Here is a 55,538-nt window from a genome sequence, read left to right as displayed (position 1 = left end):
CTTGTCCTTCGACGTCGTGGCCGCGCTCCGTGAGTTGATGGCGGCGTCGGTGCGTGCAAGAGCCGCCCCGGTGCCGCGCCTCCGGCCCGCCGGCACCGCGGGCAATCCGCTGATCCGCAAGCTGAGCGGCCTCACCACCCTGTCGGACGCGGACCGGGTCACGCTGGCGCGGATCAGCGCCGAGCCGCGCCGGGTCACCCCCGGCACCGACCTGGTGCGCGAGGGCGACCGCCCGGACGGCGTGTTCCTGGTGATGAACGGCGTGGCGGTCCGGCACAAGCTGCGGGTGAGCGGCGCCCGGCAGATCATGGCGTACCTGGTGCCGGGCGACCTGTGCGACCTCGACGTCGCCCTTCTGAGCGCGATGGACCATACCATCACGGCCCTGTCGGCCTGCGAGGTCGTGCGCCTGGCGCCCGAGACGGTGGCCGACCTCCTGGCGAACCATCCGCAGATCGCCCGGGGGCTGCGCAAGGCCCAGCTCGTGGACGAGGCCACCCTGCGCGAGTGGCTGGTCAACGTCGGCCGCCGTTCGGCCCTGGAGCGGCTGGCGCACCTGCTCTGCGAGCTGCTGCTGCGCCTGCGCGCGGTGGGTCTGGCGCCGGGCGACAGCTACGAACTTCCGGTCACCCAGATGGACCTCGCCGACACCGCCGGGCTCACGCCCGTGCACGTGAACCGCACCCTCGGGGAACTCCGGCGACAGGGGCTGATTGAACTGAGGACGAGACGGCTCAAGATCCTCGACCTGCCCCGCCTGCGGGCGCTGGCGGAGTTCCGGCCCAATTACCTGCATCTTGGAGACCAAGCTGCGGCATGAACCTACGCCTGCAACCCATCCAAGTCGCGACGGGCAGCTACGACACTGAGGGTCAGCTGGTCTTCGCTGATGGGTTCCTCGCGGCGGTGCTGGTGAAGCTCTCGGGCTTTCACCAGGACATGGCCGGGATGTGGTTCCTGGAGGCCGGCTTCGGCCGGGTCGACACCCCGAACCGGCCGACGTTCTCCGATCTCGACGAAGCGCAGGACTGGATCGAGCGGCAGCTGGAACGGGTGCGCTGACCCCGCCCGCCGCGACGCAGGATCAGGTCCGCGAGAAGGGGCCGTTCGACGGTTCGACCTGTTCCCGATCCCCGAGGACGCGCCGCGCGGAGGCGAGGATCTGGATCACGCTCCGGCTGTCGCATTCCTGCCGGGCCACCGCCTCCAGGTCCCGCAGGTAGGCGATCACCGGCTTCCGCGCGCGCGGCCCCTGCCGCAGGACGGGTTCGACCTTCGTGGTCACATGCACGGCCAGGCCGTCCCAGAAGTCCGGATCCTTCGAAGACCCTTCCGTCATCCAGCGTGCTCCGTACCGAAAGAGCGGCCCCGTTGACCATGGACCGAGGGGGCGAAAACCCATGATCGACGGGGCCGACCGGAGCGGATCCGGCGCGCCCGATCTGGCCCAGGAGCGCCGTCGCTGAAATCACCTGGGTTGCGTCACGCGTCCGGTGCGACAGTGCTGTCCATCCGGCGCGCCCGCCGGTAGTGGGTCAGTTTGAATTTCTTTCCAGATAGAGCCCTCAAGGAGCCTGTCATGCAACCGTATGTGACGTGTGGCCGCTTGTCGTCGGCTCTGGAACGCCATATTCACATTGCATGGAGATGGTGCGGGGTGATACCGCCCATCCAGCCCGGACGGCCTATCTAAGCGTTGCTAAGGTTGGCTACCTTTTTATAGCTGGTGGCTTGGGAGGAAGGCATGAGTTTTGACTTCGCTACCTTAGCTGCCGTCGTGGGGGGCGCGGCCTCTATCGTCGCTGTCAGCCGCTCGATCTTTGAGTTTTTACGTTTAAAACGCGATGCTCAATTTGTTCACTCGAAAGTCATTCGGGAGGACAAAGATCTTATTGAGCTTGTAATAAATGGAACGACAGTTACAATTGATATAAAGGATATTAATAAGGAAACCCCCGAGAAGATTGACAGGGCTATCAAAGAAATTAATGCTGCTCGTCATATTCCTAACGCTGCGTGAGGCGACGGATTTATCTTGTCAGCCTCAAACGGTAGAAGACCAGATACCACTTCGAGCGTAACTGGCGCAGGCGTTGGGACGCTTATATTGAGCTTGGCGTCTCTGATGCCTGACGATTATCATTTTTTAAAGAACTTGCTGACTTTCACGTCACCCGCCGCAGCGGTTGTGGTCAGCGTCATTAGCGTAATAGTTATTTCTGCCGTAAAAAGAAGAATTTTGAAATCTGAGATAAATAAATCTTTGGCGGAAGCTAGAAGGCTTCGCGACGACGCTAACAATTCGGCGTCTTCTACAGCAGCACATAAAAAGCAAGTTCAGCTGAATGTCGAAAAACTGGAAATGGCTCTTCTAGTTGTTCTGACAGAAGGCGTGGAAGAGGTGCGGGCTGGTTTAAGCGCTAACCTTCGGGCTTAATTCGCTTTTTATAGACGCCCCGCTTTCTGGGTTTTTCATCGGATGCTTCGACTAATTCGACGATATCGCTGATTTCCCACAGTCGATCAGTGACGCCCGCAGCCATCGCTGGGCTTACCCGCAGCTTCCCGTGCAGCCGCACGAAGTTGTAGTACATGAAGTGCAACGCCACGGCGTAAGCGTGGTTCTCCACCTTTTTTGAGAACGCATTGGTAAGCCGCGTGAACCGGCGCATGTGCATCCGCATCGTGAGGTTCTGACGCTCGACGAAAGACGTCGAGACGTGCGCCTCGTCGGGCTTGCCCTCAATGGAGGTCTTCTTGATCCCGGTGCATTCGGCCGGGCTGTAGCGGCCTTTGGTGCCATCCGGGACGGCGCCGTAGGACTTCACCAGCTGGGCGTAGTCCACATCGGCACCGAAAGCCCCCTCGACGGCCTCAAGGTAGGTGCGCAGGCCGTCTGACGTCAGCTGCACGCGGCCCTTCAGGCGGTTCGCCACGTCGAGCATAAAGCCGTTGGCGTACTCAGCATCGCGACCGCCGACGAGATAGGACAGCACGAGCTTGCTTTCGGCGTCGATCGCCGTCCACGTCCACACATCGCCAGCATCATCCGGCGCGGCCTTGGCCGTTGCCACATTCTTCTGCTTGCAGTGCGTGAAGGCCCAAATCTCGTCCACCTGCACGCGCTTGGCGGCGACGTTGCGGACGTGCTCGTCATGGTAGGCGGCGCACGCCTTACCGGCATCCACCAGCAGCTTCGCGACCGTATTCTTGCTCGCTCCCGTCAGCCGGGTCACAGCGCGGATCGACGTGCCTTCGCAGAGGAGGTGCAAGATGCGCGCGCGGTCCGAAGCGGAGAGCTTGTTCATATACCTTCTTATCGCGGTCGTCCCTAGACAGCAAGCATTATGAGTCAGTTTGCGATTATGCGCATGTTGGCATATCGTGCGCGAAGGCAAGGAGCGGACGCAGGAATGAACCACAAGACGCCGGGGCAGCTTATTGCTGCCCTTCTCACGAAAAGAGGCTGGACCCAACGCGTGCTCGCAATCGTCCTCAACATGGACGAAACGGGCGTAAACAAACTTGTCGGAGACAAAAGATCAGTCGATGCCGTTCTAGCTTTGGCTTTAGAAGAGGTATTTGAGGTCCCAGCAGAGGATTTCTTAGACCTTCAACGCAGCTTCGATCTTGCTAAGGCACGAATAACTTATCGACCTGATCCCGGACGTGCAACGCGTGCATTGCTTTATGGAGACCTACCTATTGCTGAAATGATAAAGCGGGGATGGATTGCTGCTGAGAGCGTGCGTGATATTCAGCAGGTAGAGTCGGAGTTGATGCGCTTCTTTGGGGCTAATCGGTTAGAGGATATCGAAATACTCCCTCACGCAGCTAAAAAGACAGCGGTTAGTTCCACCGCCACCCCTGCGCAGTTGGCTTGGCTATACCGCGTCAGACAGATAGCGGCCGACATGCTTGTAGCCCCATATTCCCAGCAGTCGCTCAAAACTTCGGTCAGCAAACTCCAAGCTCTGGTTCGCTCTGCCGAAGGCGTGGCAGATGTACCGCGCATATTAGCACAAAGTGGCGTGCGTTTCGTGCTGGTTGAGTCTCTGCCGAGCGCAAAAATAGACGGAGTCTGTTTCTGGTTAGGTGGAAAAACTCCAGTAATAGGCATGTCGTTGCGCTTCGATAGGATCGATAACTTCTGGTTCGTTCTTCGCCACGAGATTGAGCACGTTCTTCAGGGCCACGGAATGGTTTCTGCTATTATAGACTCTGAGCTAGAAAAAGATAAAGCTGGAACAGGTGAAGATTTAACTGATGAAGAGCGGGTCGCAAATACTGCGGCTCAGGAATTTTGCGTTCCCTCTGCAATGATGGACGCATTCATAGCGCGCAAAGCTCCGTTCTTCACGGAAAGAGATTTGATTGGATTTGCCAAAGTACTCAAAGTCCATCCTGGGCTTGTTGCAGGCCAACTCCAACGTAAAACTGGTCGTTATGACCGCTTCCGCAATCATCTTACTGCGGTTCGTGAGCTAATATCTCCCAATGCAATGAAAGATGGCTGGGGTGATGTTGCCCCTATCTAAAGAAAAGGTTTTTGAAATGAGCAAAAGACAAGAACGTCAGCGCCTAATCCGTCACTATAAAGAGACGACTGGATAAACCGAAGTCGACATGAAGAGGGTGGCTCTTTTTGCAAAAGAGCTAGGCTGGAATATGCCGACGCCGCCGTCCGCACTAGATTTGCTTGCGAAACAATTTGCGGATGATGCTCAAGCGGAGCGCAAACAAGACAAAGCGACTGACAGGCCGTATCGGGTTTATCACGCAATCCCAGCCAGCGGTCAGCTTAACCTCTTTGTATATGTTGACATTGATGAGGCCACCCGCAATCAAATGCTAAAGGCTTCAGTTATTCGCCGCGAGCAAATGATTAGCGATGGCTATAATGTCGAGCTTGATCTTGATCATTGGAATAATATCAACCCAGACGCGGAGCCTATCAGCTTGCCGATGGATTTAACACTAGATATCGCTATTCGAAAGGCTACTGACGGAGCTGACGACGAGGAAGCTGCTTGACTATGACTTCTTCCACCGTGCATCGGCTGCAACGCGCGCAATCTCCGCGCGTTGCTTAGGCGTAAGCGCACTAGCACGAGCGTTGCCACCCTTAACCGCGCTTTCCAAAGGTTGCTTGCTCTCAGTCTCCCCCGTGGCCATGTCCACGATGAACTTGGCGAGCTGGTTGGGATCGCGGGGGCGCTTGGTGGTGGTCATTAAGTCCAACCCTTCGACTTGGCTTCGTCGCGGTGAGGCTTCATGTTGGCCAAGGCACGGTTGCCTGCTTGAACGGCTTCGAAGCTGGTAGCGAACGCTGGTCCTGACGTCATCTGCAACACGCCATTCCGCTTAAGAACGAAGGCCCATGGGCGGGCGGCACCATCAATGCGCTTCGCCTCTACCGTCACGGATGCAAGATCGGACTCTTTCATCCGCCCATCATGCCATGCGCACCCGCTGTGACCAAGGCTGGGTCAAGCAGGCGATATTTCAAACTGACCCACTGCCCGCCCGCCGGCTCCGGTGGCGGGGTTGCCGGCACGGGCTTACTCCGCCGGCACCGGGCGCGGGCGGCGGTCGTCGCCGATCGCCACGAAGGTGAAGGTCGCCTCCGTGACCTTCATGGTGGTCTCGCTCGCCCGCTCCCGGCGCCAGACCTCGACCTGGATGCGCAGGGACGAGCGCCCGACCGTGATCAGCCACGCGTAGAGGCTGACCTCGTCGCCGACGAAGACCGGATGGTGGAAGGTGATCGCGTCGACCGCGATGGTGGCGCACCGCCCGCGCGAGCGCCGGGCCGCCACGTTGCCGGCCGCCAGATCCATCTGGGCCATCAGCCAGCCGCCGAAGATGTCGCCCGCCGGGTTGGTGTCGGCCGGCATCGCGATGGTGCGGATCACCGGCGCGCCGCGCTGGCTCGGCTGCGAAGCCGCGCCCGCCTGCGCACCGTCCTGGCTGCTTCCGTCCGCCATCGTCCCGCCGAGTCGCCGAGCTTGACCGGAAGCCTTCCAGTCAAGCTCGGCCGGCGTCAATCGGGCAGCGCGAAGACCAGCAGTGCGTCGCCGGTGCCGAACCCGGCCGCCTTGGTGAAGGACGCGCCGCCGGCCGCCACCGCGAGGTACTGCTTGCCGTCGAGCGCGTAGGTCATGGCCGGGCCGCTGATGCCCGCCCCGCACTGGAACCGCCAGAGCAGCGTGCCGTCGCGCGCATCGTGGGCTTCGAAGTGGCCATCCTCGGCGCCGGAGAAGACGAGGCCGCCCGCGGTGGCGAGCGTCCCCCCGGAGAGCCGGCTGTCGGACCGCAGGGTCCAGGCGATCTTGCCGCCGTCGGCGAGGTCCACGGCGGTCAGCGTGCTGAAGGACGGCTCGCCCTTCGCCTCGCTGGTCTCGGTGTAGCGGATCTCCGCCCGGTCGCCGGAGGCCGGCACGGTCTTGATCGTGTAGGTCGTGGCCCCATGGCGGACCTGCACGTAGGCGCGGCGGCCGTCATAGGCAGTGGGCGGCCACGACACGGCGCCGAGCGGCCCCGGCGCCACCACGGTGCCCTGCGGGGTCGGCGGCGCGAACAGGTTCTTCTGCTCGATCAGCGGGGCCGAGCGTTCGAGCAGCGTCCCCGTCGCGCGGTCGTGGACGTAGATCCACCCGGTCTTGCTGGCCGAGGCTACGGCCTTGGTGCCGTTCGGCCCGTCGAGCAGGAACGGTGGCGCGGCGACGTCGTAGCCCCATTCGTCGTGCGGCACCTGCTGCGAATACCAGCGCAGCTGTCCGGTGCGGACGTCGAGCGCCACGAGGCACATCGTGTAGAGGTTGTCCCCCGGGCGCGACAGGCCGAAATTCTGCGGCGCCGGGTTGCCGGTGCCGAGGAAGATCAGGCCGAGATCCGGGTCGTAGGCCGGGGTCATCCAGAGCGAGCCGCCGCCGACCCGCCAGGCGTCGCGGTTGGCCGGCGCCGCTTCCTTCTCGGCGGCGATGTCGCGCTGGAGCGGCACGCCGTCCACCGTCTGGGCGACGAAGCCGCCCTCCCAGCCCTCGGGCGGGGTGACGTACCAGCGCCAGCGCTCCGCGCCGGTCTTGGCATCGTAGGCCGCGAGCCAGCCGCGCCGTCCGTAGCCGCCCTCGATCCCGACCACGGCGCCGCCGTCGAGCCCGCCGGCCTCGTCCGCGATATGCAGGCCGTAGCCCGCCCCCGTGACCCCGACGATCACCAGCCCTTCGACCACCAGCGGCGGCATCTTGAACCCGAGCCGGCTCGAACCCTGCACCGGCTTGCCGCCGAGCTTGCCCGCGAGATCCGAGGCGGTCTCGCTCTCGCCCTCCTCCGGGCGCACCGCCTCCGTGTCCCACACCGCCCGGCCGGTCTTGGCGTCGAGCGCGATCAGCCGCCCGTCCATGGTCGCCTCGAACACGAGGCCGTCCGAGACCGCGACCCCGCGGTTGGAGGGGGGCCCGAAGATCTTTTCCGTGCGCGGCTTGTGCGTGTAGGTCCAGAGCGGCCGGCCGGTGCGGGCATCGAGCGCCGCGACGTTGTTCTGGGTCGTGGACGTGTAGAGCGCGCCGTCGACCATCACCGGCTGCGCCTGGAAATAGCCCGTCACCCCGGTCTGGAAGATCCAGGCCGGCCGCAGCCGCGCGACGCTGGCACGGTCGATCTGGGTGAGGTCGGAGAAGTTGCGGTTGCTGTGGTCGTGCCCGAAGGCCGGCCAGGGGGTCTCGGCGGCGCGGGCGGCGGCGGGCGCCACGATCAGCGCCGCGCAAGCAAGACGGAATCCCCTGTCGATCCGGATGGTGCGCGGCATGGCGTTTCGGCTCCCGAACGTCGTGTGCTCACCCGTTCCGACGGCAGGCGCGATTTGGCAAGGGATCGAGCCTGCCGGCTGTTGCTGTATCTTATGGGATACGAACCCTATCGCCGAGGTCTCCACCGCGGGAATATTCGACCGCTGGATCGATATCCTGCGCGACGATGCGGGCCGCGCCCAAATCCTGCGCCGGATCGTCCGCCTTGAGGACGGCACCCCGGGCCACGTTGCACGGGTTGGGGGTGGGGTCTCGCCCTCACGGCTTGAGAACGCCCCGTATGGCTGGTTCCGAGACCGCCACCCGGTCCTTCGACGTGGCGACGTCCCTGAGCGCGCCCGCTGACGCCGCCGCCTACCTGTCCGCTGCCCGCGCGGAGAACGATTCCGGGGCTTTCCGGCGGCCCCTGGATGACGTGGTGCGTGCACGGGGCATGGCGGCCGTCCCAGAACCGAGCGGGCTCGGCCGCGAGAGCCAGTAGAAGGCGCTGTCGCAAACCGGAAATCCAAGCCTCGATACGGTTGAGCGCGTCGTCTCGGCCCTGGGTCTGACGCTTGCCGTCGTCCCGGCGGCTCCCGCCGACGATCCCTGATCCCTCACCCCGTCTTCCGTGCCGCCGCGTCGAGCTGGCCCGGGGTCGCCTGGGCGCCCATGGCCCGGGCCATGTCGGCGGCGCTCTGGCCGGCGGCATCGCGAAAGTCCGGGTCGGCGCCGTGCTCCAGCAGCAGCGCCACCATCTCGGTGCGGTCGAACATCGCCGCGGTCATCAGGGCGGTGCGGCTGCCGGTGCCGGTGCCGTTCACCGCGGCGCCGTGCTGGAGCAGCAGTCGGGTGACGGCGAGGTCGTTCTTGAACGCGGCGCCGGCCAGAGGCGTCTGGCCGCGATCGTTGGCGAGTTCCGGGTCGCCGCCGGCCTCCAGGATCACCCGGGTGGCGTCCGCCTGGCCGTTATAGGCCGCGAGCATCAGCAGGCTGTCGCCCTTGTCGTTGCGCAGGTTCGCCGGGAGCCCCTGCCCGAACAGCTCCGCCAGCTCGTCGGCGTGGCCCATCCGGGCGAACTGGAAGACCCGGCCCGCGAAAGCCAGGGTCGCGTCGTCGAGGGGCGGGGGCGTGTTCGTCTCGGAGGTCATCGTCGTTCGCCTGCTTCAACGAGGGTCGATCTGGGACGGGACCGTGCCCCTGTCCAGCGCCGGCCGAAACGCGCTTCATGAAAGGGTCGTTGCCGGACTCTCGCGCATGTCACACCGGGCGGGGCTTCCTTGTCATGTCATCCGGGACGGGACTGACAGGGGGGATCATGGTCGACATTCGCGTGACGGAGCGTCGTGAGGATCCGGCGGCGGCCGCCGGATCCATGCGGATCGCCATCGTATTCCACTCGGGCTACGGCCACACGGCCCGCCAGGCCGAGGCTGTGGCACAGGGGGTGAGGCTCGTCGAAGGTGCCGACGCCCTGATTTTGCCCGTCGCAGACGTGGAGCGGTCCTGGGCCGTGCTGGAGGCCGCCCCAGCCATCATCTTCGGCACCCCGACGTATGTGGCCGGGCCGTCCGCGGCGTTCAAAACGTTCCAGGAATCGACCTCGAACCGGGTGATGGCCAAGGGTTATCCGTGGAAGGGCAAGATCGCCGCCGGGTTCACAAATTCCGGTGCGATGGCCGGCGATAAGCTCGCCACGCTGATCCAGCTGGCCCTGTTCGCGGCGCAGCACGGCATGCACTGGGTCAGCCTGGACCTCCCGCCCGCGAACTGTTCGACCACGGGCTCGGAGCAGGATCTGAATCGGCTCGGCTACTGGCTCGGCGCGGCGGCGCAGTCGAACACGGACGCGGGTCCCGACCGCGCCTCCGGAGGCCGATCTGGCGACCGCGCGCCATCTCGGCCGACGCGTCGCGCAGGTCACGCGCCAGTTCGTGCGCGGCCTGGAGGCGCCGGGTCTGTGATCGCGCCGTGCAACGGGGCCGCCGCCCCCGAACCGAGCTTCCAGGAATCCCGCCCGGGCCTGGTCCGGCTTGCTTACCGCATGCTGGGTTCGATGGCCGACGCGGAGGACGTGGTTCAGGATGCCTATGCACGCTGGCTGGCCGCCGATCGGGACACGGTACGGGAGCCGGCTGCGTTTTTGCGGATCGTGGTCACGCGGCTCTGCCTCAATCACTTGAAATCGGCCCGCCGCCGGCGGGAGCCCTATATCGGACCCTGGCTGCCGGAGCCGATCTTCGATCCCGATGCGGGCGACGATCTCGACGACATCACCCTGCCGCTGATGATGGCGCTGGAGCGCCTGTCGCCGCTGGAGCGGGCGGCGTTCCTGCTGCACGACGTGTTCGGGATGGCGTTCCCGGAGGTGGCCCGGGCGATCGGACGGGAAGAGGCGGCGTGCCGCAAGCTCACCAGCCGCGCCCGGACGCATCTCCGGGAAGCGCGGCCACGCTTCACTGTCGACCGGGAGGAGGGCCTCAAGATCGCCGCCGCGTTCTTCGCCGCTTCGCGCAGCGGCGATATGGGTGCGCTGCGCACCCTCCTGGCCGACGACGTGGTCGCCACAGCCGATGGCGGCGGCAAGGTCCCCGCGTCGCCGGAACCGCTGATCGGGCGGGACGCCGTGCTCGTCCGTCACGAGGCCATGGCCCGCGACTTCGGCCGGAATCCATCCCGGCTCGTGCGCTATGCCGTCATCGACGGGCTGCCGGGTTTCGTGACCGTCGAGACGCCCGGCCTCATTCAGACGACGGCCCTGCAGGTCCGCCAGGGCCTCGTCGCCGCCATCTACGTGGTGCGGAATCCGGACAAGACCCTGCGGGTTTCCCGGGACGCGTGAGTGGACCGCGCTGCAAGGGGCGTGAAGCCCTGGTCTGGCCCGGCATGCGAAGACGCCCAGCACCAGGCGGGAACGTTTTCCCCCGGATGCTCGTTGCAGCCGCCACCCGGGCCGTGACGGCCCGATCCGTCGCCGGAGCGAGCATGCCGCGCCCCTATGAGCCCTTCGCCGATGCGTTGCGCATCGCCCGCGACATCGTCCGCGACCGGGTCGGCGCGGTGACGCGGGCGGCCGTGCAGGCGGATCCCCACGCCTACGACGAGGCCTGCGACGCCCTCGCGCTCCGGATCGCCGAGGCGCTGGTCGACGAGGGCGAGGCGGTGGCGAGCCGCTATGCCGGCCGGGACGACCGGGCCGCCTGAAACCGGCGCGGTCAGCCGCGCTTGCGGCCGCCCCCGCCCTTGTATTTCGGCTTCTGGCCGCCGAGCCCCTGCGTGGAGCGCGGCTTGGGCCGCTCCTGCCAGGCCACCGCCCCCGCCGGCATCTCGCGGTCGGTGCCCGGGCCCATGTTGTCGAGTTCCGGCTTCGAGATCCGGGTCGCCCCGGCGCCGCGCGGCGCCTTGCGGCCGTACTTGCCGGCCTCGCGCTCGACGTCGCCCTGCCGGGCCATCGGGTCGTCCGAGACCAGCAGCTCCGTCGCCTGGAGACGCTTGAGCTCGTCGCGCAGGCGCGCGGCCTCCTCGAAGTCGAGATCGGCGGCGGCCGTCCGCATCCGCTTCTCCAGGTCGGCCAGCACCGCCTTGAGGTTGTGGCCCACCGTGATCGCGTCCTTGGCCAGGCCGGTATCGACCTGGACGTGGTCGCGCTCGTAGACGCTGTTGAGGATGTCGCTGATCCCGCGCTTCACGCTCTGGGGCGTGATGCCGTGCTCCTCGTTGTAGGCGAGCTGCTTGGTCCGCCGCCGCTCGGTCTCGGCCATCGCCCGCTCCATCGAGCCGGTGATGGAATCGGCGTACAGGATGCAGCGCGCGTCGGCGTTCCGGGCGGCCCGGCCGATGGTCTGGACCAGGGAGGTCTCCGAGCGCAGGAAGCCCTCCTTGTCGGCGTCCAGGATGGCGACCAGGGCGCATTCCGGGATGTCGAGGCCCTCGCGCAGCAGGTTGATGCCGATCAGGACGTCGAAGGCGCCGAGCCGCAAATCGCGAATAATCTCGATCCGCTCCAGGGTGTCGATGTCGGAGTGCATGTAGCGCACCCGCACGCCGTTCTCGTGGAGGTACTCGGTCAGGTCCTCGGACATGCGCTTGGTCAGCGTGGTCACGAGGGTCCGGTAGCCGGCCAGCGCGACCGCCTTGACCTCGCCCAGCAGGTCGTCGACCTGCGCGCGCGCCGGGCGGATCTCGATCACCGGATCGACCAGGCCGGTGGGGCGGATCACCTGCTCGGCGAAGACGCCGCCGGTGCGCTCCATCTCCCACTTGCCGGGGGTGGCCGAGACGTGGACCGTCTGGGGCCGCATCGCGTCCCATTCCTCGAAGCGCAGCGGCCGGTTGTCCAGGCAGGACGGCAGGCGGAAGCCGTACTCCGCCAGGGTCGCCTTGCGGCGGAAGTCGCCCCGGTACATGCCGCCGATCTGCGGCACGGTGACGTGGCTCTCGTCCGTGAACACCAGGGCGTTGTCGGGCAGGTACTCGAACAGGGTCGGCGGCGGCTCGCCGGGCCGGCGGCCGGTGAGGTAGCGGGAATAGTTCTCGATGCCGTTGCAGGCGCCGGTGGCCTCGATCATCTCGATGTCGAAGGTGCAGCGCTGGTCGATGCGCTGGGCCTCGATCAGCCGGCCCATCTTGGTCAATTCCTCGATCCGGCCGTTCAGCTCGTTCTTGATGCCCTTGATCGCCTGCTGCAGCGTCGGCCGCGGCGTGACGTAGTGGGAGTTGGCGTAGACCTTCACGAATTTCAGCTCGGCGATCTTCTTGCCGGTGAGCGGGTCGAACTCGACGATCGACTCGATCTCGTCGCCGAACATGCCGATCCGCCAGCCGCGATCTTCCAGGTGGGCCGGCCACAGCTCGATGGAATCGCCCCGCACCCGGAAGGTGCCGCGGGCGAAATCCGCCTGGATCCGCTTGTACTGGAGGGCCACGAGGTCGGCTACGAGCTGGCGCTGCTCGATCTTCTCGCCCAGCGTCACGGTGAACGACATCGCCGTGTAGGTCTCGACCGAGCCGATGCCGTAGATGCACGACACCGAGGCGACGATGATGACGTCGTCCCGTTCCAGCAGGGCGCGGGTGGCCGAATGGCGCATCCGGTCGATCTGCTCGTTGATCGACGATTCCTTCTCGATGAACGTGTCGGAGCGCGGGACATACGCTTCGGGTTGGTAGTAGTCGTAATAGGAGACGAAATACTCGACGGCGTTGTCCGGGAAGAACGACTTGAACTCGCCGTAGAGCTGCGCCGCCAGGGTCTTGTTCGGGGCGAGGATCAGCGCCGGGCGCTGGGTCTGCTCGATGATCTTGGCCATCGTGAAGGTCTTGCCCGACCCGGTGACGCCCAGCAGCACCTGGTCGCGCTCGTGCGCCTGCACGCCGTTCACCAATTCGGCGATGGCGGTGGGCTGGTCGCCCGCCGGCTCGAACTCGGATTTCAGCGTGAACCGGAGGCCGCCCTCGGATTTCTGCGGCCGGTCCGGCCGGTGCGGCACCCAGGTCTGGCCGTCCTTGAACAGCGGGTTGCCCTCGATGAGCAGCCGCTCCAGCGCCGTCACGGTCGCGGAGGCGCCGCCGTCGCCGCCCGGATCCGGCAGCTCTGCGCCCGCGGGCACGGGCCCGTCCTCGGGCGGGGTCAGCCCCAGGGCCTGGGCGAGGCGCGGATCGACCTCGGCCGCGTCGCCGAGCGCGTAGCCGGCCTGGGGCGCCTCGGCGAAGCCGTCGCGGGCGATCTCGACCTTGCGGGTGGCCGCCTTGCCGATCGGCTCCTTGGCGGGCCGTCCCTTGGGCTTGCCCGGACGCGGCTTCTCCGGCTCCGGCGCGATCGGCGGCGGCCGGTTGCGGTTCAGCGCCGGGTTCAGCAACTCCGCCAGATAGGTGTCGAGCGGCTTCAGCTCGGGCTTCGATGCCTTGGCCGACGAGGCCGAGACGGATACGGCGTGCGGCTTCTTCGGAGCGGGCGTGTTCTTCGGAGCAGGCATGGCACCAATATGGGCCCCGCACGCGCCGCGAGAAACCCTCGGGGCTGCGGAGTTTTCACGCTTTCCCGGATGAGGCTCGCCGATGACCGCACCGATCCATCCCGAGACCCGCATCGGGCACGTCCACCTCAAGGTGGCCGACCTGGACCGGGCGCTCGGGTTCTATTGCGGGATCCTCGGCCTGGGTTTGACCCAGCGCTTCGGCACGCGTGCCGCCTTCGTCGCGGCCGGGGGCTACCACCACCATATCGGGCTCAACACCTGGGAGAGCCTCGGCGGGCTGCCGCCCGCGCCGGGGACCACCGGCCTGTACCATCTCGCCCTGCTCTACCCGAGCCGGGCCGCCCTGGCGGATGCCCTGCGCCGGGTCGAGGCGGCCGGCATCCCCCTGGACGGCGCCAGCGACCACGGCGTCAGCGAGGCCCTGTACCTGCGCGACCCGGACGGGAACGGCGTCGAGCTCTACCGGGACCGGCCGGAGGCGGAGTGGCCCCGCGCTCCGGACGGCGCCCTGCGGATGGTCACGGCCCCGCTCGATCTCGACGCACTTCGCCGCGAAGATGGATAATTACAACTCTTAGGTAGAATTCACCGTGCTTTGGCCTGGACCGGACCGGTCGATGCTGAGAAAATTCGGTCCCATCACCCGGTGAATTGGCTTGCGGCGACCGGAGCCCGTCGGTACTTTGCGGCGCAAAGCATGATGCAGGGCGGGGGCTGAAGCTCATGCAGGACCTGGACAAGGCGCTGGCCGACATCGTGGCGATCCGGTCGCAGATCGCCCGCGATACGGCCTTCCGCGGCCTGGGCGCCGCCACCGTGGCAGGCACCGGCGGCCTGTCGCTCGCCTGCGCGGTGGGCCAGGCCCTGTGGCTCGGCGATCCGTCGGCCCGGCCGGCCCTGTTCTTCGGCCTGTGGATCGGCGCCGCCCTGGTGGCGTTCGCGCTGATCGGGGTCGAGGCGGTCCGGCGCAGCCGCCGGCTCCATTCCGGCTTGGCCGACGCGATGGTGTGGAACGCCATCGAGGTGTTCATGCCGGCCGCCGGCACCGGGGCGTGCCTCGCCCTGGTGATCGCCCGCTTCGCTCCGGAAGAGGTCTGGATGCTGCCCGGCCTGTGGCAGGTGTTGGTCGGGCTCGGCCTGTTCGCCTCGGCGCGGATCCTGCCCCGGGCGGTCCAGGGGGTCGGCGCCTGGTACCTGCTCACCGGCCTCGCCGCGCTGGCGTTCGCGGCCGAGACCCGCACCCTGTCGCCCTGGACCATGGGGCTCCCCTTCGTGGTCGGCCAGATCTGGCTGGCCGGCCTCATCCATCGCGGCGCCCGGGCCTTCGATGATGACCTCTGACCGCGACGACGGACGGTTCTCCTACGAGGGGCTGGACCGGATCATCCACGAGCGGGCGCGGCTCAGCGTGCTCACCTCCCTGGTGGCCCATCCCAAGGGCTTGCCGTTCCCCGACCTCAAGCGCCTATGCGGGCTGACCGACGGCAACCTGAGCCGCCACCTGGCCGTGCTCAGCGAGGCCGACCTGGTGAGCCTCGAAAAGGGGTTTTCGCTCAACCGGACGCAGACGGTGTGCCGGATGACGCCGACCGGGCGCCGGCGCTTCATCTTCTATCTCGGCGTGCTCGAGCAGGTGGTGCGCGACGCGGCGGCGGCGGCCGAGCGAAGTCCGGATGGCGGGGTGCGCGGCCTCGATCCGGCCACGAAACCGGCCTGAGAACGCCGGATCGCGCAGAGACTGTCAACGCAAACCGAATAAACCTCAGCGATACGCCCATGCCGGGAGACTTTACGATGCAAAGCGAAGCGGGGCCGGGGGGGCTGCACGCCGCGATCATCATGGACGGCAACGGGCGCTGGGCGACGCAGCGCGGCCTGCCGCGTCTGGCCGGCCACCATCGCGGCGTCGAGGCGATCCGGCGCACCGCCGAGGCCTGCCCGGATCTCGGCATCGGCACGCTCACGCTCTACGCCTTCTCGGCCGACAACTGGCAGCGCCCCGACGACGAGGTCGGCGGCCTGATGCGGCTGCTGCGCTCCTACCTGCGCAACGAGACCCAGCGGCTCGCCCGCACCGGCACCCGGCTCAGCGTCGTGGGCCGGCGCGACCGCCCTGCCCTGGGCATCCCGGAGGCGATCGCGGCCGCCGAGGCGGCCACGGCGGCCGGCACCCGCCTGCACCTGCGGATCTGCGTCGACTATTCCGCGCGGGACGCCATCATCGCGGCGGCGCAGGCGCTCCAGGGCGGCGACGCCTCCCGCGAGAGTTTCGGCGCGCTGGTGGCCGGGCAGATGCACGGCTCGCCGGTGGACGTGGACCTCGTGATCCGCACCGGCGGCGAGCAGCGCCTGTCGGATTTCCTGCTGTGGGAGGCGGCCTATGCCGAACTCCACTTCACCGATCGGATGTGGCCCGATTTCGGCCCCGACGACCTCGCCGCGGCGACGGCCGACTTCGCCCGCCGGGACCGCCGCTTCGGCGGCCTGAAGGCGCCGGCGGTCCCGGCGGCGGCCTGACCCCCGGCCCGCTTGACGGGCGCGCCGGCTCAGGCAGAGGCTTTCCGTCATGACTGAAACGCTCGCCAACCGCCGCGTCCTCCTCGTCATCGGCGGCGGCATCGCAGCCTACAAGGCCCTCGACCTGATCCGGCGCCTGCGCGAGCGGGGCGCCAGCGTCTGCCCGGTGCTGACCGCGGGGGCGCAGGAATTCGTGACGCCGCTCGCTGCCGCGGCGCTCGCGGGCGAGCGGGCCCATACCGACCTGTTCGACCGGGCCGAGGAGGCGGATATCGGCCACATCAAGCTGGCCCGCCAGGCGGACGCCGTCGTGGTGGCGCCGGCGACCGCCAACCTGATGGCCCGGATGGCCGGGGGCCACGCTGCCGACCTCGCGACCACGATCCTGCTGGCCACAACCCTGCCGATCCTGATCGCCCCGGCCATGAACGTGCAGATGTGGGCGCATCCCGCGACGAGCCGCAACCGCGCGACCCTGGAGGGCGACGGAATCCGCCTCGTCGGGCCGAATGCCGGCAAGATGGCCGAGGCGGAGACCGGCCCCGGCCGCATGGCCGAGCCCAACGAGATCGCCGACGCCCTCGAGCGGATGCTGGCCGCGGCGGGCGACGGGGCCCCGGGCCTCGGCTTCCTCGGGCCGCCGGAGCGCGCCCGCCCGCCCCTCGCCGGCCGTCGGGTGCTCGTGACCTCCGGGCCGACCCACGAGCCGATCGACCCGGTGCGCTACCTCGCCAACCGCTCCTCCGGGCGCCAGGGCCACGCGATCGCGGCTGCCGCCGCCGAGGCCGGCGCCACCGTGACCCTGGTCTCCGGGCCGGTCTCGATCTCGGATCCCGCCGGCGTCGGCGTGGTGCGGGTCGAGACCGCCCGGGAGATGCTGGCGGCGGTCGAGGCGGCCCTGCCCGCCGACATCGCGATCTTCGCGGCCGCGGTGGCCGACTGGCGCCCCGAGACCGAGGCCGGCGCGAAGAAGATCAAGAAGGACGGCGCCGGCCCGGTGCCGCTGCCGCTGGTCGAGAACCCCGACATCCTCGCCACCGTCGCGCATCTCGATGCCGGGCGGCCCCCCCTGGTGGTCGGCTTCGCCGCCGAGACCGACACGGTGCTCGACCACGCCCGGGCCAAGATCGCTCGGAAGGGGTGCGACCTGATCGTGGCCAACGACGTCTCCGCCGCGGGCGGCGTCATGGGCGGGACCGACAACACCGTCCACCTGATCCACCGCGACGGCGCGTTGGAGACCTGGCCGCGCCTCGGAAAGGACGAGGTCGCCCGCCGCCTGGTCGCGCATCTGGCCGGCCTGCTGGTGCGCTGAGGCGGCATCGGACCCGCAGAATCGACCGCGCGAAGCTGATTTCGCCGCGGGTGTGGCGGCGAAGCCTCGGCCGTTTCGTGGATCTTCGCGCTTCGCAAAGCTGGCTTCCGGCCAAGATGAAGCCAGCAAAGAGCGTTGCGAATGTGGACACGGCGTTCACATCGGGCGATCGATCATGTGGTTGCCAACGTATTAACCGGATCGATCTCCCGATTTAAAAAACAGTCGGTATTTGAAGTCGATTTTCTGTCCTCAAAATACGGCGGGTTTTATAAGTCTGTTCTTGAGATTGAATTATAGACCTCGATCAAACAAATACAAATTGTCTCTGTAAACTTGCAATTCGCGGTTTTACGATGGTGTAAGTCCACGGCGCCGAACAGAAGACTGTCGGCTCGGGGGCGTTATGGATCATGGAACGTAGACTTCTATCGGGATGGGCGGCTGCTCTGCTGGTCATCGGAGCCTGTCCTTGTGTTGGACTGGCGCAGGCACAGCCTTCGGCGCCCCGAAACACGGAAGAATCGACGATCCTGCCGGATCCGAATGCGCCGCAGCGCCTGCCGCTGGATCGGCCCTCGACGCCCGCGCCGGACACCCGCCCCGCCGTGGGCTCGGTGGATCCGCGCAATATCGGCCCGAAATTCGGCCTGCTCGGCAATCTCGGCGGTATCCGCGATCGGCTCTGGGAGCACGGCATCCTGCTCAACCTCGGCTACGTCTACGAGGGCGCCACGAACGCGGCCGGTGGGGATCGCACGCTGGCGCGCGGAGCGGCCCAGTTCACCGCCAAGGGCCTGTTCGATTTCGAGAAGATGTTCGGCCTGGAGGGCGGGTCCGGCGCGGTCACGCTCACCCACCGCCACGGCCGCGACCTGACCCTCGACGCGCATCTCGGCACGCAGACCAGCGTCGAGGAGATCTACGGCCGCAGCCGCATCTGGCGGTTGAGCCAGTTCTGGTACGATCAGAAGTTCGGCCCCTGGGTGGACCTGAAGATCGGCCGGATGCCGTCGAGCGACGACTTCGCCGGCTTCGCCTGCGAGTTCCAGCTCAACGCCCTGTGCGGCGCCCCGACCGGCAAGATCGCCGGCAACTACATCTACAACTACCCGGTCGGGCAATGGGCGACCCGCCTGCGCGTCGGCACGGCGGATACGGCCTACGTCCAGGTCGGCGCCTACCAGGTCAATCCGGACAACCTCGTCGACGGCTTCAGCTTCAACTTCAGCAAGGGCACCGGCGCCCTGATCCTGTCCGAGGCGGGCTGGTTCCCGAAGGTCGGCGGCGCGGGCTATGCCGGCAGCTACAAGGTCGGCGGCTGGCACGAGACCAGTGGCGGCAACGACGTCTACCTGAACGACCGGCGCCTGCCGTTTCCCATGTACCGGGGACAGCCGCTGCATGACGACGGCCGGAACGGCCTGTATTTCGTCGGTGTCCAGGAGGTCTACCGCCCGGATCCCGCCAACACCGTCCGCAACGTCTCGGCCTTCGTCCGGGCCGTGGCCAGTGACCGGGAGACCTCAATCTACTCGGCCCAGGTGACGGGCGGGTTCATCTACAAGGGCTGGTGCGCGGAGCGTCCGAACGACTGGATCGGCTTCGGCGCCGGCCAGACGACCCCGAATCCCCGGGCGGTCGAGGCCATCGAGCTGAGCAACCTGGTCACCCGGACCAACCGGCGGCTGCCGTGGCAGGAGCGCTTCGTCGAGGCGTTCTACAGCATCGCGGTGACCGACAACATCGTCGTCCGACCCAACATCCAGTACATCACCCGGCGGGCCACGCCGGAGCAGAAGCCCGACGTCGTGGTGTTCGGCCTGACCTCGTTGATCACCTTCTGAGTGCTTTGAACGCCCCCCCGTGAGGAGGGGCCCGGGGATGGGGGATGCGTCGGATCGCGCGGAGCCGCGCCTTCAGAACCGCCCCCACCCCACCTCCCCACACGAGGGAGTGAGCCCTCGGCACGCCCTGCGCGGACTTCGTCGCCCGCGCGGCTCTGGGGGGGCGTGCCGCGCGCCGTCATCGCGCCCGGCCCGGAGCCGTGGTCGAAACGCCCCACCCCGGCGCGATGACCAGTGACCCGCGCGATTGCGAGCGTAAATACACCGTTAAACAGCTTTCAATTGAAACGAAGGCGCCAAAATTTTCCGACGGATGCAGTTCCGATACGAATGAGTTCGAGTATCGATTGTCAGCCCGCGACGTCGGTTGGAGAGAGGTCAAACAGGCTCGTTGTCATAACATTCGACAAATGATGCGGTGTAAGACATGACCTCGCAACCGCCGGGCTTCGGGAGTTGTGCGATGATCCGCCTGCAAAATATTTCGATCCGAATGACGATGAGCGTGGTGCTCTTCGTCTTGGGTCTGATTATCTTCACCTATGCAACGTCCGCGCTGATCGGAGCCCGTGCTTCTGCTGTCCAGGCCGAGGCGGGTATCTCGCTCGTGCGGGCGAGCCGCGCGCTGCTCCAGACCCTGTACGCGACGCGGCTGGAGCGGGGCGCCACCCTGCAGTTCCTGGCCGCCGGCCAGCCGATGGATGCCGAGACCCTGTCCGGGCTCTACACGGAGCGGCAGCGGGCGGTCGCCGGCATCGCCGCCGCGACGACACTGGTGGGCGACCTGGATCTGCCCTCCGTCCGGGCGACGCTCGGTCAGCTTCAGGCGTCCCGCGAGCGTGTCGAGCGCCTCCGCCCCCGGGTGGATGACGCCCTGAAGGTGTCGAAGGCCCAGCGTGACGCCTCCATCACCGCGGAGGCGCAGACGGCCTTCCTCGCCATGCTCGACACCCTGACGGCGACGACGGATGCGGTCGATGCCGCGATCCCGCGCTCCGATACCGTCCTGGAGCGCGATCTCGCCCTCAAGCGCTCGGCCTGGGCGACCCGTATGGCGCTCGGCGCCATCGCGCTGCGGATCCAGACATCCCTGTCGGCCGGGACGCCCTGGTCGCCCGCCGAGACTGTCGCCGCCGCCGAGGAGCGGGGGCGGCTCGACGCCACGTGGAAGCTCGCCGCGGAGACGTCGGCGACCCTCTCGGGCACCGTCTGGGCGGCCTTCGACAAGGCCCGCACCAACAATTTCGAGGGCGCGCCCCTCGACCGGCGCATGGCGGTCTCGACAGCTTTGGCGCAAGCTCAGCCGCCGGGGATCACGCTCCAGCAGGCGCGCAAGCTCGACACCCCGGAACAGGCCACCCTCGTGGACCTCGCCTACGCCGCCCTCGACGAGATGATCGCGCGCGCCGAGACCCTGGCCCAGGATGCACGCAGCGTCCTGGTGCGCAACGTGGCGGCGCTGCTGGTCTCCGGGCTGCTCGTCGCCCTCGGCCTGGTCGCCCTGTTCCGCTTGGTGCTGCGTCCGATCCGGACGATGACCGGGACCATGCAGGCCCTGGCCGACGGCGACGCGTCGGTCGAGGTGCCGCTGCGCGACCGCAACACCGAGGTGGGCGCGATGGCGCGGACGGTGCAGGTGTTCAAGGACAACCTGATCCGCACCCGCGCGCTTGAGGCCGAGACCGTGCGGGAACGGTTGTCCGCCGAGGTGCAGCGTCGTGACGGCATGCGGGCTTTGGCCGAGTCGTTCGAGACCGCGGTCGGCGGCATCATCAAACAGGTGTCGGTCTCCGCCACGGACCTGCAAGCCACCGCACAAACCCTGACCGCAACGGTCGATCGGACGGCTGGCCAGGCCGTCACAGTCGCCTCCGCAGCCGAGGAGGCCGCCAGCAACGTCAACACGGTGGCGGCCGCCGCCGAGGAACTGGGAACCTCGGTCGAGGAGATCGGCCGGCAGGTCGATGGATCGGCCAAGCTCGCGCAGGGCGCGGTGGGCGAGACCGATCGGACCGGGGCGCTGGTACAAGAGTTGAGCAGCGCCGTGGCGCGGATCGGCGACGTGGTCGGGCTGATCTCGTCCATCGCCGCCCAGACGAACCTGCTGGCGCTCAATGCGACGATCGAGGCGGCGCGCGCGGGTGAGGCCGGGCGCGGCTTCGCGGTCGTCGCCGCCGAAGTGAAGGCGCTGGCCGAGCAGACCGCCAAGGCCACCGAGGAGATCTCCGGGCAGATCACACGCGTCCAGACCTCGACGGGCCAGGCGGTCTCGGCGATCGGCGCGATCACCGGACGGATCCAGGAAATCAGCGCCGTGTCGACCAGTATCGCCGCCGCGGTTGAGGAGCAGGGCGCCGCCACCCAGGAGATCGTCCGCAATGTCGGGCAGGCGGCGACCGGCACCGGTGCGGTGACCAGCAACATCGTTGGCGTGGCGGGGGCGGTGGAGCAGGCCGGGCGGGCGGCGAACCAGGTCCTGGGGTCGGCCTCGGTCCTGTCGCGCCAGTCCGAGCAGCTCACCGCGGAAGTGACCCGCTTCCTGATGAACGTGCGTACGGTCTACGCGATGGCGCCGCGTCAGATCCAGCTCGTGCGGGACAGCTTCGAGAAGGTCCGGCCGATCGCCGGTACGGCGGCCGACCTGTTCTACGGACGCCTGTTCGAGATCGCCCCGCAGGTCCGCTCCATGTTTCCGGACGACATGGCCCCGCAGAAGAAGAAGCTGATGACGATGCTCGGGCTCGCGGTCGCCAATCTGGATCAGCCGGCGACTCTGACGGCCAGGGTCCAGGAACTCGGCCAGCGTCACGTGGGCTACGGCACGAGGAACGACCATTTCGCGCCGGTCGGCGCCGCCCTGCTCTGGACCTTGGAGCAGGGGCTCGGCCCGGCCTTCACGCCGGAGGTTCGGGACGCTTGGACCGAAACCTACAACCTCATCGTGGACCTCATGAAAACCGCGTCCGCCGACATCGCCGCCTGACCCGACACCGGGCGGAGCCAAGCTGTCGGGTTTCGCTCCGACGACCCGCCGCAGGACGGCGCGCCCGTCGCACGTCCGAACCCCGATCCGTCGGATCGCGCGCCTCCCTGGCCTGGACCGGCTCGAGTCGATAGAAGGCCCCCCGACGGCCGGCGCGGACGGCGCCGGCTCCAGGGAGATACCATGCCTCGCCTGTCCCTCATTGCCGGAGCCGCGTTCATCGCCATGACAGCAGCCGCGAATGCCGAGATCGTCACCCTGCCCTCGGGCCTGAAGTACCAGGATGAAGTGGTGGGCACCGGGCCCGAGCCGAAGGCCGGCCAGCAGGTCACCGTGCAGTACACGGGCTGGCTCGACGAGGGTGGCAAGAAGGGCAAGAAGTTCGATTCCTCCCGCGACCGCAACCAGCCCTTCAGCTTCCCGCTGGGCGCCGGCCAGGTGATCAAGGGCTGGGATCTCGGCGTCGCCACCATGAAGACCGGGGGCAAGCGCACCCTGATCATCCCGCCGGAGCTGGGCTACGGCGCCCGGGGCGCCGGCGGCGTGATCCCGCCGAACGCCACGCTGATCTTCGACGTCGAACTCCTCGGCGCGAAGTAGTCTGACCGCTGCGCGAGCGCGAGACTCCGAGACAATGCTGTTCGCGCAGCTGCCCGACGAGCTGTTCAAGCCGCTGGCCTCGCCGAGCCGGGGCTTCAACGCGGCCCTGCTGCTGCACCTGCACCGGCGCGTCCTCGGGGCGGAGCCGGTGCGCAAGGCCGAGCTGCTCGCCGAGATCGGCGATTTCGCCGCCGGCTGGAGCGACCCCGAGATCCTGGGCGACGAGCCGATCTCCGCGGATCCGGCCGAACGCCGCAACGCCCTCTACCGGCGCCTCCTGGAGACCGGCTGGCTGCTCGAGCGCCGCGAGCGCTACGTCCCGGTGGCCGAGTTCGACCCGGAGGCACGCCTCCTGCTCGAGGAGCTGTCGCGCCTGGAGCGGGGCGAGACCCGCTCGTATGGCGGCGCGGTGCTGGAGGTGCTGGGCGGCCTGGAGAGCGCCGTCTCCGATCCGGCCAACCGCTCCGAGGCCCTGTCCAACGCCGCCCGGGCGTCCGCCGCGTTCCTGGCCCATGTCCGCGGACTCGCCGCCGGCATGCGCAAGGTCGAGGAGCGGATCCTGCGCGAGCCCGACCGGGCCAAGACCTTCCGGCTGTTCTTCGAGGATTTCGTCGAACGCCACCTGATCAGCGACTACCGGACGCTGCACACCCGGTTCAATCCGTTCCGGTTCCGCGCCAGCGTGGTCCGCGAGGCCGGGCGGGCGCTGCGCGACGCCCTCACGGTGCGGGCGCTGGCCGAGGGGCAGATCCGCGAGGGCCGCAGCCCCGACCTCGACACCGCGCAGCGCGCGGTCCGGGCCGATCTCGCCCAGATCCTCTCGGTGTTCGAGGGGCTCGACAACCATCTCGACGCGGTCGATGCCGTGGTGGCGCGCCTGGAACGGCGGATCGGCGCCGCGCTCCATGCCATGGACCGGCCGGACCCTTCGGGGATCGAGCGGGTCGCCGGGATGCTGCGCGCCGTCGGCGCCGCCGAGGTCGCGCCGGAGGTGCCGCCGGTGGTGTCGCTGCTCCGGCCGCCGATCGGCCAGGGTCACCTGCAGACGCCGCGCGCCCGCCGCAGCGCCATCGACGTCGAGCCGCTGCCGGATATCGACTACGACCCCGCGGTGGATGCCTTCGCGGCCGCCAAGGCCGAGTTCCGCCGCCGCACCACCGTCACGCCGGAGACCATGACGGCCTTCGTCGAGGCGCGGCTCGGCAAGGCCGTATCGCTGCGCGGCTCGCAGATCGCGATCGAGGGGGTCGACGACTTCGTGGTGTTCCAGCGCCTGCGCGAGATCGAGGTGCTGTTCGACGCGCGGCTGCGCGACCGCTACGCGGTGGTCCGGCTGCCCGAGCGGCTGGCCAACGGCTGGCTGGACTGTCCCGATTTCCTGCTGGAGCGGCGTGCCGGTGCTTGAGGGATTTCGCGCGATCATCGACGGCGACGAGCCGCCGCCGCCGGGTGCCCGCGCTCCGGACGCCGAGGAGCTGTGCCGCGCCCTCCAGGTGATGCTCAAGGGTCAGGTGATCTACGCCGACACGCCCGGCATCGGCCGCTCCTACGAGCTGGCCCGGCACTACGCGCCGTTCTTCACAGATTACTTCGCCTGCCTGGGCTACGCGCTCACGGTCTCGCACCGCGACCAGATGGTGTCGCTGAGCCCCGCCGCCGACGCGCCCCGGCACGACATCGCCTCCGAGCGCCTGCGCAAGGACGAGACCCTGGTGCTGCTGGCGCTGCGGCTGCTCTACGAGGAGGGCCTGCGCGACAACCGCGCCGGCACGGACGGGATCGTCGCGTGCACCACCGACGAGATCGTGGAGAAGATCCGGGCCGTCGCCCGCAACGAGCCCCCGGAAGAGGGCCGGCTCGCCGACATTCTGCGCCTCTACGCCCGGCGCGGGGGCCTGCGGATGGGCGAGCGCGACCGGGTCGAGCGGGTCACGCCGCTGTCGCTGCTGCCGGGCCTCGCGGTGCTGGCCTCCGACGCCTGGCTGGAGCGCCTGCGGGCGTGGTCGGAAGCCGGGGAGCTCTGAGGGCGGCCCTCGGCACCGCTGGCGGATGAACCGCGCCCGGTTCCCGGACGCCTGGACCGTCAGGGGGTGCCATGTCGCTGCGCGCGGACGCGTCGCGTTCCGCTGGATCGCCGGCCGCTCACGCTGCCTGCGCCCGGGAAAGGAGCTCGGCGCAAACGGTAACCCGGCGTCTCAAGCCGCGCGCACCGTCGCCAGAAAATGCTCGACCTCCTCGCCGAGCTGCGCCGCCTGCCGGGCCATCTCGGAGGCCGAATCGAGCACCTGCCCGGCCGCTTGCCCGGTCGCCGCTGCGGCGCCGGCCACGCCGGTGACGTTGGCGGTCACCGCCTCGGTTCCGGTGGCGGCCTGGGTGACGTTGCGGACGATCTCCTGGGTCGCGGCGCCCTGCTCCTCCACGGCGGCGGCGATCGCGGTTGCCATCCCGCTGATGTCGCGGATGCGGGCCGCGATGCCGTCGATCGCCCGCACCGCCTCGCCGGTCGAGCCCTGGATCCGGCCGATCTGCGCCGCGATCTCGGCGGTGGCCCGGGCGGTCTGGGCCGCGAGCGCCTTCACCTCGGTGGCGACGACCGCGAAGCCGCGCCCCGCCTCCCCGGCCCGCGCGGCCTCGATGGTGGCGTTCAGGGCCAGCAGGTTGGTCTGGTCGGCGATCGAGGAGATCAGCGTCACGACTTCCCCGACCCGCTGCGCCCCCGTGCTCAGGGCCTGGACCAGCTGCGCGGTCGCGGCCGCCTCGTGGACGGCGGCCTGGGCCAGATCGGCCGAGGCGCCGACCTGGCGCCCGATCTCGTCCACCGTCGAGCCCAGTTGCTCGGCCGCCACCGCCACCGTGGTCACGTTGGTGGAGGCCTGCTCGGCCGCCGCCGCCGCGCCGGTCGACCGGCCGGCGGTCTGCGACGCGGTCGCGTTCAGGCCCTGGGCGGTGGCCTGCAACCGAGTCGCCGCCGCGGTCACCGAGCCGAGGATGCCGCCGACGGCGCCCTCGAACCGGTCGGCCAGCGTCCGCGTCGCCTCCCGGCGCTGGGTCTCGGACTCGGCGCGGGCTCGTGCCGCCTCGCCCTCGAGGGTGCGGGTATGCAGCAGGTTCCGCCGGAACACCGCCACGGTGGCCGACATGGCGCCGATCTCGTCCCGGCGGGCCGCGTAGGGGATCTCCGCCTGCACGTCGCCGTCCGCCAGCCGGCGCATGGCCTGGGTCATGACGGTGATCGGGCGCGAGACGCCGACGAAGCTGTAGAGCGTCGCCCCCAGGGCGATCAGCAGCGTGACGCCCAGCATGATCACGGTCGAGCGGACCGCCTCGGCCTGGCTCCCGCGGGCGCTGCGCCCGGCCGCGTCGCCGGCCTGGATGTTCATCTCGGCCAGCGCGTGCGCGGCTCCGGCGGCGGCGACGTAATGGCCGTTCATCGCTCCGCGGAAATACGACATCGCCGGGTCGCGCTGCTCGAGCGTGAAGCCGCGCAGGCGCTCCCAGTCGTAGTGCTGCACCTTGAGCTTGGCGAGCAGGTCGTCGAACCGGGCCTTCTCGTCGGGCGAGGCGATCAGCGTCCGATAGGCCTCGACCTTGGCGTTCCGCTCCCGGGTCAGCCCCTCGACCTCCTTGACGGTGAGCTGCCGCTCGGTCTCGGCCATCGCGGTGACGAAGCGGACCTGCGTGAGCCGCGACCGGATCACCAGCGCCTCGATGGCCTGCGCCTCGTTCATCGACAGGACCGCGTGATCGAGCAGCGTCGCGAGCTGGCGGTCGAGTGCGATCATCCGATGGATCGCGAACCCGCCCTGAAGCGTGGCGGCCAGGAGGAGCAGGGCGAAGAGGCCGCTCAAGGTAAACTTTAGACTGGTGCGCATGGTTTTCATGGATCCCTCCGGCGGGACGATACAGGCGCAAAATTGTCTGACAAGTTGCGAATCCCGGTTGAGGTGACAGCTCGGCGCCGGGAACGCCGAAGCTTGCATGCGCGGCCGAACCCGGCCAACTGGTCCGCACATCCTTCCGACAGCGGCCCGGCCTCCCGACATCGTGTACGTCCTCACCGACATCGCCATCTCGAACTGGTACCTGATCCGGCGCGAGCAGATCCGCCTCCGGGGCGCCGCCGCCCTGGTCGGGCCGACGGGGGCCGGCAAGTCCACGATCTTCGACGCGGTCGGCACGGTGCTCGCCGGCAACAACGCCAGCCGGCTTGCGCTGAACGCCTCGGCCTCCGGACGCAGCGCCCGCACGGTGCGCGACTATTGCCTGGGCTGGATCAGCGATCCGGCGGAGGGCGGACGGCCGACGCGGGAATCCTGCGAGACCGTGCTGGCCCTGGTGTTCGAGAACCCCGCCTCGGGCCGCACCGTCACGGTCGGGCTGGCGCTGGCGGCCCGGGCGGTGGAGCCGCGTGAGACCGTGCTGTCCCGCTTCATCGCGGTCGGGCACCGGTTCGAGGTCGCCGACTATACCCGCACCGCACCGGGCGGCAGCTTCACGGCGCCGTGGAGCGAGATCGCCGCGGATCTGCGCGCCCGGGCGGCGAGCTTCACCGAGTACCGGACCTCCGGCGAGCGCTTCACCGCCGACATCCTGGCGACCCTGCGCGAGGGCGCGCCCTCCCCCGAGCCGCGGCACTTCCTGCGCAGCTTCTCCAACGCCGTGGCGTTCAAGCCGATCTTCGACACCAGCGCCTTCGTGCGCGCCTTCGTGCTCGACCCGGAGCCCCTGGACGTCGAGCGGGTGCGGCTCTCCATCGCCAACTGGCGCCGCCTGCTCGAGACGATCGGCGAACTGGAGAGCCGTCTCGCCCGGCTGCGGCGCCTGCGCGACCGCTACGAGGCCTGGGGCGAGGCGGTGCTGGCCGCTGCCACCCACGAGTTCGCGGCGGCCTGCGCCGAGCTGCGCCGCCGCAGCCTCGACCTCGTCGCGGTCCGCCTGCGCCTGCGCGAGGGTGCCGACACGTTGCGGATCGCCCGGGAGCGGGTCGCGGCGAGCCGCGGCCACGTCCGGGAGATCGACGGCGAGATCGCCGAGAAGAAGGCCCTGCTCGCCGGCAGCGCCGCGGAGGGCCGGCTCGCCGCCTCGACGCTGGGCCTGTCGATGCTGGAGCGGGACCGGAAGGACCTCTCCGCCCGGATCGCCGACCTCGTCGGCCTGGTCGGCCAGATGGGCAAGCTTCAGCCGGTCGCCCCGATCCTGCGACAGGCCTGCCCGCCGGCGGCCCGCCTCGCGGAATCCTGCGCCCGGGCCGGCCTGCGCCGGGAATCCTCGCCCGACGAGATCCTGCGCCCGGACGGGCCCCTGGCGGACCTGATCGACGGGCTGCGGCGCCTGCCGGAATTCGACGAGGCCCCTGGAGCGGGCGGCCGAGGATGCCGCCCTGAAGGCCCGCGCGCAGGAGAGCGCGGGCCGAGCGCACCGCGCCGCGCACCGGCGCCGGCCCGGCGGCGCGCCTGTCCTCCGATACGGTCGCGTTCCGGGGAGTTGGCCCGGCGCGACATCGACGCGCTGCCGATCTGCGAGCTGGCCGAGATCGTCGACCCGACCTGGGGGCCCGCGCTGGAGGGCCTGCTCGGGCGCGCCCGCGAGGCCCTGGTGGTGGCGCCCGACCGGCTGAGCGAGGCGCTGGGCGTCCTGCAATCGGGCCGCGACCGGTTCCACCGCTGCATCCTGGTCAAGACCACCGACACCGCGAAGCAGCGGGCGCGCCGCTACGATGACGGCCCGCTCACCGTGATCGAGACCAGCGACCCGCACGCGGAGGCGTTTTTGGGGGTGCGGCTCGGGGGCTACGACCTGGCAAAGGACGATGCCGAGCTCGCCCGCCTGTCCCGCGCCGTTGCGCCGAGCGGCCGGACCACGGCCGGCATGGCCTATTCGGTGACCCGCAGCGTCGATCTGCTGATGACCCGCGGCCATCGCGGGCCCACGGTGGACAGCCGCAGGGCGCACGAGGCCGCGGTTGCGGAGGCCCGGCGGCTGCGCGGCGAGGCGGCTGTCCTGCGCGAGGCCGCCCGCACCGCCGCGGCGGTCCGGGCCCGCATCGCGCGCGGCCTCGACGACGTCGATACCCTGCGGAGCGAGCTGGACGGGCTGGAGGGGCGGCGGCGCACGCTCCAGACCGAGCGCGAGGGCATCGAGAAGCGCGACAATGCCGGCCTCACCGCCGAGATCGCCGCGCTGACCACCGAGCGGATCGGCTACCTGCGGGAATTGTCCGACGATCTGGAACCGAAGCTCGACCGCCTGCTCGCCGACGAGGCGGCGCTGCGGGGCGCCTCGGGACCGTGCGCGAGGCCGCCCGCGCGGCGCTGGCGGCCCGGCGCTCAGCCCTGCGGCAGGCGATGGGCGGCGACGCGGCGCGGGTGCGCCTCGCCCGCCCCGAGACGTTCGGCATCGGCGTGATCGCGCAGGCGCGGGTGCGCTCGCGGGCCTCGACGCCAAGGCCGCGGGCACACGGGCCGCCACAGAGCGCGGGCTCGCCCGGAGGCCGCCGAGGCGGCCCGCTCGCACGGGCGCGTCGCCGAGCGCGAGCTGACCGAGGCCTGCTCGGCCTGGCGGGTCGAGAATCCGCTGAACGCCGGCGACGCCCCGGCGATCGACGGCTACGCCTGGGTCTCCAAGGAATACGAGGCCGTCGAGGGCCACGAGCTGCGCCGCTACCGCGCCCAGGCCGAGCGGGCCGAGGTCGAGATGCGCCGGCTCATGACCGAGGATCTTCTCACCCGCCTGGCCGACCGGTTCGAGCGGGTCCATGCCCGGCTCGCCGCCCTGAACGAGCGGCTCTCGGCGCGCAGCTTCACCGGCCAGACCTACGCGTTCGAGGCGGCGGTGGACCGGCGCTACGCCGCCGTCCACGCCCTGGCCACCGAGACCGCCCGCTCCCCCGAGGCCGCGCAGGCGCTGCTGGCCGGCGAAACCGAGGGGCCGATGGCGGCGGCGCTGGAAGAGATCACCGCGCTGATCGCCGGCCAGGAGGATGCGGCCCGGCTCGCCGATTACCGCAACTACTTCGTGTACGAGATCGGCATGAAGGACGCGGCCGGCAACCGCACGACGATGTCGGCGCGGGCGCTGCGCGGGTCCGGCGGCGAGGCGCAGGCGCCGTTCTACGTGGCGATCGCGGCTTCGCTGGCGAGCGCCTACTATCCGGGCGACCGGCCCGGCGACGAGAATCCGGGCCTGGGCCTCTGTCTCCTCGACGAGGCGTTCTCCAAGCTCGACGTGCGCAACAGCCAGGCGCTGGTCGATCTCTACCGCGCCTGGGGATTGCAACTGCTGATCGCCGCCCCCGAGGACAAGCGCACAACGCTGACCGAGGTGATGGACACCATCGTCACCGTCTACAAGAGCCCGGATCTGACGTCGGTGCGGATCGAGGCCGAGCACCCGTTGGAGGCGGCGCGCCGGGCGCTGCACGCGATCAACCCGGAGCAGGTCGGGGTCGAGGGCTTCCGCCACTCGGACGCCGCGGAGTGAGCCGGCGGGGTACCGATTGCGATCCCCGATATCCCCGCTGTTCCTGAGCCGCGCCCAGGTTCGCTCAGTGCAGGCCCCGTGCCAGGGCCACGCTGCCGCCGACGATCACGAGCGCCCGGAACCCGATCGCGCCGAGCATCCATGTGACGATCTCGGCCTTCGTCTCGGCGAGGTCGGCCTTGTTGGCGAGCTGCAGCGCCTCGATCTCGGACTTGGTCGAGAGCCGCAGCGCCTCGATATCCGTCCGGACCGCGGCGATGTCGGTCTTGGTCGCCAGATCGTTCTGGATCGCCTCGGCGATGGCGTCGGCCAGACCTTCGGCCTGCTCCGAGGACATTTTGGCCTTGCCGCGGAGCGTGCGGACGAACCGCAGGGTGTCGAAAGCAACGGCGGTCGCGGACGCGGCTCGCACTCTTGAGAAGAGGCTGGCCTGAAGTGCAGCTTCAGGCTCCGTTCGTCCAGCATACGAACGGAGCTGGCGCACGGGCGACGTGACCTTGGCAGGATCGATCGACCGCCTCGCCGTCATCCGGCGGGCACGGCACGACCGGTCGGCAATTCGTCACGGCCCCGCCGATCGATCGGCGGGGCTCTGCGCTGCGAGGACCCCAGCAGGTCGATCCTCTTCGCGCAAAGCCACTTTGGATCCGCTGGAACCGGTCAGTTCAGATAGGTGCGGATCCAGTTCGGGGAGAGGATCTCGCCCTCCTCGGTGATGATCCAGGGCTGCTTGGCCGGATCGGTCAGGGCGCCCGCGGCGGCGGCGATCGCCTCGCGCAGGGTGCCGTACCGCTCGGGCTGGGCCAGCGGGGCGCTCGCCGGGGCCGTGCGCCAGATCGTGAGATCGGCCGGGCGTTCGAGAGCTTCGGTTTCCATGATGACTTGTCCTTCCGAACCGTTTTGGACCGTTCAGATCCCCGCCGCCCGGTCGAACCGGTGTGCCGCGGGATCCGAGAGGCTGAGCGTCAATGCAAGCATCTCTGCGGCAGCTTTGCGATCAATTTGGGCATTTCAGGCACCAGTATCTAGTCCTACTACGTAGGATAAGGTGCGGTGCCTTGTTCCATGCCCAAACCGGCCATGCCTGATCCGCCGTGAACTTGCGAGAATTGTGGCCACCGATTGATGACCATTCCGTTAGCCAATGCGCGCCAGTCTCCGAGGTGCGCCAGAACACGTCAGGGCCCCAGCGGAGACCGTGCTTCCCCTGTGTTGACGCCCCGATCCTGAACGCGCACTTAAGGCTTTCCCCGCGCGTGCTGCGCCGCTGCCCCGCCGCCGCCCCTTCGCTGCCTCGTCCTGACCTGGAGACCGCCCCCGTGCCGGATCGTACCGTGCGCATCGTGCTCGCCGCGGTCCTAATCCTGCTGGCGCTCTACGTCGCCCAACCCTACGTGCAGGCGCTGCTCTACGCGGCCGAGACGCCGCGGGCGGTGACCGCACGCGGCGATCTGGCCCAGTCCGAATCCGCCACGATCGCGCTGTTCGAGCGGGCGAGCCCCTCGGTCGTTCACGTCTTCGCGCGGAGCGCCGCGACCGGGCGCGACCTGCTCGACGCGGACGACGAGGGTGGCGAGCAGGGCGGCACGCAGACCGGCACCGGCTTCGTCTGGGACGGGGCCGGCCACGTCGTCACCAACACGCATGTCGTGCAGAACGCGGCGCAATCCGGCGGCTCGGTTTCGGTGCGGATGAGCGACGGAGAGGTGGTCTCCGCGACCCTGGTGGGGCTGGCGCCGTCCTACGACCTCGCGGTCCTGCGGCTCGGGCGGGTGGCCAAGATGCCGCCGCCCCTGGCGATCGGGACCTCGGCGGACCTGAAGGTCGGCCAGTCGACCTTCGCGATCGGCAACCCGTTCGGCCTCGACCACACCCTGACCACCGGCGTGATCAGCGCCGTGCGCCGGCGGATGCCGACCAGCGCCGGGCGTGAGCTATCCGGCGTCATCCAGACCGACGCGGCGATCAACCCCGGCAATTCCGGCGGCCCCCTGCTCGATTCCGCCGGCCGGCTGATCGGGGTCAACACCGCCATCGTCTCGCCCTCCGGGGCCAGCGCCGGCATCGGCTTCGCGATCCCGGTGGACGTGGTCAACCGCGTGGTCCCTGAGCTGATCCGGGTGGGGCGGGTGCGCAACCCCGGCATCGGCATCATCGCCGCCCAGGAGGCCGCCGCCGCCCGGCTGGGGATCGACGGCGTGGTGGTGCTGCGGGTCCTGCCCGGGTCGCCCGCGTCCCAGGCCGGCCTGCGCGGCGTCGACCCGCAATCCGGCGATCTCGGCGACGTGATCGTGGCGGCCGAGGACCGGCCGATCCGCCGGCTGGCCGACCTCACCGCGGCGATCGAGGAGGCCGGCCTCGGCGCGGCCATCAACCTGAAGGTCGTGCGCGGCGGCCGGATCCGGGAGGTCCGCATCACCACCGCGGATGTCGCGGAGAACCGCCGGTGAGGCGGCTGCCCGGCCTCGTGCTGCTCGTCCTGGTCTCCGCCGGCATCGCGCAGGCTGCCGAGACGCGGGTGCGGTCCCGCCTCTGTCCGGAGGACCTGCCGGAGGGTGTCCGCCTGCCGCCGCCGCCCGGCTGCGACGTTCCGGCCCACGCCCCGACGACGGCCCCGCGCGGGTTCTACGATCTGGGTGACGGCACCACGGTGCGGATCGGTGGCCGCGTCGGCGCCGAATTCGGCGCGCGGCGATAACGGCGGCGGTTCGCGATGGTGCTGTTTGCGGTCCTACTGGCCTGCGCCACGCTCTGGTGGCTCTCGAAGAACGGGGACGGCCTCGGCCGCCGGCTCGGGCGTGCCTTCGGCAAGGGCGTCGGCGCGGTGACCGGCGCGGTCCAGCCGCAGAAGCTCGGCGGCGCCTTCGCGCTCGCGGCGGCCGGGTTCCTGCTCCTGCACGGGAACCTCATCCTGGCGGCCCTGCTCGGCCTCAGCGGCATCTGGATGATCGAGGGGCAGGCCGCCATGACCGAGCGCCTCGCCCGCCTCGTCACGTCCCGGTTCGGCCCCGGGCTCCGGCACCGCACGTCCCTGCTCGATGTCCGCCTGCGTCCGGACGGCTCCATCCGCGACGGCCGGGTGATCGCCGGGCCCGGTGCCGGGGCCCGGCTCGACGCCCTGCCGGCCGAAATCCTGATCGCGCTGCTGCAGGTCTGCCGCGCACGCGATCCCGAGGGCGCGGCGCTGCTAGAGCCGTATCTCGACCGCCGGGCGCCCGGCTGGCGTGTAGACGCTGAGCGCGATCGAGACCCGCGGCCGGGACGCCCGGCGTATCCAGGGTCGATGACGCAGGAGGAGGCGCACCAGATCCTGGGGCTTCAGCGCGGGGCGACCGCTGAGCAGGTCCGGACGGCCCACAGGTCTCTGATGAAGCTCACCCACCCCGACCAGGGCGGAAGTGCCGACAGGGCGGCGCGGGTCAACGCGGCCCGGGACAGGCTTTTGAACCGACATCGCTGAACTCCACGCGCGTTGTCAGATGCTGACTGGTTCGCAGCCGCGGGCAAACACAGCCGCGGCTCCGCCGTGCCGGCGCGCCGGAGGGGCGCGCCGTCGATCGTCTAGAGCGTCGTCCCGGAAATCAGGGCCGGGACGACGCTCGAGGCCTCTGTCTCCGCATCATCTTGGTCCGAAAGCCGGAATCCACCTTTCGGGATGATGCTCAGGGTCGTTCAGCTGCGGGTCGCGAAGCAGCTGAAGCCGCTGCGCTTCAGGGCCGAGCACGCATCCTGCGCGGAATCCTGCTCGGCGAAGCCGGAGAAGCGGGCGCGGTACAGCGTGGTCCCGCCATGCTCGACCTTGACCGTGTAGGGCGCCGCCTTGGACAGGCTGCCGCCGGCCTTGGCGCGGGCCTCGGAGAGCATCGTGCGGGCCTTGGACTCGTCGTCCATGGCGCCGAGCTGGATCACCCAGGCGGTGGGGACGACGCGGGTCCCGGCGACGGCCTTGGGCGGCTCGTCGCGTTCCGCGGAGGCCATCCGGGCCGCGGTCTTGGACGCGCCCGGGAACGGTGCCTGGGCGCCGCTCGCGCCGGCATAGGCCTGCGCGGCTTTCGGGAGGGCCTGCGACACGCCCTGCGGACCGGGCTTCCAGGTGCCGCCCGGCGTCGTGGTCGAGCGCGAGGGCATGATGTCCAGGGGCTCGCCGGTGGTGCCGGTGGTCTCGACATCCTCGTCGTCGGCCGAGGCGACCTGGGTGCGGGTGCGCGAGACGGCGTCCGCCACCACGGCCGGGCGGGCCCGCTCGGCCATCTCGGTGACCGGCGCCGACTGGCGGACGCCGGCATAGGCCCGGGGCAGGTTGGCGCGGACGAGGTCGGCCATGATCCGGTCGCGGCTGCCGCCCGACTTGCCGCCGAGCACGATCGCCACGATCTGGCGGCCCTCGGACTTGGCCGCGGTCATCAGGTTGAAGCCGGAGTCGCGGGTGTAGCCGGTCTTGATGCCGTCCACGCCCTGGACGTTGCCGAGCAGGTGGTTGTGGTTGCCGATCACCCGGCCGCGGAACGCGAAGGCGCGGGTCTGGAAGTAGCGGTAATAGTGCGGGAACCGATCCTGGATGGCGCGGGCCAGGACGGTGAGGTCCCGGGCGGTGGTGAGCTGGTCGGGGTCCGGCAGGCCGGAGGCGTTGGCGTAGCGGGTCCGGCTCATGCCGAGCGCGTGCGCCTTGGCGGTCATCATCTGGGCGAAGCGCTCCTCGGAGCCGGCGATGTTCTCGCCGATCGCGCAGGCCACGTCGTTGGCCGACTTGGTGACGATCGCCTTGATCGCGTCCTCGACCGTGATGGTCTGGCCCGGGCGCAGGCCGAGCTTCGAGGGCGCCTGGGCGGCAGCGTGGGCCGACATGGTCAGCTCGGAATCGAGGGCGAACTTGCCGCGCTCCATCTGCTCGAACAGCATGTAGAGCGTCATGACCTTGGTGATCGAGGCCGGATGGCGCAGCGCGTCCTCGTTGACCGCGTGCAGAGTCTTCCCGCTCTTCACGTCCACCACCATGGCGGCGTAGGGCGGGTTGTAGCCGCCCCCTGACGCATGGTGATGGTGCCGCCCGCGGCGGGCTTCGGCCGGGGCGGCCAGGGCGGTCAGGACCGCGGCGGCGGCCAAGGCGGCCGGCAGCGCGGGGATCGTCCGGGGGCGGCCTACAACGCTACGCATCACGCCTGATTGCCTCGCGAGACCGGCATGCGCCGGTCGTATCTCTGGTGCTGGCCTGCGTTGATCGCGTGGCCCCGCTGCATCGGTTGAGAATTAGGCGGGTGCAGTTACAGGCCCGTTAATGCGAACCACTCGCGTTCCGAATCGCGCCGGTCCGGCCATGTCTTGACGATGGCGTATGCGACCCACACTCTTGGGTGAGATCCGGTTTCGTCATCGGTGTCGGCGCGCGGCGAGCCGGCCCGGCGGCGCCGAGGAGGCCGGCCATGCAACGATCCCCCGCCCTCCCCGCGTCTCACGACATTCCCCGGTCGGGAATCGGGTTTCGCGCGGTTCGATCCGGGCGCTGCGCGCCGACCCTGGCCCCGCCTGCCGGGCGCGTTCCGCGTGCCGACCTCGACAGGTCGGCATGAGCGGGTCGCAGGCGTCGCGCCGGGCGCAAGCTTTGCGGGGCGGACAAGTGCGCGCAGGCGTCTGGCGAAGTCGCTTCACGGTCTGTAGATTAATGTCCGCCGACCCGGACGCCGCTCCCGGCAGGGTCATGACGGGATCGGTATTGGGGGCCGGCGACGCCCGCTCCAATCGAGGGATCGGTTCGACGCACATGACACAGGTCCCCCTTCAGGGCACCGCGATATCGACGACGCTTCACGGGCCGGCGCGTTTGGCGATCACGGCCTCCGGTTCGCGCGCCCCGGGCGGCGACGACCGGTCCAACACCGCGATCATCACCCGCACCAAGCCGAAGACTAAGAAGCCAAGCCTGTACCGGGTACTCCTTCTGAACGACGATTATACGCCGATGGAATTCGTCGTGCTGGTCGTCGAACGCTTCTTCAACAAGAGTCACGAGGACGCCTACCACATCATGATGCACGTGCATCAGAACGGGGTCGGCGAGTGTGGGGTCTTCACCTACGAGGTGGCGGAGACCAAGGTGACGCAGGTCATGGACTTCGCGCGCAAACACCAACATCCTCTCCAGTGCGTTATGGAAAAGAAATAGGCGCCGTTCGCGGTAGGCACCCACACAGAGGCCAGCTTTGCCAAGCTTCTCACGCAGCCTAGAACAAGCCCTCCACCGAGCCCTGGCGCTCGCCGGCGAGCGACGGCACGAATACGCGACGCTGGAGCATCTCCTGCTCGCCCTTGTCGACGACCAGGACGCGGCCGCGGTCATGCGCGCCTGCAACGTCGAGATCGACACGCTGAAGCGCAGCCTGGTCGATTACGTGGACACCGAGCTCTCGAACCTGACCGGGGACGGGCGCCAAGACGCCAAGCCCACCGCCGGGTTCCAGCGGGTGATCCAGCGGGCGGTGATCCACGTCCAGTCCTCGGGCCGTGAGGAGGTGACCGGGGCCAACGTGCTGGTGGCGATCTTCGCCGAGCGCGAGAGCCACGCCGCCTACTTCCTGCAGGAGCAGGACATGACCCGCTACGACGCGGTCAACTACATCAGCCACGGCATCGCCAAGCGCCCCGGCGCGTCCGAGGCCAAGCCCGTGCGCGGCGCGGAAGAGGAAGGCGCCCCCGAGCGCCCGAGCGACGAGGGCGATCCCCGCGGCGGCGCGAAGAAGAAGGGCGACGCCCTCGACGCCTACTGCGTGAACCTCAACAAGAAGGCCCGGGACGGCAAGATCGACCCGCTGATCGGCCGCCACTCCGAGGTCGAGCGCACGATCCAGGTGCTCTGCCGCCGGCAGAAGAACAACCCGCTGCTGGTGGGCGACCCCGGCGTCGGCAAGACCGCGATCGCCGAAGGCCTGGCCCGCAAGATCATCCAGCACGAGGTGCCGGAGGTCCTGGCCGACGCGACCGTGTTCTCCCTCGACATGGGCACGCTGCTGGCCGGCACCCGCTACCGGGGCGACTTCGAGGAGCGCCTCAAGCAGGTGATGAAGGAGATCGAGGCGCACCCGAACGCGATCATGTTCATCGACGAGATCCACACGGTGATCGGTGCCGGTGCGACCTCGGGCGGCGCCATGGACGCGTCGAACCTGCTCAAGCCGGCGCTCGCCTCGGGCACGCTGCGCTGCATCGGCTCGACCACCTACAAGGAGTACCGCCAGTACTTCGAGAAGGACCGCGCCCTGGTGCGCCGGTTCCAGAAGATCGACGTCAACGAGCCGTCGATCCCGGACACGATCGAGATCGTGAAGGGCCTGCGCCCGTACTTCGAGGAGTTCCACAAGCTCAAGTACACGACCGAGGCCGTGAAGGCGGCGGTCGAGCTGTCGGCCCGCTACATCAACGACCGCAAGCTGCCCGATAAGGCGATCGACGTGATCGACGAGACCGGCGCGTCGCAGATGCTGGTGCCGGAGGCGCGTCGCAAGCGCACCATCGGCATCAAGGAGATCGAGGCGACCATCGCCACGATGGCCCGCATCCCGCCAAAGACCGTCTCGAAGGACGACGCGGTGGTGCTGCAGCACCTCACCGAGAACCTGAAGCGGGTGGTCTACGGCCAGCCGAACGCGATCGAGGCGCTGACCTCGGCGATCAAGCTCGCCCGGGCGGGCCTGCGCGATCCGGACAAGCCGATCGGCTCGTACCTGTTCGCGGGTCCGACCGGCGTCGGCAAGACCGAGGCCGCCAAGCAGCTCGCTTCCTCGCTCGGCGTCGAGATGCTGCGGTTCGACATGTCGGAATACATGGAGCGCCACACGGTCAGCCGCCTGATCGGCGCGCCCCCCGGCTATGTCGGCTTCGACCAGGGCGGCCTGCTCACCGACGGGATCGACCAGCACCCGCATTGCGTGCTGCTGCTCGACGAGATCGAGAAGGCCCACCCGGACCTGTTCAACATCCTGTTGCAGGTGATGGACCACGGCAAGCTGACCGACCACAACGGCAAGCAGGTCGATTTCCGCAACGTCATCATCATCATGACGACCAATGCCGGCGCCTCGGACCTGGCGAAGTCGGCCTACGGCTTCACCCAGACGAAGCGCACGGGTGACGACGTGGAGGCGATCAACAAGCTGTTCGCGCCGGAATTCCGCAACCGCCTCGACGCGATCATCTCGTTCGGCCACCTGCCGAAGGAGGTCGTGGCCAAGGTCGTGGACAAGTTCGTCCTCCAGCTCGAGGCGCAGCTCGCCGACCGCAACGTGACGATCGAGCTGTCCGACGAGGCGCGGGCGTGGCTGGTGGAGCACGGTTACGACGACGCCATGGGCGCCCGCCCGATGGCGCGTCTGATCCAGGCGACCATCAAGACGCCGCTGGCCGACGAGGTGCTGTTCGGCAAGCTCAAGGACGGCGGCGCCGTCCGGGTGGTGGTGCGCAAGCCGGAGGACGAGGAGGCCAAGGCCGGCGCCAAGGACAGCCTCGGCTTCGACTTCCCGGCCGGTCCGGTCACGCCGAAGCCGGAGGCGGACGTCACCAACGCGGCCAAGCGGCACAAGCGGGCCAAGCCCCGCGCGGCCACGCGCAAGAAGACCCCGAAGGACGACAAGGGCGGCGGTGGTGGCAGCGGCGGCTCGGGCGGCGGCGTCCGGACCGTGCCGAAGGTGCCACTGGTCCGCGCATAAGAGCCCTCACGCCGGCCGGCAGGCTTCCGGACCACGGCCTGCCGGTCTATGACCGCCGCGACGCGAACGCGCCGCGGCGAGGAGGCGCTTGATGACCGAAGATCTGCACGAGGGGCCTCTATCCCCCGTCACGCATCCTGCGCCTGCCCCGAAGCTGACCCGGCGCGAGGAGCGGCGCCGGCGCCGCCAGCGGCGTCGCCGCGGCGAGGAGGTGCTGGCCTGGGTGTTGGTGCCACTGATCTGCGTCGGGATCTTTCTCGGCGTGAATGCCGGCTTCGACTTCTTCGGCACCTCGCCCGGTCAGGTCTGGGACCAGCTGATGCAGGTCAAGACCATGATGGAGAAGCGGTCCGCCAACCCGGCCGCGCATTAGAGCCTCGGATCGGGCAACAGGATCGACGCCCTGCGTGCGGTCCTGGCCTCGCGGCGTCGGTGGCATTTAAGGCGGCATCTCCGTTTCCGCGATGATGCTCGGGGACGTCCAGACGGCATCACCCTTTGCCGGCCGCAGGCTCGCCTCCTTCGGGAAGATGCCGCGGCCCTGCCGCGCTTGCCGGTCCGCGATCTCGGTACAGGTATCCGGGATGAAGCCGGACTGATCCGGTTCAGAATGGCCCCCCAGCGGTGACGCCATGAGTCCGACCCGACGAACGATTTTGGCGGCTGCCGTGCTGGCGGCCCCGTCCGTGCGCGCCGCGACGCGGGGCGGCTCCGTGGCGGTCGTCGGCGCCGGGGCGGCCGGCCTGGCGGCGGCGTCGGCACTGCGCGCGGCCGGGCAGGACGTGGTGCTGGTCGAGGCCCGGGACCGGATCGGCGGCCGGGCTTTCACCGATCGGTCGCTCGGACCCGATTGCCGCTTCGATGCCGGCGCCGAGTACATCCACTGGGCCGAGCGCAACCCCTGGGCCCCCGTGGCCCGGGCATCGGGCGTGCGTTTCGCGCAGGAGAGCGGCTGGGCCCGGACGCTCATGATCGACGGCCGGCCGGCGACCGACGCGGAGAATGCGAGCCGCCGTGCGGGCTTCTCCGGGCTCGACGCGCTGCTGGCCCCCAAGGGGGGTGACACCTCGCTGGCCGAGGCCGCCCACGCTGGGGGCCCGAACGCCGAGGGTGCGGCGGCCGGCCTGAGCCGGCTCTCGCTCGGCGAGGATCCCGAGCGGGTCTCGGCGGTGGATTACGATCGCTTGTGGTCCGGGACCGACCTCTGGGTCGATGGCTACGGCGACCTCGTGGCGCGGCGCTTCGCCGACCTCCCGGTCCGGCTGAGCTGTCCGGTGCGGGCGATCGACTGGTCCGGCAAGACCGTCCGGATCGACACGGCCTGCGGCACGCTCGCGGTGGCGGCGGCAATCGTGACGGTGCCGGTCGGCGTGCTGAAAGAAGGGGCGATCCGGTTCACCCCGGGCCTGCCCGATGGCACTGCGGCGGCCCTGGATGGTCTGCACATGGGCGCCTACACCAAGATCGGCCTGCGGCTCGACCCTGCGAAGGTCGATCCGGCGGCTCTGGGCGACGCGGTGTCGGTGATCACCGGCGGCCCAACGGTGTATTTCGAGATGGGCCCGTTCGGCCGCGCCATCGCGGTGGCCAATCTCGGCGGCGACCTCGCCCGGGACCTGTGCCGCGCGGGCGAACCGGCCGCGATCGCCCTGGCCACCGAGCGCCTCGGCGCGATCCTGGGCGCGAAGGCGCAGGGCGCCGTCCTGGCCGGCCGCCTCGCCGGGTGGTGGACCGACCCGCACGCCCGCGGCTCGTATTCCATCGTCGAGCCCGGACACGCGGAGGCTCGCGAGCGCTTGCGCGATCCGGTCGGCGGGCGGGTGTTCTTCGCCGGCGAAGCGCTCGCCGGCGGCGGCGCCATGACGGTCGGCGGCGCCACCCTCGACGGTGAGCGCGCGGCCCAGGAAGTGCTGAAGGTCCTGGGCGCCTAGAGCATCGCCCCGAGAGGTGGCTGCCGGCTTTCGGAAGTCGACGATGCGCGAGCGCGGCGCGCAGAGTATCTGAGCCGGCAGCCGACGGTCCTGACGATGCCTTAAGCCGGCTTCCGGATCGCCGCCACGGCCAGCGGCTGTTCTCGGCCGCGCAGGGCGTGCGTGCCGAGATCCTCCGCCACGAGGTCGGGCGGCAGCGGGCCGATCCGGTCGAGCAGGTCGGCCGAGACCAGCACGTGCACGCCGAGGCTCTTGGACAGGCTCTCCAGCCGGGCTGTGGTGTTCACGACGTCGCCGAAATACGCGATCTTGTGGCGCTCCAGCCCGATCTCTGCGGTGACCACCGAGCCGCAATGCAGGGCGGCGCGGAATTCCGGGACCTGCCCGAACCGCTTCGTCCAGGCGTCGGCCTCGGCGGCGAGCTGCTCGGCGAAGGCGAAGACGCAGCGCAGGCAGGCCGCGTCGCGCGTGCCCCGCTCGATCGTCCAGGTGATTAGGGCCATGTCGCCGATGTAATCGTCGATCGAGCCCCGGAAGCGCGAGACCGGCGGCGCCAGGGCGTTGAACACCTGCCCCAGATAGGCCTGCGCCGCGCGGTCGCCGTGGCGGTCGGCGAAGCGGGTCGAGCCGGTGACATCGAGGAACAGGAAGATGCGCTCCTCGCTGATCGGCCGGTGGTAGCGGCCGATCAGCAGGTTGGCGAAGACGCCGGGACCGATCAGGTCGCGCACCCGGAACACGAACACCACGAGGACCGAGATCGCGAGCCCGTAGAGCAGGCCGGATTCGGTCATCAGCATCGCGTTCCGCTCGCTGTACATGAAGCGGAACAGGCGGTTCAGCACCGTGCTGGCGACCGCGTTGCCGGCCACGATCAGGGCGATGTAGAGCGCCACGGTGGAAAGCAGGAACAGCGGCGTCGCCAGCTGGCGCAAGCGCTCCCGCATCTGCCGCCACAGCAGCCCGCGCTCGTAGAGCAGGATCGGCGCCCCGATGATCGCGCCCCGGATCGCCGAGCCCAGCAGCGGGCCGACCGCGAACAGCGATCCGTAGAGCAGGCCGGCCAGGGCGCCGAGCCCCGGCGCCACGAGGTAGAACCAGCGCGGGCTGAAACGCATCCGGCCGTCCTTCACCCCACGTGCCGGCTTGACGCGCCGGGGTTCAATCCTGCCGGAGGGCGTGGACCGAGAACAGCCCCTCCGGATCGGTCCAGACCTGGATCCAGGTCCAGCCGGCCCGCTCCACCAGGGCTCGGAAGGTCTCGACCGTGTACTTGTAGCTGCTCTCGGTGTGGATCGTCTCGCCGGCCGCGAACGCGAAGGTCTCGGAGCCGATTCCGACATCCTGCGCGCGCTGCGAGACCAGATGCATCTCGATCCGTGAGGGCCCCGGGTTGAACACCGCCCGGTGCGCGAAGGCGCCGAGATCGAAGCGGCCGGCGAGCTCCCGGTTGATCCGGGTCAGGAGGTTGAGGTTGAACGCAGCCGTTACGCCTGCTGCATCCGCGTAGGCGTTCTCCAGGATCGCGGTATCCTTCACGAGGTCGACGCCCACGATCATGTGGGCGCCCTTCCCCAGGATGCGCCCGAACCGCCGCAGCAGGTCCTCGGCCTCGGCGGGCTCGAAGTTGCCGATGGTCGAGCCCGGGAAGAAGCCGGCCCGGGGCATGCCCGCGAGGCTCGCGGGCAGGTCGAAGTCGCGGGTGAAGTCGGCCGCCACCGGCTCGACCCGCAGATGCGGGAAGTCGCTGCTCAGCACGTCCGCCTGCGCCCGCAGGAACTCGGCCGAGACGTCCACCGGCACGTAGGCCGCGAGCTTGTCGAGGTGGCGCAGCAGACGGCGCAGCTTGATGGTCGAGCCGCTGCCGAACTCGACGAGCGCGGCCTTGGCCGGCAGCAGCGCGGCCATCTCGGGGCCGCTGCGGTCGAGGATCCCGACCTCCGTGCGGGTCGGGTAGTATTCCGGCAACCGCGTGATCGCCTCGAACAGGTCCGAGCCGGCGGTGTCGTAGAAGTACTTCGGCGCGAGTGCCTTCTGCGGGCGGGACAGGCCGTCCCGCACATCGGCCAGGAAGGCCAGTTCGGGCGTGTCCAGGGCGACCGGGGCCGCGTCGGGGAAGCTGGGCTTGACGGTCAAGGGCGACTCCGGGGCGCTTGGAGCGCTCGCGGCCGACGGGGATACCGGTTCGGCGTCGGCGAGCGTTTCGAATCGAGGATTGAGGCCGTTCGCGATCGGGAACGGCCCTAGGCGGCGTCGGTGAGGCGCAGGCCGGTGAACTGCCAACGCTGATGCGGATAGAAGAAGTTGCGGTACGGCAGCCGGGCGTGGCCCTCCGGCGTCGCCACCGACGAGCCGCGCAGCACGAACTGGCTGACCATGAACTTGCCGTTGTATTCGCCCAGGGCCCCCGGCAACGGCCGGTAGCCCGGATAGGCGGTGTAGGCGCTGCGGGTCCATTGCCAGACGAGGCCGAACGCGTCCGGCAGGGCGCCGTCCCGCGCCGCCACCTCCCACTCGAACTCGGTCGGCAGGCTGCGACCGGCCCACCGGGCATAGGCGTCGGCTTCGTAGTAGCTGAGATGGGTGACCGGCGCGTCGAGATCCACCGGCCGCACGCCGCCGAGCGTCATGGTCGCCCAGCCGTCGCCGTCCCGGCGCCAGTAGCCCGGCGCCTCCCAGCCCTCGGCCTGGCCGGCGTACCAGCCGTCGGAGAGCCATAATTCCGGCTTGGCGTAGCCCCCCGCCGCCATGAAGGCGAGCCATTCGCGGTTGGTGACCAGCGCCCTGTCGATCCGGCCGGGCAGGATCAGCGCCTCGTGGCGGGGCGATTCGTTGTCGAACGAAAACCCGTCTCCGGTATGCCCGATCCAGGCGATGCCGCGGGCGAGCGGGGCCTGACCCGTCTGCCCGGAGGCGGCCGGGAAGCGCCAGCCGGCATCGTAGACCGGCCCGAGGGGGTTCTGCGCGAAGGCGTGCAGAATGTCGGTGAGCAGAAGCTCCTGATGCTGCTGCTCGTGGTACAGCCCGATCTCGAGGATCGGCAGCACGGCCTCCAGGGCGCTTTCCGAGGCCTGGCCGAGCAGCGACTCCACCGCGCGGTCGATATGCGCCCGATAGGCCGTGACCTCGTCCATGGTCGGCCGGGTGATCATGCCCCGCTGGATGCGCGGCTGTCGCGGGCCGGCCGCCACGTAGTACGAGTTGAACAGGTAGTGCAGGCGCTCGTCGAAGATGGCGTAGCCCGGCAGGTGCTCCCGCAGCAGGAACTGCTCGAAGAACCACGACACGTGCGCCCGGTGCCACTTGGTCGGGCTGGCATCGGCCATCGACTGGACCTGCTGGTCCTCCGCCGAGAGCGGCGCGGCGCGGCGCTCGGTCTCGCTGCGCACGAAACGGAATGCGGCGATCCAGGCGGCGCGGTCGATCGGCCGGGCGGTCACGGCCGGGGGCGGGAAAGCCGCAGCCGGTTGCGCGCGCGTGTCGCCGGAGCGGAGTGCCGCCGTGGCTGCCATGCGGATCTTCCCTTATTCGCGTCTCTGCTGGGATCGTCTCATCGACGCTCAGCTTGGTCGCAGAAGATATGTCCCCGCGGTGGTCAGACAACCTCCGCTCGTGATTCCGCCTGCGCCCGGGTCGTTCGCCTCATTCGCCGCCGGGGACGCGGGGGTTAACGGGGAGAACTTGAAATCGCGGGTCTTTCTTGCGCCGCAGTGAGGAGGTTTTAACCCTCGACACCGAGATTCGAGGCGCTGAGTGCGGAGTCCAGAATTTCCATGCGGATCGATCTGATGGCCGGGGCGAGCTTGTCCCCCGCGGCGTTCCGCCCGTCACCGGAGCCGACCATCCTGGTGTTCGATTCCGGCCTGGGCGGCCTGACGGTCCTCGATGCGGTGCGCCGCGCGCGGCCGGACGGTCGCTACGTCTATGCCGGCGACGATGCCGCCTTCCCGTACGGGCGGCTCGGCGAGGCGACGCTCGTGGCCCGGGTGCTCGCGGTGATGGAGCAGCTCGTCGCGACGCACCGGCCGGACCTGGTGGTCATCGCCTGCAACACCGCCTCGACCCTGGTCCTGCCGGCCCTGCGCCAGCGCTTCGCGACGCCGTTCGTCGGCGTGGTGCCGCCGATCAAGCCCGCCGCTGCGGCGACCCGCTCGGGCCTCATCACGCTGCTGGCCACGCCCGGCACGGTGGCACGCTCCTACACGCACGACCTGATCGCGACCTATGCCGGATCCTGCGCGGTGACGCTGGTCGGCTCGCCGAACCTCGCGGGCTTCGCCGAGGCCGAACTGGCCGGCGCACCGATCGACGATGCCGCCCTGGCGGCCGAGATCGCGCCCTGCTTCGTCGCCGAGGCTGACGGACGGCGCACCGACGTGGTCTGCCTCGCCTGCACCCACTACCCGCTGCTGCTGCCGCGCCTCGAAGCGCTGGCGCCCTGGCCGGTGACCTGGATCGATCCGGCGCCCGCCATCGCCCGGCGCGTGATCCAGCTGATCGGCCCGGCCCGGCGGGATGCCGACCATGACGGGGCCGTGCATGGCGCCTTTACGGCCGGCACCTGCCTGACCGGCCCATTGCGCGCCTCCCTCGCCGCCCGCGGGATCGGCGAGGTCGCCGTCGAGGCGATGCCGCTGGCGATGCAGTAGGCGGCGCCGACCCAGCCGGGCCCCGACGGGCCGCGGCTTCTCCCGCCGGCTCCATCCGGAAGCCGGCGGCCATCCTGCGAAATGATACTCCAGGTCCGGCCCTGGGCCGCCGCGTCCGGGCCTGCCGCGGATCCGCCTCGGACGGAGCCCACGGCCTTCGCCCCGCCGACGAGGCCGCCGGTCCGCCGTCCAGCCGTGCCGAACGAGAGAGACGGCGACTGGGACGGGTGCGTCAGCGCAGCGCTGCGGTGCTTGCGGGTCTGTCGAGGGCTTCGGCCTCGGCGGGGACGACCAGATGGACGAAGAGCATCCCGGCGGCGACGATCAGCGCCAGCGCCAGGATCCGCCACAGCTCCATGATCGGCTCTTGCGGTGTCGTGTCGGTCTTGCGCGGCATCGGTCTCGGATCCCTGTTGTGTGATCTGTCCTGTGGGCCGGTCCCTGGCCCGTCGCGGGTGGCGTGGTCCACCGAAGGCTTGCCTGGCCTTGGTGGCGTAAAGTGGACACCCGCAGGATGAACGCTTCGTAAAATTTGCAACCACGGTCGCCGAAGCGGGTGGAGCGCGGCGTTGGGGTGGGGATCGGGGGTATCGGGCGCTGCCGCGCGCTCCGGCCTTGGCCAGGCTCGCGGGGATCGCCGCAGCGGAAATGGCCCGCCGCAAGGGTTGCACACCGCAAAGCCACCCGCGGCGATACTGATAAGTGTGCAAAATAATCTGCGCAGTCTAGCTTCTGCCGCAATTTCGATCAGACTTCAGGCCTATAAAAGGAAATACCGGCGGGAAGGACCAGATGTTCGAGAGTCTTTTCTGGGGTGCCGCGATCATGGCGCTGGTCGGATCGGCCGCTCTGGTGGCCATCGGTGCGGCGGTGCAGCCCCGGATCATCCAGAAGGATGAGGTCGGATCCGGCATCCTCGACTCGCGCAGGACGTTCGGACGCAAGCGGCGCTGGCGCCGTCCGTCCCGGGTGACGCGCCGCCTCGGCTGGCTGCCGCTGCGCTAGACGCCTGGGCCGCATCGCCTTTTCCCGAACGCCTCGGCCCCGTCCGGAACCGCCCTCGGTCCTCGATCCGACGCGCTTGCTTTCCCCGAACCGGTATCGATCCCGGCCGCGAGCGCCCCAGAAGGCCGGCTTTACCAAGCTGGATACTAAACCTGTCTGCACCAAAGACGTACATCTGACGTTGCTGCCGCGGATGCTAAGATCCGATGACTGCGCAATAGCGTTCCCACAGCAGTGCAAAGGGCTCAAGACTGATGAGCGTGCGTCAAATCTGCGATCAGGTGCGGGTGACCGAGCAGGCCTTCACCGCGGCCCTCGGGGCCATGAAGGCGACGGGGCTGCGCGAGGCGTTGACCCGGGAGCTTCAGGAGATGGAATCCGCGGAGATCGAGGCCGGACAGGACGCCGGCTCGGCCCGCTCGGCCTCGTGGAAGCGGGTCAAGATGCTGCACGGCCTCGGTTATCCGGTGGATTTCGGCTGGCTGCACATCGCGCACGGCGCCACCCGGTAGAGCTCCCTGTCCGAAACCGATCCCGGAGGGACTGCGAAACGCCGCCGGCCCCGGGCCCCGTGCGTCCGCACGAGGCCCGGGAGAGACCGCGCTCAGGGCGCGAGGTCGTGGACCGGCGCCGGGACCGGCGTGTCGCTGCTGTTCAGCACGGTGCTGCTCGCCGGCACGGGCTTGAGCGCTGCCGTGTCGATCCGGGGCGGCGCCGGCAGCTGCAGCTGCTCGCTGGTGTAGGCCCATTCCTCGGCGACCCGGGCGGGGTCATCGTTGAGCGTCGTGCCGTAGCTCGGGACGATCTGCCGGATCTTCGCCTGCCACTCGGGCGTGGCGACGTTCTTGGCGAACACCTTCTCCAGCACCTGCAGCATGATCGGCGCCGCCGTCGAAGCACCCGGCGAGGCACCCAGCAGGGCGGCGATGCTGCCGTCCTTGGCGTTGACGATTTCGGTGCCGAGCTTCAGCACGCCGCCCTTGTTCGGGTCGCGCTTGATGATCTGCACGCGCTGACCCGCCTGCCACAGGCGCCACTCCCCCTTCTTGGCCTTCGGGAAGTATTCGCGCAGGGCCGCGATCCGGTCGTCGTCCGACAGCATGAGCTGGCCGGCCAGGTACTCGACCAGCGGATACTCGTCCAGGCCGACCCGGACCATCGGCCAGATGTTGCTGGTCGTGGTCGAGCTGAGGAGGTCGAGATACGAGCCCTCCTTCAGGAACTTGGTCGAGAAGGTCGCGAACGGTCCGAACAGGATCACGCGCTTGCCGCCGAGCACCCGCGTGTCCAGGTGCGGCACCGACATCGGGGGCGAGCCGACCGACGCCTTGCCGTAGGCCTTGGCGAGGTGCAGCGTCGCGACGTCCGGGTTCTCGTTGATCAGGAACGAGCCGCCGACCGGGAAGCCGGCGTAATCCTCGCCCTCCGGGATGCCCGATTTCTGCAGCAGGTGCAGGGCGCCGCCGCCGGCGCCGATGAACACGAACTTGGCGTCGACGCTGCGCCGCGACCCATCCTTCACGCTGCGCGACGTCACCCGCCAGGAGCCGTCGGCGTTCTTGGCGATGCCCTCGACCTCGGTGGAGAGGCTCAGCTTGAAAGTCGGCTGGCCCTGCAGGTGGGCGACGTACTGGCGGGTGACCTCGCCCCACTCGACATCGGTGCCGAGCGGCGACCAGGTGGCGGCCACCTTCTGGGCCGGGTCGCGCCCCTCCATCATCAGGGGCACCCATGTCTTGAGCTGCTCCGGATCGGTCGAGAATTCCATGCCGGCAAACAGCGGGCTGGCCTTCAGGGCCTCCCAGCGCTTCCGCAGGTAGGCGATGTTGTCGTCGCCCCAGACGAAGCTCATGTGCGGGGTGTAGTTGATGAAGGCGTGGGGGTTCTTCAGCACCCCGGCCTTGACCAGCGAGGCCATGAACTGGCGCGTGACCTGGAACGCCTCGTTGATCTCTACCGCTTTGGCGATCTCGACCTGGCCGTTCTTCTTCTCCGGGGTGTAGTTCAGCTCCGCCAGCGCCGAGTGCCCGGTGCCGGCGTTGTTCCAGCCGTTCGAGCTCTCGAGGGCGACCTGATCCAGGCGCTCGACCATCTGGATCGACCACGTGGGCTCGAGCTGGTTCAGCCACACGCCGAGCGTCGCGCTCATGATGCCGCCGCCGATCAGCAGCACGTCGACCTTGGTGTCGGCGCTGTCGGCGAACGCGAGGGCGCTCGGCAGCGAGGCCGCGGCGAGCCCGGTGGCCGCCGTCCCGAGGAGCTGCCGCCGGCTGACGGCGAGCGTGTCGCGCGGGGATCGGGGCTTGTTGGTGTCGTCGGCACGCATCGCCACATCTCATCGGTTGAGGGCCGGGCATGCACGGCTGGCACGTCCCGGCACAGAAGGCGTCGGATCGATGCGACGGGAGCCCCGCGCATCCAGCCTTCCGGAACGTTCCCCCGCGGATGATGCGGCACGCAGCGCGTGATCGATCGTGTGCGATCGTTTCTTGTCTTGTGCGCCGTCGATGCTTCCGAAGACAGCTTCCGGAAGTGCAGGGCCGGATAGAAGCGTCTTTTCCCAGTCGATGGCCGGGTTCGACGTGGCAGCGCCGAATAGAGCCAAGACCCGATCCGGAGGTCGTGCGGTGATCGGCGAGTCTCGACGGTGAAAAGACGCCGGCCGATCTGGCGCGGCGGCGTGTTCACCGCGTCTTAGAGGATGAGGTCTGAAAGGACAATCTGTGGTGTAGGACAAACGCCGCCGCCTGTCCTGTGCGGAACATGCGGGGTGCGCGCGGGCGGCATGGCGGGAGCCGCCCTTATCGGCTGCGCCGGAATCGGATGATGCTGCGCGAGAGTCGGCCGGCATCCCAGTTGGGCATGATCCGCCAGGGCGTCGTCACGTCGGCCTCGTCGCCATGGATCTTGATCGTCCGCCGCTGCTCGGTGTTGACCCATTCCGGCGCCCAGGCGGTCTGGACCGTCGTGATCCATTGGTCGCCCTCGATCCGGTAGCGGCCGATATAGGCGACCAGCGTCTTCATCAGCGCCGCGCGATCGGCATCGGTCTCGGCCGGCTTGCGGTCGGTGCCCTCGAGGTTGAACGCGACCCAGCCATCCGGGGTAAAGATCACCCGGCCCCGCGGCGCGCTGCCCATCGCGTCGATGAGCGACCCGGTCGCCTTGTCCTCGACCTGGTAGGAGACGAGTTCCCAGGTTCCGACGATCTTCTCGGCGAGATCGCCCTCGTCCGCCTGGATCTGCGGCTGGGCGTCGGCGGCCTGGCCTGGCGACGCGGCCATGAGCAACGCGGCCGCGAGCGTCGCGGAGAACTTCGTCATCCGGTGATTCTCCTTCCGGCCCGCTTCGCCTGCAGCCCCGGGAACCGGAGCCGTTCCGACGGGTGGCCATGCAGTCCGCGCGAATCGGGCGACACCGGGATACGGCGTGCGGCCCTGTCGTGACAGGTCTCGGTCGCGCGGGGCTGGGTTCGGATGATGGCGCACGGCTTCGATCGACAGGGATCCGAAGCGGCACCGACCGGCAGCGATGGCCGGTCGCGTATCATAGTCGGGAGGGAGAGTTGTGCGGATCAGCGCTTTAGGCGGCTGATGGTGCCCAGGAAAGGACTCGAACCTTCACCTCTTGCAAGACTGGTACCTGAAACCAGCGCGTCTACCAATTCCGCCACCTGGGCTCGCCGTCGGCCACTGGCCGGCGACGGCTTCGTTTATGCGGACGCGTGGGGTCCGTCAATCGCGATTTGTGCCTTTTGCGCCTCAGCCGCGCGGCCAATCCCGGATGTCCACGAACCGGCCGGCGACCGCGGCCGCCGCCGCCATGGCCGGCGAGACCAGGTGCGTGCGTCCGCGATGGCCCTGACGGCCCTCGAAGTTGCGGTTCGAGGTCGAGGCGCAGCGCTCCAGCGGGTTGAGCCGGTCGGCGTTCATCCCGAGGCACATGGAGCAGCCCGGCTCGCGCCAGTCGAAGCCCGCCGCCTTCAGCACCCGATCGATGCCTTCGGCCTCGGCCTGCGCCTTCACCAGCCCCGAGCCCGGGACCACCATGGCGGACACGCTCTCGTGCACCTTGCGACCCTCGACCATCTGGGCGACGACCCGCAGGTCCTCGATCCGGCCGTTGGTGCAGGAGCCGATGAACACCCGGTCCAGGGTGATGTCGGTGATCGGCGTGCCCGGGGTCAGGCCCATATAGGCCAGCGCCTTCTCCTTGGACTGGCGCTTGTTCTCGTCCACGATCGCCGCCGGATCCGGCACGCGGCCGCGCACCGAGATCACGTCCTCCGGGCTGGTGCCCCAGCTGACGATCGGCGGCAGGCTCGCGGCGTCGAGGCGCACCTCGCGGTCGAAGAACGCGCCCTCGTCGGTGAGCAGGCTCTCCCAGTAGGCCCGGGCCTTGTCGAACGCCGCGCCCTTGGGGGCCTTCGGGCGATCCTTGACGTAGGCGTAGGTCGTGGCGTCCGGCGCCACCAGGCCGGCGCGGGCGCCGCCCTCGATCGACATGTTGCAGATGGTCATCCGCCCCTCCATCGAGAGGGCGCGGATCGCTTCGCCGGCATACTCGATCACGTGGCCGGTGCCGCCCGCCGTGCCGATCTCGCCGATGATCGCCAGGATGATGTCCTTGGCGCCCACGCCGGGCGGCAGCGCGCCGTCCACCGTGACGCGCATGTTCTTGGCCTTGTTCTGCACCAGCGTCTGCGTGGCGAGCACGTGCTCGACCTCCGAGGTGCCGATGCCGTGCGCCAGTGCCCCGAAGGCGCCGTGCGTCGAGGTGTGCGAATCCCCGCACACGATCGTCTGGCCGGGCAGCGTGAAGCCCTGCTCGGGCCCGATGATGTGGACGATGCCCTGGCGCACATCGAGGGCGTCGTAGAACTCGATGCCGAAGTCGCGCACGTTCTCGGCCAGCGCCTCGAGCTGGGTGCGGCTCTCGGGATCGTCGATGCCCTTCGACCGGTCGGTGGTCTGGACGTTGTGATCCACCACCGCCAGCGTCTTCTCGGGATGGCGCACCTTGCGCCCGGCCACGCGTAGACCCTCGAACGCCTGCGGACTCGTGACTTCGTGAACGAGGTGCCGGTCGATGTAGAGGAGGCTGGTGCCGTCCGGCTGGACATCGACGACGTGGTCGTCCCAGATCTTGTCGTAGAGGGTGCGCGGGCTGGTCATCGGTTTTCGTCTTCGAATGGGATCGGTGCAGAGCTCTCGCGATAATGCGTCTTCCTTAGTAGGCATCGCGGGCGAATTTCGAAAGGGGCGAGTCCTCGTCTCGTCGTGTCCTGGTCCCGTCGTGTCTTCGCCCTGCCGCACGGCGCCGGCCGCCGGATGTCACCGCCCGGGGCCGGGCATGGCTGGCGCCGGACCGGCGGCAGGCCCTATGCCGAATCCAAACCGCCGGTCGCAGCAGCGAGCGGCCAAACAGGGAGTGTGAGATGTCCGAAGCGCCGCCCGAGATCCTGCTGCTCAAGACGATGCATCCGCTGGTCGAGGCCGCCTTCGAGGAGCGCTTCACCGTGCACCGGCTCGCGGGCGTCGCGGATCCGAACGCCAAGCTGGCCGAGATCGGGCCGCGGATCCGGGGGCTCTGCGTCGGCGGCCAAGTCGATGCCGCCCTGATGGAGCGGCTGCCGAAGCTCGAACTGATCGCCAATTTCGGCGTCGGCTACGACGGCGTCGACGCGGTCGAGGCGCATCGGCGCGGCATCGTCGTCACCAACACGCCCGACGTGCTCACCGACGAGGTCGCCGATCTCGCCGTCGGCCTGGTGCTGGCGACCGTCCGGCGGCTCCCGCAGGCGGACCGCTACCTGCGGGCGGGCCACTGGCCGAAGGCGCCGTTCCCGCTCACCGCGTCCCTGCGCGGGAGGCGGGTCGGCATCCTGGGGCTCGGCCGGATCGGGCAGGCGATCGCCCATCGCCTGGAGAGCTTCGGCGTCACGATCGACTATCACGGCCGCAGCCGGAAGGCGGGCATCGCCTACACCTATCACGACAGCCTGATCGCCATGGCGCGGGCGGTCCACATCCTGATCGTGGTCGCCCCCGGGGGCGACGACACCCGCAAGCTGGTGGATGCCGCCGTCCTGGAGGCACTGGGACCCGAGGGCATCCTGATCAACGTCGCCCGCGGCAGCCTCGTCGACGAGGCTGCGCTGATCGCCGCGCTTCAGGCGGGCACGATCCTGGGGGCCGGCCTCGACGTGTTCGAGAACGAGCCGCACGTGCCGGCGGAGCTGGCCGCCCTCGACAAGACCGTGCTGCTGCCGCATGTCGGCTCAGCCTCCGAGCATACCCGCACGGCGATGGCCCAACTCGTGGTCGACAACGTGTTGTCGTGGTTCGAGGGTCGGGGCCCGCTGACCCCCGTGACCGAGACACCCTGGAGCCCGCCCGCGTGAGACCCGTACAGGCTGCGCTGCTCGCCGCCCTGGCCCTGGCGCCGCGGCCGGCGACGGCGCAGGAGGACTTCGCCGCCCCTCCACGGCCCCCGAGCCGAGCCTCCTGGACCCGGGGACGCTCGCCGCGCCCCCGACGGCGATACAAGCGGCCCCCCCTGCCCCGCCGAGCCTCCCCGAGCGGCTCAGCGAGGTGCCGGGGACCTGGGACCTGTCGCGCGACGGCACCAACCGCCGCTGCGTCATGACCCTGCGGAGCGAGAACGGCGAGGCCGGCCAGCGCATCAGCTTCCCGGCCGGGTGCCGGCGCGCCCTGCCGATCGTGAACGGCGTCGCCGGCTGGCTGTTCAGCGACCGGGGCGTGCGCCTGGTGGACCGGAACGTCCGCCCGATCCTCGAATTCGTCCGGCGGCCGGACCAGCGCAGCCTCGTCGCCAAGCCGGACGGTGGCGAGACCTACAGCCTGGTGCCCCTCGACATCGCGGCGATGCGCCCGCCCGCTCCCCCAGCCATCGCGGGGATCGAGGCGGCGCCCGCAACGAACGCTCCGCTGCAGACGGCGCCGTCGGTGCCCGCCGAACTGCAGCGCACCACGGCCGCGACCGCCACGGCGGCGCCGGGGCCCGCGCCGGGCACCTACGCCCTCGATCGATTCCAGGAGCGCGACACCTGCCGGATCACCCTCGACGGGGCCGGCGGCGGCGTCCACGTGGTCCCGGGCTGCCACGATGGCGGGCTCGAAGTGTTCGATCCCGTCCGCTGGCGCTACGCCAACGGCCGCATGACGCTCACCGCCAAGCGCGGCCACACCATCGACTTGGTGCCGAGCGGCGACGGCCGCTGGCGGCGCGAGCCCGAGGTCGGGACGACCTTCGTGCTGCGCCGGGTCGACTGATCCGAGCGCCGTTCCCGGTCGCGGTGCGATCGGGGACGGCGTTCAGTCCTGGATGTGACGCGCTCGCCGACGCCCTGCCGGTATCCACCCCGGCGGCGACCGCCTCAACGCAATCCGCGCCCGTCCTGGACCGGAAGCATCCGCTCCAGCAGGCCGTCCCGGCGGATCATGAGGTGCCAGGCCGTGCCGGCGACGTGCAGCAGCACCAGGGCGTAGACGAACCATTGCCCGACGAGGTGGATCGACTCGGCGATCTTCTGCGCGCCGTCGTCCTTGGTCAGGCCCGGGATGGTGAACAGCCAGAAATACGGCGTGGACCGTCCCGAGAGCGCGCTCAGCAGGTAGCCGCTGATCGGCATGATCAGGAAGATCGCGTAGAGCAGCCAATGGTTGACGCGACCGATCAGCGTCAGCAGCCGTGGCGCCTGGGGATCCGGCGGCGCCGGCCGGATCATGCGCCAGACGATCCGCAGGACCACGATCGCCAGGATCGTCAGCCCGACCGATTTGTGGAGAACGAACAGGCTGCCCTTGGCGGGGTCCGGCGGCAGGCTCACCGCCACCCAGGCCAGCGGCAGGACCGCCAGCGCCAGGGCCGCCGTGACCCAGTGCAGCGCCTGCGACACCGGATGGTGGCGCGGCAGGCCGGACGCCGTGACGTAGGTGGCGGGAAGCGGCGCGCCCGCCTTCCGGTCCGCCTTCTTGCCGGCCGAGATGATTGAACCTGCCATGATCCCTCGCGGATGGGCTTCGTCCACCGCGGGCTGGAACGGACAGGCGAACTCAACCCACGCCGGGCCCGATCACGGTTTAGAACGATGCCATTCTGACGGTGTAGAACCGCTCCCGGCCCGCTGCAAACCGGCGACGCTCCCGCGTCAGGCCGCCGCGCCGGCGTCGATCGCCCGGGCCACGTCCAAGAGCGCGGCCAGCTCCACCGCCGCCGCGGCGAGGCGGGCCGCCACGGTGGCGTCGGTGATCTGCCCGTCGGCCATGTCCTCGGGGCCGGCATAGACCGAGGTCGGTGCGACGTGGGCCGCGAAGAAGCCGAACAGCGGGCGCAGGCCGTGCTCGACCACCAGGGCGTGGCGCAGGCCGCCGCCCGTGGCGGTGAGCACCACCGGCATACCCGCCATCCGCGCCGGATCGACGAAGTCGAAGACGTGCTTGAACAGCCCGGCATAGCCGCCCTGGTAGACCGGCGTCCCGACGATCAGGGCGTCCGCGCCCTCGATCGCCGCGATCAGGTGCGCCGCCGGCAGGGGCAGGTCCTCGCGCAGCGACGCCCCGATGCCCGGGCCAGCATCGACCAGATCGTAGACGGTCAGCTCGATCCGGCGCAGCCGCCCGAGCTCGGCGCCGACCGCCGTCACGAGATCGCGGGTCCGCGACGGTCGTTTGGCACTCCCGGAGAAGGCGACGACACGGGGAAGGCTCGGCTTGACGCTCACGA

53 protein-coding genes, 1 tRNA gene and 1 pseudogene (1 of these 55 running past the window's edge) are annotated in these 55,538 nt (G+C 69.5%); 34 read left to right on the top strand and 21 right to left on the bottom strand.

Annotated features, from left to right (window positions below; genetic code table 11):
• Positions 1-820 carry the 3' portion of a helix-turn-helix domain-containing protein gene (locus tag FVA80_RS03570; RefSeq protein WP_147909366.1) on the top strand. Its footprint begins 320 nt before the window's first position, so 820 of the gene's 1,140 nt are visible here — the last part of the coding sequence; its start codon lies beyond the left edge, outside the window; the stop codon is at positions 818-820.
• Positions 817-1,062 (top strand): hypothetical protein, encoded by a 246-nt coding sequence (locus FVA80_RS03565; RefSeq protein WP_147909365.1) that lies wholly within the window; start codon positions 817-819, stop codon positions 1,060-1,062. The genes FVA80_RS03570 and FVA80_RS03565 overlap by 4 nt, the downstream gene beginning before the upstream one ends.
• A 22-nt stretch (positions 1,063-1,084) precedes the next feature.
• On the opposite strand, the gene FVA80_RS03560 is transcribed toward FVA80_RS03565, so the two are convergent.
• Positions 1,085-1,339 (bottom strand): hypothetical protein, encoded by a 255-nt coding sequence (locus FVA80_RS03560; protein ID WP_147909364.1) that lies wholly within the window; start codon positions 1,337-1,339, stop codon positions 1,085-1,087.
• A gap of 405 nt (positions 1,340-1,744) precedes the next feature.
• Between FVA80_RS03560 and FVA80_RS03555 the strand changes: the two genes are divergently transcribed.
• Entirely contained in the window at positions 1,745-2,020 is a 276-nt protein-coding gene (locus tag FVA80_RS03555) for a hypothetical protein (protein ID WP_147909363.1), read from the top strand.
• Positions 2,021-2,125: 105 nt separating this feature from the next.
• Complete coding sequence (locus tag FVA80_RS03550) at positions 2,126-2,437, top strand: hypothetical protein (RefSeq protein WP_147909362.1); 312 nt, start codon at positions 2,126-2,128, stop codon at positions 2,435-2,437.
• On the opposite strand, the gene FVA80_RS03545 is transcribed toward FVA80_RS03550, so the two are convergent.
• Positions 2,421-3,308: an IS1 family transposase gene (locus tag FVA80_RS03545; RefSeq protein ID WP_147909361.1), complete on the bottom strand. Its 888-nt coding sequence runs from the start codon at positions 3,306-3,308 to the stop codon at positions 2,421-2,423. The genes FVA80_RS03550 and FVA80_RS03545 overlap by 17 nt on opposite strands.
• Before the next feature lie 105 nt (positions 3,309-3,413).
• On the opposite strand from FVA80_RS03545, the gene FVA80_RS03540 reads away from it, so the two are divergent.
• Positions 3,414-4,538 (top strand): XRE family transcriptional regulator, encoded by a 1,125-nt coding sequence (locus tag FVA80_RS03540; RefSeq protein WP_147909360.1) that lies wholly within the window; start codon positions 3,414-3,416, stop codon positions 4,536-4,538.
• Positions 4,539-4,626: 88 nt separating this feature from the next.
• Positions 4,627-5,034: a hypothetical protein gene (locus FVA80_RS03535; RefSeq protein WP_210249206.1), complete on the top strand. Its 408-nt coding sequence runs from the start codon at positions 4,627-4,629 to the stop codon at positions 5,032-5,034.
• Between the two features lie 197 nt (positions 5,035-5,231).
• Here FVA80_RS03535 and FVA80_RS03525 read toward each other — a convergent pair whose 3' ends face one another.
• The 3 genes from FVA80_RS03525 to FVA80_RS03515 form a co-directional block, all read right to left on the bottom strand.
• A complete protein-coding gene (locus FVA80_RS03525) occupies positions 5,232-5,447 on the bottom strand; it encodes a hypothetical protein (RefSeq protein WP_147909358.1) in 216 nt (71 codons plus the stop codon).
• Between the two features lie 114 nt (positions 5,448-5,561).
• On the bottom strand, positions 5,562-5,897 hold the full coding sequence (locus tag FVA80_RS03520) for an acyl-CoA thioesterase (RefSeq protein WP_246692491.1): 336 nt from the start codon (positions 5,895-5,897) through the stop codon (positions 5,562-5,564).
• Positions 5,898-6,043: 146 nt separating this feature from the next.
• The gene (locus FVA80_RS03515; protein ID WP_147909356.1) at positions 6,044-7,810 is read right to left on the bottom strand and encodes a PQQ-binding-like beta-propeller repeat protein; all 1,767 of its coding nucleotides are present in this window, start codon (positions 7,808-7,810) and stop codon (positions 6,044-6,046) included.
• A gap of 281 nt (positions 7,811-8,091) precedes the next feature.
• Between FVA80_RS03515 and FVA80_RS30965 the strand changes: the two genes are divergently transcribed.
• The gene (locus tag FVA80_RS30965) at positions 8,092-8,292 is read left to right on the top strand and encodes a hypothetical protein (RefSeq protein ID WP_246692249.1); all 201 of its coding nucleotides are present in this window, start codon (positions 8,092-8,094) and stop codon (positions 8,290-8,292) included.
• A gap of 115 nt (positions 8,293-8,407) precedes the next feature.
• Here FVA80_RS30965 and FVA80_RS03505 read toward each other — a convergent pair whose 3' ends face one another.
• A complete protein-coding gene (locus FVA80_RS03505) occupies positions 8,408-8,941 on the bottom strand; it encodes an ankyrin repeat domain-containing protein (protein ID WP_147909355.1) in 534 nt (177 codons plus the stop codon).
• Between the two features lie 77 nt (positions 8,942-9,018).
• Between FVA80_RS03505 and FVA80_RS30960 the strand changes: the two are divergent.
• The 3 genes and pseudogenes from FVA80_RS30960 to FVA80_RS03495 all read left to right on the top strand — a co-directional run.
• Positions 9,019-9,477 (top strand): annotated as a pseudogene (locus tag FVA80_RS30960) (NAD(P)H-dependent oxidoreductase); the annotation flags it as partial.
• 273 nt (positions 9,478-9,750) lie between these two features.
• Positions 9,751-10,632 (top strand): sigma-70 family RNA polymerase sigma factor, encoded by an 882-nt coding sequence (locus FVA80_RS30955; RefSeq protein ID WP_246692490.1) that lies wholly within the window; start codon positions 9,751-9,753, stop codon positions 10,630-10,632.
• A gap of 143 nt (positions 10,633-10,775) precedes the next feature.
• Complete coding sequence (locus tag FVA80_RS03495; protein WP_147909354.1) at positions 10,776-10,994, top strand: hypothetical protein; 219 nt, start codon at positions 10,776-10,778, stop codon at positions 10,992-10,994.
• A gap of 11 nt (positions 10,995-11,005) precedes the next feature.
• Here the strand turns inward: FVA80_RS03495 and uvrB are convergent, their stop codons facing one another.
• Complete coding sequence (gene uvrB, locus FVA80_RS03490) at positions 11,006-13,765, bottom strand: excinuclease ABC subunit UvrB (RefSeq protein WP_147909353.1); 2,760 nt, start codon at positions 13,763-13,765, stop codon at positions 11,006-11,008.
• 82 nt (positions 13,766-13,847) lie between these two features.
• Here uvrB and FVA80_RS03485 point away from each other — a divergent pair, with 82 nt between their 5' ends.
• The 10 genes from FVA80_RS03485 to FVA80_RS03440 all read left to right on the top strand — a co-directional run bounded on the left by FVA80_RS03485 (position 13,848) and on the right by FVA80_RS03440 (position 25,054).
• Entirely contained in the window at positions 13,848-14,333 is a 486-nt protein-coding gene (locus FVA80_RS03485; protein WP_147909352.1) for a VOC family protein, read from the top strand.
• A gap of 158 nt (positions 14,334-14,491) precedes the next feature.
• Entirely contained in the window at positions 14,492-15,109 is a 618-nt protein-coding gene (locus tag FVA80_RS03480; protein WP_147909351.1) for a hypothetical protein, read from the top strand.
• Positions 15,096-15,485, top strand: a complete 390-nt coding sequence (locus tag FVA80_RS03475) for a transcriptional regulator (protein WP_147857943.1) — start codon at positions 15,096-15,098, stop codon at positions 15,483-15,485. Before FVA80_RS03480 ends, FVA80_RS03475 begins: the two co-directional genes overlap by 14 nt.
• 77 nt (positions 15,486-15,562) lie before the next feature.
• The gene (locus FVA80_RS03470) at positions 15,563-16,285 is read left to right on the top strand and encodes a di-trans,poly-cis-decaprenylcistransferase (protein WP_147957780.1); all 723 of its coding nucleotides are present in this window, start codon (positions 15,563-15,565) and stop codon (positions 16,283-16,285) included.
• Between the two features lie 49 nt (positions 16,286-16,334).
• The gene (coaBC, locus tag FVA80_RS03465) at positions 16,335-17,600 is read left to right on the top strand and encodes a bifunctional phosphopantothenoylcysteine decarboxylase/phosphopantothenate--cysteine ligase CoaBC (RefSeq protein ID WP_147957779.1); all 1,266 of its coding nucleotides are present in this window, start codon (positions 16,335-16,337) and stop codon (positions 17,598-17,600) included.
• A gap of 617 nt (positions 17,601-18,217) precedes the next feature.
• Positions 18,218-19,447: a carbohydrate porin gene (locus FVA80_RS03460; RefSeq protein WP_187193583.1), complete on the top strand. Its 1,230-nt coding sequence runs from the start codon at positions 18,218-18,220 to the stop codon at positions 19,445-19,447.
• A 463-nt stretch (positions 19,448-19,910) separates the two neighbouring features.
• On the top strand, positions 19,911-22,430 hold the full coding sequence (locus tag FVA80_RS03455) for a methyl-accepting chemotaxis protein (RefSeq protein ID WP_147909953.1): 2,520 nt from the start codon (positions 19,911-19,913) through the stop codon (positions 22,428-22,430).
• 183 nt (positions 22,431-22,613) lie between these two features.
• Entirely contained in the window at positions 22,614-23,030 is a 417-nt protein-coding gene (locus tag FVA80_RS03450) for an FKBP-type peptidyl-prolyl cis-trans isomerase (protein ID WP_007569323.1), read from the top strand.
• Between the two features lie 34 nt (positions 23,031-23,064).
• A complete protein-coding gene (locus FVA80_RS03445; RefSeq protein ID WP_147909954.1) occupies positions 23,065-24,435 on the top strand; it encodes a Wadjet anti-phage system protein JetA family protein in 1,371 nt (456 codons plus the stop codon).
• On the top strand, positions 24,428-25,054 hold the full coding sequence (locus FVA80_RS03440; protein ID WP_147909955.1) for a DUF4194 domain-containing protein: 627 nt from the start codon (positions 24,428-24,430) through the stop codon (positions 25,052-25,054). Before FVA80_RS03445 ends, FVA80_RS03440 begins: the two co-directional genes overlap by 8 nt.
• Before the next feature lie 171 nt (positions 25,055-25,225).
• Here the strand turns inward: FVA80_RS03440 and FVA80_RS03435 are convergent, their stop codons facing one another.
• Positions 25,226-26,902: a methyl-accepting chemotaxis protein gene (locus FVA80_RS03435; protein ID WP_147909964.1), complete on the bottom strand. Its 1,677-nt coding sequence runs from the start codon at positions 26,900-26,902 to the stop codon at positions 25,226-25,228.
• Positions 26,903-27,008: 106 nt separating this feature from the next.
• Between FVA80_RS03435 and FVA80_RS03430 the strand changes: the two genes are divergently transcribed.
• On the top strand, positions 27,009-29,435 hold the full coding sequence (locus FVA80_RS03430) for an ATP-binding protein (RefSeq protein ID WP_246692248.1): 2,427 nt from the start codon (positions 27,009-27,011) through the stop codon (positions 29,433-29,435).
• Positions 29,436-29,735: 300 nt separating this feature from the next.
• On the top strand, positions 29,736-30,509 hold the full coding sequence (locus FVA80_RS30950; protein WP_246692247.1) for an SbcC/MukB-like Walker B domain-containing protein: 774 nt from the start codon (positions 29,736-29,738) through the stop codon (positions 30,507-30,509).
• Between the two features lie 64 nt (positions 30,510-30,573).
• On the opposite strand, the gene FVA80_RS03425 is transcribed toward FVA80_RS30950, so the two are convergent.
• On the bottom strand, positions 30,574-30,846 hold the full coding sequence (locus FVA80_RS03425; RefSeq protein ID WP_147909956.1) for a DUF1640 domain-containing protein: 273 nt from the start codon (positions 30,844-30,846) through the stop codon (positions 30,574-30,576).
• Between the two features lie 323 nt (positions 30,847-31,169).
• On the bottom strand, positions 31,170-31,385 hold the full coding sequence (locus FVA80_RS03420) for a hypothetical protein (protein ID WP_147909957.1): 216 nt from the start codon (positions 31,383-31,385) through the stop codon (positions 31,170-31,172).
• Positions 31,386-31,828: 443 nt separating this feature from the next.
• Between FVA80_RS03420 and FVA80_RS03415 the strand changes: the two genes are divergently transcribed.
• The 3 genes from FVA80_RS03415 to FVA80_RS03405 are packed head-to-tail and all read left to right on the top strand — an operon-like array spanning position 31,829 to position 33,969.
• A complete protein-coding gene (locus FVA80_RS03415) occupies positions 31,829-32,959 on the top strand; it encodes a trypsin-like peptidase domain-containing protein (RefSeq protein ID WP_147909958.1) in 1,131 nt (376 codons plus the stop codon).
• A complete protein-coding gene (locus tag FVA80_RS03410; RefSeq protein ID WP_147909959.1) occupies positions 32,956-33,207 on the top strand; it encodes a hypothetical protein in 252 nt (83 codons plus the stop codon). Before FVA80_RS03415 ends, FVA80_RS03410 begins: the two co-directional genes overlap by 4 nt.
• A gap of 15 nt (positions 33,208-33,222) precedes the next feature.
• A complete protein-coding gene (locus FVA80_RS03405) occupies positions 33,223-33,969 on the top strand; it encodes a molecular chaperone DnaJ (RefSeq protein ID WP_147909960.1) in 747 nt (248 codons plus the stop codon).
• A 212-nt stretch (positions 33,970-34,181) separates the two neighbouring features.
• On the opposite strand, the gene FVA80_RS03400 is transcribed toward FVA80_RS03405, so the two are convergent.
• Entirely contained in the window at positions 34,182-35,663 is a 1,482-nt protein-coding gene (locus tag FVA80_RS03400; RefSeq protein ID WP_147909961.1) for a D-alanyl-D-alanine carboxypeptidase, read from the bottom strand.
• Positions 35,664-36,267: 604 nt separating this feature from the next.
• Here FVA80_RS03400 and clpS point away from each other — a divergent pair.
• The 4 genes from clpS (at position 36,268) to FVA80_RS03380 (ending at position 41,136) form a co-directional block, all read left to right on the top strand.
• Positions 36,268-36,669, top strand: coding sequence for an ATP-dependent Clp protease adapter ClpS (gene clpS / locus FVA80_RS03395; protein ID WP_187193701.1), 402 nt, complete (start codon positions 36,268-36,270; stop codon positions 36,667-36,669).
• 37 nt (positions 36,670-36,706) lie between these two features.
• On the top strand, positions 36,707-39,205 hold the full coding sequence (clpA, locus tag FVA80_RS03390) for an ATP-dependent Clp protease ATP-binding subunit ClpA (RefSeq protein WP_147909962.1): 2,499 nt from the start codon (positions 36,707-36,709) through the stop codon (positions 39,203-39,205).
• A 91-nt stretch (positions 39,206-39,296) separates the two neighbouring features.
• Positions 39,297-39,578 (top strand): hypothetical protein, encoded by a 282-nt coding sequence (locus FVA80_RS03385; RefSeq protein ID WP_147909963.1) that lies wholly within the window; start codon positions 39,297-39,299, stop codon positions 39,576-39,578.
• Between the two features lie 259 nt (positions 39,579-39,837).
• Positions 39,838-41,136, top strand: coding sequence for an NAD(P)/FAD-dependent oxidoreductase (locus tag FVA80_RS03380; protein ID WP_147957778.1), 1,299 nt, complete (start codon positions 39,838-39,840; stop codon positions 41,134-41,136).
• A 101-nt stretch (positions 41,137-41,237) separates the two neighbouring features.
• Here FVA80_RS03380 and FVA80_RS03375 read toward each other — a convergent pair whose 3' ends face one another.
• The 3 genes from FVA80_RS03375 to egtB all read right to left on the bottom strand — a co-directional run bounded on the left by FVA80_RS03375 (position 41,238) and on the right by egtB (position 44,648).
• A complete protein-coding gene (locus FVA80_RS03375; protein ID WP_147905810.1) occupies positions 41,238-42,254 on the bottom strand; it encodes an adenylate/guanylate cyclase domain-containing protein in 1,017 nt (338 codons plus the stop codon).
• Positions 42,255-42,297: 43 nt separating this feature from the next.
• Positions 42,298-43,272 (bottom strand): L-histidine N(alpha)-methyltransferase, encoded by a 975-nt coding sequence (gene egtD, locus FVA80_RS03370; RefSeq protein WP_147905809.1) that lies wholly within the window; start codon positions 43,270-43,272, stop codon positions 42,298-42,300.
• 107 nt (positions 43,273-43,379) lie between these two features.
• On the bottom strand, positions 43,380-44,648 hold the full coding sequence (egtB, locus tag FVA80_RS03365) for an ergothioneine biosynthesis protein EgtB (protein WP_147905808.1): 1,269 nt from the start codon (positions 44,646-44,648) through the stop codon (positions 43,380-43,382).
• A 261-nt stretch (positions 44,649-44,909) separates the two neighbouring features.
• Between egtB and murI the strand changes: the two genes are divergently transcribed.
• The gene (gene murI, locus FVA80_RS03360; RefSeq protein WP_147905807.1) at positions 44,910-45,785 is read left to right on the top strand and encodes a glutamate racemase; all 876 of its coding nucleotides are present in this window, start codon (positions 44,910-44,912) and stop codon (positions 45,783-45,785) included.
• A gap of 232 nt (positions 45,786-46,017) precedes the next feature.
• Here the strand turns inward: murI and FVA80_RS30300 are convergent, their stop codons facing one another.
• Positions 46,018-46,182, bottom strand: coding sequence for a hypothetical protein (locus FVA80_RS30300; protein ID WP_187193582.1), 165 nt, complete (start codon positions 46,180-46,182; stop codon positions 46,018-46,020).
• Positions 46,183-46,577: 395 nt separating this feature from the next.
• Between FVA80_RS30300 and FVA80_RS03355 the strand changes: the two genes are divergently transcribed.
• Both FVA80_RS03355 and FVA80_RS03350 read left to right on the top strand, forming a co-directional pair.
• Complete coding sequence (locus FVA80_RS03355) at positions 46,578-46,790, top strand: hypothetical protein (protein ID WP_147905806.1); 213 nt, start codon at positions 46,578-46,580, stop codon at positions 46,788-46,790.
• Positions 46,791-47,044: 254 nt separating this feature from the next.
• On the top strand, positions 47,045-47,302 hold the full coding sequence (locus FVA80_RS03350) for a hypothetical protein (protein ID WP_147905805.1): 258 nt from the start codon (positions 47,045-47,047) through the stop codon (positions 47,300-47,302).
• Between the two features lie 92 nt (positions 47,303-47,394).
• On the opposite strand, the gene mqo is transcribed toward FVA80_RS03350, so the two are convergent.
• The 4 genes from mqo to leuC all read right to left on the bottom strand — a co-directional run bounded on the left by mqo (position 47,395) and on the right by leuC (position 51,964).
• Positions 47,395-49,116, bottom strand: coding sequence for a malate dehydrogenase (quinone) (gene mqo, locus FVA80_RS03345; protein ID WP_147905804.1), 1,722 nt, complete (start codon positions 49,114-49,116; stop codon positions 47,395-47,397).
• Positions 49,117-49,591: 475 nt separating this feature from the next.
• The gene (locus FVA80_RS03340; protein WP_147905803.1) at positions 49,592-50,113 is read right to left on the bottom strand and encodes a lipocalin-like domain-containing protein; all 522 of its coding nucleotides are present in this window, start codon (positions 50,111-50,113) and stop codon (positions 49,592-49,594) included.
• Positions 50,114-50,384: 271 nt separating this feature from the next.
• A tRNA-Leu gene (locus FVA80_RS03335) sits at positions 50,385-50,469 on the bottom strand.
• An 82-nt stretch (positions 50,470-50,551) separates the two neighbouring features.
• On the bottom strand, positions 50,552-51,964 hold the full coding sequence (gene leuC / locus FVA80_RS03330; protein WP_147905802.1) for a 3-isopropylmalate dehydratase large subunit: 1,413 nt from the start codon (positions 51,962-51,964) through the stop codon (positions 50,552-50,554).
• Positions 51,965-52,227: 263 nt separating this feature from the next.
• Here leuC and FVA80_RS03325 point away from each other — a divergent pair, with 263 nt between their 5' ends.
• Complete coding sequence (locus FVA80_RS03325) at positions 52,228-53,193, top strand: 2-hydroxyacid dehydrogenase (protein WP_147905801.1); 966 nt, start codon at positions 52,228-52,230, stop codon at positions 53,191-53,193.
• Positions 53,194-53,383: 190 nt separating this feature from the next.
• Entirely contained in the window at positions 53,384-54,085 is a 702-nt protein-coding gene (locus FVA80_RS03320) for an AprI/Inh family metalloprotease inhibitor (protein WP_147938125.1), read from the top strand.
• 104 nt (positions 54,086-54,189) lie between these two features.
• Here the strand turns inward: FVA80_RS03320 and FVA80_RS03315 are convergent, their stop codons facing one another.
• Complete coding sequence (locus FVA80_RS03315; RefSeq protein WP_147905799.1) at positions 54,190-54,816, bottom strand: cytochrome b; 627 nt, start codon at positions 54,814-54,816, stop codon at positions 54,190-54,192.
• A 147-nt stretch (positions 54,817-54,963) separates the two neighbouring features.
• Positions 54,964-55,536, bottom strand: coding sequence for an NAD(P)H-dependent oxidoreductase (locus tag FVA80_RS03310; protein WP_147905798.1), 573 nt, complete (start codon positions 55,534-55,536; stop codon positions 54,964-54,966).
• Positions 55,537-55,538: the final 2 nt, after the last annotated feature.

The sequence above is a fragment of the Methylobacterium sp. WL1 genome (assembly GCF_008000895.1).
Taxonomy (GTDB): domain Bacteria; phylum Pseudomonadota; class Alphaproteobacteria; order Rhizobiales; family Beijerinckiaceae; genus Methylobacterium.
The sequence above is the reverse complement of the archived record's forward strand: the minus strand, read 5'-3'. Positions and strand labels throughout refer to the sequence as shown.

Coding starts and splice junctions, on each gene's coding strand:
- FVA80_RS03565 (WP_147909365.1), top strand. CDS start 817: ATGAACCTACGCCTGCAACCCATCCAAGTCGCGACGGGCAGCTACGAC.
- FVA80_RS03560 (WP_147909364.1), bottom strand. CDS start 1,339: ATGACGGAAGGGTCTTCGAAGGATCCGGACTTCTGGGACGGCCTGGCC.
- FVA80_RS03555 (WP_147909363.1), top strand. CDS start 1,745: ATGAGTTTTGACTTCGCTACCTTAGCTGCCGTCGTGGGGGGCGCGGCC.
- FVA80_RS03550 (WP_147909362.1), top strand. CDS start 2,126: ATGCCTGACGATTATCATTTTTTAAAGAACTTGCTGACTTTCACGTCA.
- FVA80_RS03545 (WP_147909361.1), bottom strand. CDS start 3,308: ATGAACAAGCTCTCCGCTTCGGACCGCGCGCGCATCTTGCACCTCCTC.
- FVA80_RS03540 (WP_147909360.1), top strand. CDS start 3,414: ATGAACCACAAGACGCCGGGGCAGCTTATTGCTGCCCTTCTCACGAAA.
- FVA80_RS03535 (WP_210249206.1), top strand. CDS start 4,627: ATGAAGAGGGTGGCTCTTTTTGCAAAAGAGCTAGGCTGGAATATGCCG.
- FVA80_RS03525 (WP_147909358.1), bottom strand. CDS start 5,447: ATGAAAGAGTCCGATCTTGCATCCGTGACGGTAGAGGCGAAGCGCATT.
- FVA80_RS03520 (WP_246692491.1), bottom strand. CDS start 5,897: ATGCCGGCCGACACCAACCCGGCGGGCGACATCTTCGGCGGCTGGCTG.
- FVA80_RS03515 (WP_147909356.1), bottom strand. CDS start 7,810: ATGCCGCGCACCATCCGGATCGACAGGGGATTCCGTCTTGCTTGCGCG.
- FVA80_RS30965 (WP_246692249.1), top strand. CDS start 8,092: ATGGCTGGTTCCGAGACCGCCACCCGGTCCTTCGACGTGGCGACGTCC.
- FVA80_RS03505 (WP_147909355.1), bottom strand. CDS start 8,941: ATGACCTCCGAGACGAACACGCCCCCGCCCCTCGACGACGCGACCCTG.
- FVA80_RS03495 (WP_147909354.1), top strand. CDS start 10,776: ATGCCGCGCCCCTATGAGCCCTTCGCCGATGCGTTGCGCATCGCCCGC.
- uvrB (WP_147909353.1), bottom strand. CDS start 13,765: ATGCCTGCTCCGAAGAACACGCCCGCTCCGAAGAAGCCGCACGCCGTA.
- FVA80_RS03485 (WP_147909352.1), top strand. CDS start 13,848: ATGACCGCACCGATCCATCCCGAGACCCGCATCGGGCACGTCCACCTC.
- FVA80_RS03480 (WP_147909351.1), top strand. CDS start 14,492: ATGCAGGACCTGGACAAGGCGCTGGCCGACATCGTGGCGATCCGGTCG.
- FVA80_RS03475 (WP_147857943.1), top strand. CDS start 15,096: ATGATGACCTCTGACCGCGACGACGGACGGTTCTCCTACGAGGGGCTG.
- FVA80_RS03470 (WP_147957780.1), top strand. CDS start 15,563: ATGCAAAGCGAAGCGGGGCCGGGGGGGCTGCACGCCGCGATCATCATG.
- coaBC (WP_147957779.1), top strand. CDS start 16,335: ATGACTGAAACGCTCGCCAACCGCCGCGTCCTCCTCGTCATCGGCGGC.
- FVA80_RS03455 (WP_147909953.1), top strand. CDS start 19,911: ATGATCCGCCTGCAAAATATTTCGATCCGAATGACGATGAGCGTGGTG.
- FVA80_RS03450 (WP_007569323.1), top strand. CDS start 22,614: ATGCCTCGCCTGTCCCTCATTGCCGGAGCCGCGTTCATCGCCATGACA.
- FVA80_RS03445 (WP_147909954.1), top strand. CDS start 23,065: ATGCTGTTCGCGCAGCTGCCCGACGAGCTGTTCAAGCCGCTGGCCTCG.
- FVA80_RS03435 (WP_147909964.1), bottom strand. CDS start 26,902: ATGCGCACCAGTCTAAAGTTTACCTTGAGCGGCCTCTTCGCCCTGCTC.
- FVA80_RS03430 (WP_246692248.1), top strand. CDS start 27,009: ATGCGCGGCCGAACCCGGCCAACTGGTCCGCACATCCTTCCGACAGCG.
- FVA80_RS30950 (WP_246692247.1), top strand. CDS start 29,736: ATGACCGAGGATCTTCTCACCCGCCTGGCCGACCGGTTCGAGCGGGTC.
- FVA80_RS03425 (WP_147909956.1), bottom strand. CDS start 30,846: ATGTCCTCGGAGCAGGCCGAAGGTCTGGCCGACGCCATCGCCGAGGCG.
- FVA80_RS03420 (WP_147909957.1), bottom strand. CDS start 31,385: ATGGAAACCGAAGCTCTCGAACGCCCGGCCGATCTCACGATCTGGCGC.
- FVA80_RS03405 (WP_147909960.1), top strand. CDS start 33,223: ATGGTGCTGTTTGCGGTCCTACTGGCCTGCGCCACGCTCTGGTGGCTC.
- FVA80_RS03400 (WP_147909961.1), bottom strand. CDS start 35,663: ATGCGTAGCGTTGTAGGCCGCCCCCGGACGATCCCCGCGCTGCCGGCC.
- clpS (WP_187193701.1), top strand. CDS start 36,268: ATGACACAGGTCCCCCTTCAGGGCACCGCGATATCGACGACGCTTCAC.
- FVA80_RS03385 (WP_147909963.1), top strand. CDS start 39,297: ATGACCGAAGATCTGCACGAGGGGCCTCTATCCCCCGTCACGCATCCT.
- FVA80_RS03380 (WP_147957778.1), top strand. CDS start 39,838: ATGAGTCCGACCCGACGAACGATTTTGGCGGCTGCCGTGCTGGCGGCC.
- FVA80_RS03375 (WP_147905810.1), bottom strand. CDS start 42,254: ATGCGTTTCAGCCCGCGCTGGTTCTACCTCGTGGCGCCGGGGCTCGGC.
- egtB (WP_147905808.1), bottom strand. CDS start 44,648: ATGGCAGCCACGGCGGCACTCCGCTCCGGCGACACGCGCGCGCAACCG.
- murI (WP_147905807.1), top strand. CDS start 44,910: ATGCGGATCGATCTGATGGCCGGGGCGAGCTTGTCCCCCGCGGCGTTC.
- FVA80_RS30300 (WP_187193582.1), bottom strand. CDS start 46,182: ATGCCGCGCAAGACCGACACGACACCGCAAGAGCCGATCATGGAGCTG.
- FVA80_RS03355 (WP_147905806.1), top strand. CDS start 46,578: ATGTTCGAGAGTCTTTTCTGGGGTGCCGCGATCATGGCGCTGGTCGGA.
- FVA80_RS03350 (WP_147905805.1), top strand. CDS start 47,045: ATGAGCGTGCGTCAAATCTGCGATCAGGTGCGGGTGACCGAGCAGGCC.
- mqo (WP_147905804.1), bottom strand. CDS start 49,116: ATGCGTGCCGACGACACCAACAAGCCCCGATCCCCGCGCGACACGCTC.
- FVA80_RS03340 (WP_147905803.1), bottom strand. CDS start 50,113: ATGACGAAGTTCTCCGCGACGCTCGCGGCCGCGTTGCTCATGGCCGCG.
- leuC (WP_147905802.1), bottom strand. CDS start 51,964: ATGACCAGCCCGCGCACCCTCTACGACAAGATCTGGGACGACCACGTC.
- FVA80_RS03325 (WP_147905801.1), top strand. CDS start 52,228: ATGTCCGAAGCGCCGCCCGAGATCCTGCTGCTCAAGACGATGCATCCG.
- FVA80_RS03315 (WP_147905799.1), bottom strand. CDS start 54,816: ATGGCAGGTTCAATCATCTCGGCCGGCAAGAAGGCGGACCGGAAGGCG.